Annotated in this window: 45 protein-coding genes (2 of these 45 only partly in view); 29 read left to right on the top strand and 16 right to left on the bottom strand. The window is 67.4% G+C overall.

What is annotated here, in order from left to right; all coding sequences use genetic code 11:
* Positions 1-684, top strand: partial view of a hypothetical protein gene (locus AC1RRV_RS12550; protein ID WP_492859970.1) — the 3' portion only. Its footprint begins 1344 nt before the window's first position; 684 of the gene's 2028 nt are visible here — the last part of the coding sequence; its start codon lies off the left edge, out of view; the stop codon is at positions 682-684.
* 197 nt (positions 685-881) lie between these two features.
* On the opposite strand, the gene AC1RRV_RS12555 is transcribed toward AC1RRV_RS12550, so the two are convergent.
* Entirely contained in the window at positions 882-2561 is a 1680-nt protein-coding gene (locus AC1RRV_RS12555; protein ID WP_492859971.1) for a carboxylesterase/lipase family protein, read from the bottom strand.
* Between the two features lie 67 nt (positions 2562-2628).
* Complete coding sequence (locus AC1RRV_RS12560; RefSeq protein ID WP_492859972.1) at positions 2629-5451, bottom strand: TonB-dependent receptor domain-containing protein; 2823 nt, start codon at positions 5449-5451, stop codon at positions 2629-2631.
* 453 nt (positions 5452-5904) lie between these two features.
* On the opposite strand from AC1RRV_RS12560, the gene AC1RRV_RS12565 reads away from it, so the two are divergent.
* The 4 genes from AC1RRV_RS12565 to AC1RRV_RS12580 all read left to right on the top strand — a co-directional run bounded on the left by AC1RRV_RS12565 (position 5905) and on the right by AC1RRV_RS12580 (position 11223).
* Positions 5905-7203 (top strand): MFS transporter, encoded by a 1299-nt coding sequence (locus AC1RRV_RS12565; protein WP_492859973.1) that lies wholly within the window; start codon positions 5905-5907, stop codon positions 7201-7203.
* A gap of 15 nt (positions 7204-7218) precedes the next feature.
* The gene (locus tag AC1RRV_RS12570) at positions 7219-7794 is read left to right on the top strand and encodes a cytochrome b (protein WP_492859975.1); all 576 of its coding nucleotides are present in this window, start codon (positions 7219-7221) and stop codon (positions 7792-7794) included.
* 382 nt (positions 7795-8176) lie between these two features.
* Positions 8177-9826: a carboxylesterase/lipase family protein gene (locus AC1RRV_RS12575; protein WP_492859976.1), complete on the top strand. Its 1650-nt coding sequence runs from the start codon at positions 8177-8179 to the stop codon at positions 9824-9826.
* 17 nt (positions 9827-9843) lie between these two features.
* Positions 9844-11223: an alpha/beta hydrolase gene (locus tag AC1RRV_RS12580; protein ID WP_492859977.1), complete on the top strand. Its 1380-nt coding sequence runs from the start codon at positions 9844-9846 to the stop codon at positions 11221-11223.
* A 51-nt stretch (positions 11224-11274) separates the two neighbouring features.
* On the opposite strand, the gene AC1RRV_RS12585 is transcribed toward AC1RRV_RS12580, so the two are convergent.
* On the bottom strand, positions 11275-12957 hold the full coding sequence (locus AC1RRV_RS12585; RefSeq protein ID WP_492859978.1) for a thiamine pyrophosphate-binding protein: 1683 nt from the start codon (positions 12955-12957) through the stop codon (positions 11275-11277).
* Positions 12958-13136: 179 nt separating this feature from the next.
* On the opposite strand from AC1RRV_RS12585, the gene AC1RRV_RS12590 reads away from it, so the two are divergent.
* The 3 genes from AC1RRV_RS12590 to AC1RRV_RS12600 all read left to right on the top strand — a co-directional run bounded on the left by AC1RRV_RS12590 (position 13137) and on the right by AC1RRV_RS12600 (position 18748).
* Positions 13137-14399, top strand: a complete 1263-nt coding sequence (locus tag AC1RRV_RS12590; RefSeq protein WP_492859979.1) for an MFS transporter — start codon at positions 13137-13139, stop codon at positions 14397-14399.
* A gap of 115 nt (positions 14400-14514) precedes the next feature.
* Positions 14515-16380 carry a hypothetical protein gene (locus AC1RRV_RS12595; protein WP_492859980.1) on the top strand — a complete coding sequence of 622 codons (1866 nt, stop codon included), beginning with the start codon at positions 14515-14517 and terminating at the stop codon, positions 16378-16380.
* 262 nt (positions 16381-16642) lie between these two features.
* On the top strand, positions 16643-18748 hold the full coding sequence (locus tag AC1RRV_RS12600; protein ID WP_492859981.1) for a TonB-dependent receptor: 2106 nt from the start codon (positions 16643-16645) through the stop codon (positions 18746-18748).
* A 102-nt stretch (positions 18749-18850) separates the two neighbouring features.
* On the opposite strand, the gene AC1RRV_RS12605 is transcribed toward AC1RRV_RS12600, so the two are convergent.
* The 3 genes from AC1RRV_RS12605 to AC1RRV_RS12615 all read right to left on the bottom strand — a co-directional run bounded on the left by AC1RRV_RS12605 (position 18851) and on the right by AC1RRV_RS12615 (position 22417).
* On the bottom strand, positions 18851-19861 hold the full coding sequence (locus AC1RRV_RS12605; protein WP_492859982.1) for an aldo/keto reductase: 1011 nt from the start codon (positions 19859-19861) through the stop codon (positions 18851-18853).
* Between the two features lie 12 nt (positions 19862-19873).
* Positions 19874-21031, bottom strand: coding sequence for a lactonase family protein (locus tag AC1RRV_RS12610; RefSeq protein ID WP_492859983.1), 1158 nt, complete (start codon positions 21029-21031; stop codon positions 19874-19876).
* Positions 21032-21178: 147 nt separating this feature from the next.
* Positions 21179-22417, bottom strand: a complete 1239-nt coding sequence (locus AC1RRV_RS12615) for a LysR family transcriptional regulator (protein WP_492859984.1) — start codon at positions 22415-22417, stop codon at positions 21179-21181.
* A 513-nt stretch (positions 22418-22930) separates the two neighbouring features.
* On the opposite strand from AC1RRV_RS12615, the gene AC1RRV_RS12620 reads away from it, so the two are divergent.
* From AC1RRV_RS12620 to AC1RRV_RS12665, 10 genes are all read left to right on the top strand, one after another.
* A complete protein-coding gene (locus AC1RRV_RS12620; protein ID WP_492859985.1) occupies positions 22931-23899 on the top strand; it encodes an ABC transporter substrate-binding protein in 969 nt (322 codons plus the stop codon).
* A gap of 17 nt (positions 23900-23916) precedes the next feature.
* On the top strand, positions 23917-24942 hold the full coding sequence (locus AC1RRV_RS12625; protein ID WP_492859986.1) for an amidohydrolase family protein: 1026 nt from the start codon (positions 23917-23919) through the stop codon (positions 24940-24942).
* 188 nt (positions 24943-25130) lie between these two features.
* Positions 25131-25982 (top strand): amidohydrolase family protein, encoded by an 852-nt coding sequence (locus tag AC1RRV_RS12630; RefSeq protein WP_492859987.1) that lies wholly within the window; start codon positions 25131-25133, stop codon positions 25980-25982.
* A 23-nt stretch (positions 25983-26005) separates the two neighbouring features.
* Positions 26006-27319, top strand: a complete 1314-nt coding sequence (locus AC1RRV_RS12635) for an MFS transporter (protein WP_492859988.1) — start codon at positions 26006-26008, stop codon at positions 27317-27319.
* A gap of 95 nt (positions 27320-27414) precedes the next feature.
* The gene (locus AC1RRV_RS12640; RefSeq protein WP_492859989.1) at positions 27415-28428 is read left to right on the top strand and encodes a DODA-type extradiol aromatic ring-opening family dioxygenase; all 1014 of its coding nucleotides are present in this window, start codon (positions 27415-27417) and stop codon (positions 28426-28428) included.
* A gap of 20 nt (positions 28429-28448) precedes the next feature.
* Positions 28449-29306: an HpcH/HpaI aldolase family protein gene (locus AC1RRV_RS12645; protein WP_492859990.1), complete on the top strand. Its 858-nt coding sequence runs from the start codon at positions 28449-28451 to the stop codon at positions 29304-29306.
* A gap of 139 nt (positions 29307-29445) precedes the next feature.
* Complete coding sequence (locus AC1RRV_RS12650) at positions 29446-30990, top strand: acetolactate synthase large subunit (protein ID WP_492859991.1); 1545 nt, start codon at positions 29446-29448, stop codon at positions 30988-30990.
* Between the two features lie 32 nt (positions 30991-31022).
* Entirely contained in the window at positions 31023-31919 is an 897-nt protein-coding gene (locus tag AC1RRV_RS12655) for a substrate-binding domain-containing protein (protein WP_492859992.1), read from the top strand.
* 183 nt (positions 31920-32102) lie between these two features.
* Positions 32103-34937, top strand: coding sequence for a TonB-dependent receptor domain-containing protein (locus AC1RRV_RS12660; RefSeq protein ID WP_492859993.1), 2835 nt, complete (start codon positions 32103-32105; stop codon positions 34935-34937).
* An 88-nt stretch (positions 34938-35025) separates the two neighbouring features.
* Complete coding sequence (locus tag AC1RRV_RS12665) at positions 35026-36057, top strand: YncE family protein (RefSeq protein WP_492859994.1); 1032 nt, start codon at positions 35026-35028, stop codon at positions 36055-36057.
* Positions 36058-36078: 21 nt separating this feature from the next.
* On the opposite strand, the gene AC1RRV_RS12670 is transcribed toward AC1RRV_RS12665, so the two are convergent.
* Entirely contained in the window at positions 36079-37311 is a 1233-nt protein-coding gene (locus AC1RRV_RS12670) for a LysR family transcriptional regulator (protein WP_492859995.1), read from the bottom strand.
* Between the two features lie 268 nt (positions 37312-37579).
* Between AC1RRV_RS12670 and AC1RRV_RS12675 the strand changes: the two genes are divergently transcribed.
* From AC1RRV_RS12675 to AC1RRV_RS12700, 6 genes are all read left to right on the top strand, one after another.
* The gene (locus AC1RRV_RS12675) at positions 37580-40435 is read left to right on the top strand and encodes a TonB-dependent receptor domain-containing protein (RefSeq protein WP_492859996.1); all 2856 of its coding nucleotides are present in this window, start codon (positions 37580-37582) and stop codon (positions 40433-40435) included.
* Positions 40436-40472: 37 nt separating this feature from the next.
* Complete coding sequence (locus tag AC1RRV_RS12680) at positions 40473-41855, top strand: hypothetical protein (protein WP_492859997.1); 1383 nt, start codon at positions 40473-40475, stop codon at positions 41853-41855.
* 44 nt (positions 41856-41899) lie between these two features.
* A complete protein-coding gene (locus AC1RRV_RS12685; RefSeq protein ID WP_492859999.1) occupies positions 41900-42166 on the top strand; it encodes a hypothetical protein in 267 nt (88 codons plus the stop codon).
* The gene (locus AC1RRV_RS12690; RefSeq protein WP_492860000.1) at positions 42166-43023 is read left to right on the top strand and encodes a class III extradiol dioxygenase family protein; all 858 of its coding nucleotides are present in this window, start codon (positions 42166-42168) and stop codon (positions 43021-43023) included. The genes AC1RRV_RS12685 and AC1RRV_RS12690 overlap by 1 nt, the downstream gene beginning before the upstream one ends.
* On the top strand, positions 43020-44303 hold the full coding sequence (locus AC1RRV_RS12695; protein WP_492860001.1) for an MFS transporter: 1284 nt from the start codon (positions 43020-43022) through the stop codon (positions 44301-44303). The genes AC1RRV_RS12690 and AC1RRV_RS12695 overlap by 4 nt, the downstream gene beginning before the upstream one ends.
* Positions 44304-44659: 356 nt before the next feature.
* Entirely contained in the window at positions 44660-44962 is a 303-nt protein-coding gene (locus tag AC1RRV_RS12700) for a hypothetical protein (RefSeq protein ID WP_492860002.1), read from the top strand.
* Positions 44963-45160: 198 nt separating this feature from the next.
* Here the strand turns inward: AC1RRV_RS12700 and chrR are convergent, their stop codons facing one another.
* The 5 genes from chrR to AC1RRV_RS12725 form a co-directional block, all read right to left on the bottom strand.
* Positions 45161-45805: a cadmium/peroxide/UV radiation responsive anti-sigma factor ChrR gene (chrR, locus tag AC1RRV_RS12705; RefSeq protein ID WP_492860003.1), complete on the bottom strand. Its 645-nt coding sequence runs from the start codon at positions 45803-45805 to the stop codon at positions 45161-45163.
* Positions 45802-46365, bottom strand: a complete 564-nt coding sequence (locus AC1RRV_RS12710) for a sigma-70 family RNA polymerase sigma factor (RefSeq protein WP_492860004.1) — start codon at positions 46363-46365, stop codon at positions 45802-45804. Before AC1RRV_RS12710 ends, chrR begins: the two co-directional genes overlap by 4 nt.
* 131 nt (positions 46366-46496) lie before the next feature.
* On the bottom strand, positions 46497-47027 hold the full coding sequence (locus AC1RRV_RS12715) for a lipocalin family protein (protein WP_492860005.1): 531 nt from the start codon (positions 47025-47027) through the stop codon (positions 46497-46499).
* Positions 47024-47803 carry a DUF1365 domain-containing protein gene (locus AC1RRV_RS12720; protein ID WP_492860006.1) on the bottom strand — a complete coding sequence of 260 codons (780 nt, stop codon included), beginning with the start codon at positions 47801-47803 and terminating at the stop codon, positions 47024-47026. Before AC1RRV_RS12720 ends, AC1RRV_RS12715 begins: the two co-directional genes overlap by 4 nt.
* Positions 47803-49149, bottom strand: coding sequence for an NAD(P)/FAD-dependent oxidoreductase (locus AC1RRV_RS12725; protein WP_492860007.1), 1347 nt, complete (start codon positions 49147-49149; stop codon positions 47803-47805). The genes AC1RRV_RS12720 and AC1RRV_RS12725 overlap by 1 nt, the downstream gene beginning before the upstream one ends.
* A 338-nt stretch (positions 49150-49487) precedes the next feature.
* Between AC1RRV_RS12725 and AC1RRV_RS12730 the strand changes: the two genes are divergently transcribed.
* The 5 genes from AC1RRV_RS12730 (at position 49488) to AC1RRV_RS12750 (ending at position 53833) form a co-directional block, all read left to right on the top strand.
* Complete coding sequence (locus tag AC1RRV_RS12730; RefSeq protein ID WP_492860008.1) at positions 49488-50513, top strand: SAM-dependent methyltransferase; 1026 nt, start codon at positions 49488-49490, stop codon at positions 50511-50513.
* Positions 50514-50524: 11 nt separating this feature from the next.
* On the top strand, positions 50525-50926 hold the full coding sequence (locus AC1RRV_RS12735) for a DUF2177 family protein (protein ID WP_492860009.1): 402 nt from the start codon (positions 50525-50527) through the stop codon (positions 50924-50926).
* 116 nt (positions 50927-51042) lie between these two features.
* Positions 51043-52269: a class I SAM-dependent methyltransferase gene (locus AC1RRV_RS12740; protein ID WP_492860010.1), complete on the top strand. Its 1227-nt coding sequence runs from the start codon at positions 51043-51045 to the stop codon at positions 52267-52269.
* Positions 52270-52363: 94 nt separating this feature from the next.
* Positions 52364-52981 (top strand): DUF938 domain-containing protein, encoded by a 618-nt coding sequence (locus tag AC1RRV_RS12745; RefSeq protein WP_492860011.1) that lies wholly within the window; start codon positions 52364-52366, stop codon positions 52979-52981.
* Between the two features lie 618 nt (positions 52982-53599).
* Positions 53600-53833: a hypothetical protein gene (locus AC1RRV_RS12750; protein WP_492860012.1), complete on the top strand. Its 234-nt coding sequence runs from the start codon at positions 53600-53602 to the stop codon at positions 53831-53833.
* Between the two features lie 116 nt (positions 53834-53949).
* Here the strand turns inward: AC1RRV_RS12750 and AC1RRV_RS12755 are convergent, their stop codons facing one another.
* The 4 genes in view from AC1RRV_RS12755 to AC1RRV_RS12770 are tightly spaced (at most 45 nt apart) and all read right to left on the bottom strand, a layout consistent with a single transcriptional unit that may run on beyond the window.
* Positions 53950-54465: a flavin reductase family protein gene (locus AC1RRV_RS12755; protein ID WP_492860013.1), complete on the bottom strand. Its 516-nt coding sequence runs from the start codon at positions 54463-54465 to the stop codon at positions 53950-53952.
* A 5-nt stretch (positions 54466-54470) separates the two neighbouring features.
* The gene (locus tag AC1RRV_RS12760) at positions 54471-55565 is read right to left on the bottom strand and encodes an LLM class flavin-dependent oxidoreductase (protein ID WP_492860014.1); all 1095 of its coding nucleotides are present in this window, start codon (positions 55563-55565) and stop codon (positions 54471-54473) included.
* A gap of 45 nt (positions 55566-55610) precedes the next feature.
* Positions 55611-57188 (bottom strand): rhodanese-like domain-containing protein, encoded by a 1578-nt coding sequence (locus tag AC1RRV_RS12765; protein WP_492860015.1) that lies wholly within the window; start codon positions 57186-57188, stop codon positions 55611-55613.
* Positions 57185-57671: the 3' portion of a cysteine dioxygenase family protein gene (locus AC1RRV_RS12770; RefSeq protein WP_492860016.1), read on the bottom strand. 125 nt of this gene lie beyond the right edge of the window; the window shows 487 of its 612 coding nt (coding positions 126-612); the start codon falls outside the window, past its right edge; the stop codon is at positions 57185-57187. Before AC1RRV_RS12770 ends, AC1RRV_RS12765 begins: the two co-directional genes overlap by 4 nt.

Raw genomic sequence — 57671 nt, forward strand, 5'->3', positions numbered from 1 at the left:
GGGATTGATGTCGCCATTCAGAACATCCTCAGGGCAGGGCTTTCGACCGCCGCCGGGGCGAGCCTGGCGACAAAGCTCTCGGCGCAACTGAGCGCCGGCACGCTCACTGCATCCGCGGCCATTTTCGAGGTCGTCAAGGTCGCGGACGCAACGACATCTGTCGCCACGATGAGCTATCAATTCTTCACCGGAAAAATCCCAGGCCTTGGAGGGATTGACTATCTCGTGTCGCCCACGGGCCCCAACGCGAACAATCTCAACTCCGCCTATTATCAATCCTTCAACATCGAAAATCGATATATAAACTTCGCTGTCAACCTTGGCCGAGATGGCGAGGGTAAGGCGAAATTCTTGGCCGATTATGGCGCGCTGTCCTTGGCCGAGGCGACGAAGAAAGCTTATGGCGTCATCTTCGGTGTGGCGCCGACCGACGCGAAGGTCGCGGCGCTCTTGAGCGGCGGGCGCGACCTCTACTTCGACAGTTACGGAAAGGACGGCCTCAACGGACAGGGAACCAAAGCCGCCATGGTCGGCTGGCTCCTCGCCGAAGCCGCGAAGGCCGATGTTGGCATGTACTCTAAGGCCAATGACGCTTTCCTAGTCGACCTTGCCGATGGGGCCAACTTCTCGGTCGATCTCATCGGGGTCTACGGCAAGCCCGAGTTCAATTACGGGGGCAGCTAGATCCGCCCGCTCGGGCAGCGCTGACCAAGAGCCGTGACTGACGGTCATTCGATCATAACGTGAGCATCGCCGTGGTGTTCACCTCGTCAAAGGTTGGGTGCCGCAATTCGATCGATCTAAAGGTCGGGAATCTGGAGCGATGACAACGTCCACCAATGGCGCACTGCTGCCAGGGAGACGACCGGCCCGTCCTGCCTTCACCACGGCTCGTTGGTCGCGAAGAACTTGGTCCAAAAGGCGTATTTGGCGCCGTCCGCTATGGGGATCGGGCCGAACTGGTCGCCCAAGACCATGACCCCGGGCTTGTCTGGATCGAAGCGCGGCCAGGTCGGCAGGCCGGCGCCGTTCGGGTTGCCTGTCTTGGCGTAGTTGGCCCAGTAGGACGACATCATGTCGGCGATGCGCCGGTCCTCGTCGGTCCAGGGCAGATCGACTTTGTCCAGGCTGTTGAAGACGTAGAAGATCTCCGAGCCGTGATAGGCGCCGCGCGTGTCGTGGTCGGGGCCGGGCGTGGCGTGCGCCCACCAGTAGGTGAAGACCGGCTTGCCGGTGTCTCGCGTCCACTGACGCGCCCACAGGTAGGTCGAGATCTGGCTATTGTCGTGGATCGCCTCGTTGTTCTGACGGGCGGCCTCGTCGTCGGTGGCGGCGGGGTAGAGCTTCAGGAATTCGTCCGCCATCGGGCCGAACTTCCTCCGGGCGGCCGCCTGGTAGTCGGCGAGGGTGGCGATCTGACGGGGTGAGCCGCGAGTGATCTCGGGCTTGGGCGCCCCCGGAGCGCGTAGCCTGGCCCAGACCCCTTCCGGCGCGACGCCGCCTTCGTCGCGGTTGTTGCCGGCGATGTAGACGACGGGGTGTTGGGCCTTCCGCGCGAAGGCTTGACTGAATGTATGCGGCAGGACGTAGCCGTCGATGACGGGCCGGAAGAACGGCGGCCGGCCGGTTCCGCCCGTATAGACCTCATCCTCGGTGCTGGGAGTCTCGCGGATAAGCGTTTGCCAGGGCAGGGCGCGAAGCTCGGCCAGGGACTTAGGTCCCCCTTGAGCGCCCAGCTTGGCCACAAAGGCGGCGCCGTCCTTCTCGGCCTTCGACTTCTCGCGCCAGGACGAGGACAGGTAGCGCAGCTCCAGGTCTCGGGGCCAGCGCACCTGGCTCTCGGCCAGGGCCTGGCTGTAGAGGCCTTTGGCCAGGGGCGAGATCGACAGGAAGTTGACCGTACCGCCGCCGGCCGAATGGCCAAACAGCGTGACCTTTTCGGGATCGCCGCCGAACGCGGCGATGTTGCGCTTGACCCATTGCAGCAGGGCGATGTCGTCCATCAGGCCGTAGTTGCCCGAAGCGCCGTGGCCGGACTCGCGGCTCAGGTCCGACGTCGCCAGGAAGCCGAGGGGGCCCAGGCGGTAGTTGAAGGTGACAAGGATGACGCCCTTCTTGGCCAGGGTCTCGCCGTCCAGCTTGGGCAGCGATCCGGCCTCCGCGCCGAAGCCGCCGCCGTGGACCCAGACCAGGACCGGCCGCCGTTCGGAGGCGCCGGTCGCGCCGGTCCAGATGTTGGCGACCAGGCAGTCTTCCGACATCGGCTCGGCGCCAGGACGGTTCTGTTGGGGGCAGACATCCCCGAACGTGTCGGCTTTGCGCACGCCGCTCCAGGCGACGGGCCGGGCCGGCGGCCGCCAGCGGAGATCGCCAACGGGCGCGGCGGCGTAGGGCACGCCCTTGAAGACCGTGATCGACGGATCGCTGGCCGCAACACCCTCGATCAGGCCCGTCTCGATCCGCACGGGACCTTTGATCTCCGCCCGCGCCGGCGAGGCGGTGAGCGTGAGGAAGGACGCCGCGGCCAGGCCGCTGGCGAGGAGGAGGCGGTGGATAGGCATGGAATGGACTCGTCTACGCGCGGCGCGAAAGGAAGTCGGGCCCGGGAAGGTCCCAGGCCCGCCATGATCACATCTTCATCCGGAAACCGAAGGTGAAGTAGCGACCGATGGGATCGTCGGTGATCACGAAGCCCGCGAACCCGCCCGGTGCGGTCGAACTGCCCGTGGCGTTGGCGGCGGGGGGCGTGGCGTCGAACAGGTTCTGGACGTTGAGGAAGAGCTCGCTCGAGCCCAACGTCGAACCCGGCAGCTTGTAGGAGATGTTCAGGGAGGTCTGGGCGTAGGAGTCGATGCTGTCGGCGCCATTGAGCCAGACCACGGTCGGGTCGCCCGAGAGCTTCAGGTCGTTGCGCCAGCGCTGCATCAGGTCGACCCGCAGGGCGTCGGTGACCGCGTAGCTGAGCATGCCGGTCAGGCGCCAGGACGGCGCGGCCGTGATGCCGGTCGAACCGAAGGCGACGCCGCCCTGGTCGATCGTCGGCACGGCCGGCTGCTGGTAGCGGATGTGCGGCTGGTAAGCCGCCAGGCCGCGCAGGGTCAGGCGACGACCGAACAGCGTGCCGCTGTAATTGGCCTCGACGTCCACGCCGTGTGAATCGACGACGGCGAGGTTGATCGGCTTGACCAGCCAATCGGTCACGGCGCCGGCCGCGTTGCGGACGATCAGGTCGCAATAGGTGGCGACGTTGGTCAGGTTGCAACCGTTCTGGATCGCCGGTTGGAAGCCCTGGACCGTGGTGATCGCGTTGGTGATCTCGATCTTGTAATAGTCAACCGCGAGGCTGAGGCCCGGCACGAAGCTTGGCTTGTAGACGAGGCCGACGGTCTTGGTCTTGCCGATCTCGGCGGTCAGGTCGGGATTGGCCAGGTTGACCGAGGGCAGGGGATTGGACGCCCCGGTCTTCAGGTCGGCGTTGGTGACGATGACGACCGAGGTCGGCGCGAACAGGTCGTTCAGGGTCGGTGCGCGGATATCGCGCGAGAGCGTACCGCGGATGCGCAACTGGTCGTTGACGTGCCAGTCCCCGCCCAGCTTCCAGGTCCAGTAGCTGCCGACCGTATTGTACTTGGTGTAGCGGGCGGCCGTATTGATCTCGAAGGCCTCGATGAGAGGCTTGTCGGCGATCAACGGCACATTGGCTTCCGCGGCGACTTCCCACACCGTCTGCTCGACGTGAGGGCTGGCCGGGAAGGTGTTGCGATAGAGGAAGGTCCGCGCGCCGGTGGCCACGCAGTTGTAGCGAAGGTTGGTGCAGTCGGCGAACTGGTCGGGGCGCGCGTCGCTGCTCGACTTGAAGGTCTGGCGGCGCCACTCGCCCGACAGGGCGACCTTGACGGGGCCGGCCCAGGTCGAGAACGGCGAACCCGAGATGTCGCCGGCCAGATCGTCCTGGGTGGTTCGGCCGACGTAGAGCGTGTCGTCGAGGATGTAGTCCATCGCCGCGGCGCTGGCGGAGGTCGGGCCGAACAGGTTCAGCGGCGCGCAGTTGGCGTAGGCCGTGGCCGTCGCCGCCTGCGTCGCGGCGTAGCAGACCGGTGAGCCGTTGGTCCCCGGGACGGCGTCCAGCGCCGCGGAGAGCTTCTGGTTGTTGACGTTGTTGAGCAGCGTCGTCGAGAGTTTGGCTTGGCCGCGCGTGTAGGACAGGTTCCAGTCGTAGGACCCCAGCTTGCCGTCCAGGCCGGTGTTGAAGATGAACTGGCGCGTCTCAGGAATGGCGCCGAACCGCTCGGGCTGGTTGAAGATCTTGCTGAGCGTGAAGGTCGCCGTCGGGATCTGCGCCTGATAGGCGGTCGACAGGAACGCGTTCGTCTTGCTCAGAGCGATGTTCGAGAGGTTGACGTCGTCGCCATAGAACTTGTTGCGCTTGGCCGTCATGCCGGCGCTGGCGAAGAAGTGGGTGTCGGCGGAGAGGTCGTAGTCGAACCGGCCATAGACCTGATGCATCCGCTGCGAGGCCTTCAGCGAATGGTCGAAATAGCCGCCCGCGCCGCCGCTCTGGGTGGTGGTCCCGGCATAGGTCGCGCCGTTGACGAACGGGCTCAGCACCCCGTCGGCCGCGAAGTACTGACCGTTGATCGCGCAGGCGCCGGTGCAGGTGATGCGGCCGCCGAACGGTTGCGCCGAGAGCGTCGCATTCTCGATCAGCTGATAGGGGATGGTCGTGCCGTTGCCGACGACCACCGGGCGCGAGAAGAAGTCGCGGTCCGAGCGGCGGGAAACGCCCTCGTCGTCGCGGAACTCGTAGCTGGCTTCGATGTGGCCGCGGTCGTTCAACAGGCTCTTGCCGAACGCGGCGCCCGCGGCCTTCTGCAGGCCGTCGTTGTATTTCGAGATGCCGACCTGGCCGTAGGCCTTCACGCCGTTGAACTTGGTGTCGGTGATGAAGTTGATCACGCCGGTGACGGCGTCCGAGCCATAGACCGCCGAGACGCCGCCGGTGACGACGTCCACGCGCTGGACCAGCAGCTGGGGAATGACATCGGCGTCGACGATGTTGCTGATCGAGGTCGGCGGCACGCGACGACCATCCATCAGCACCAGGTTGCGAGTGGCGCCGATGTTTCGGAGGTTCAGCTGCGCGGCGACACCGTTGCCGCCGCCGACGCCGCCGGTGGCCGAGGCGTTGCTGATCTGGCTCCGCGAGCCGGAGAACACCGGCATGACCTGCACGGACTCTGTAAGGCTGGTGGGACGCAGGGTGGTCAAGGTTTCGGTCGCCACGGCGGTGACGGGCGTGGGGCTGTTGTTGCCGTTGCTGACACGCGAACCCGTCACGACCACGGCGTCGACCACCTGGGAATCGGAAGGGGCCTGCGCGGTTTGCGCGAAGGCCGCGTGGCTCATCACCAGCAGGCTTGCGCCGCTGAGCAGGGCCGGAACAGAGTTCATGCGGATCATCGTTTTCCTCCCCGTTGCGGCCTCATCGTCGCGCGCTCGGCGCTGACCGCAGGATGACTGTGTGGCGCTTGGGCGCTCTGTTTTCCGCCGCGTTGTTGCGGCTGAGAAATTAAGGGGAAGCTAGGGGCGCCTAGGAGATGACCGCGCTATTCAATCCACGGAGCCGGAGATAGGTTTTGACGGCGTCGAAAGCTGAAAGGCGCTAGCTGGGCGGACTTTCTCCTGTCGGAGAAACGGTTAAAGCCGTGGCGAAACCGACAATTGGCCCGTTGTGGGGGCGCTATTGAATTTGCGCCGGCCGTGCGCGGTTTCATCGGTCGGCGCATTGACCGATTGGCCATCGCATCACCTCCATCCAGGCAACGACCGCCAGACTCGGGCTGAACGCTCGCGCTGGCCAATATCCTTCGCCGACCCCGGCGAGGGCGAACAGGGGGAAGCATCATGGCGTCGATCCAAGCGCCGGTCACGACCGAGCCGCCGAAGGAGACCTCTTCGACGTTTACTCGCTGGTTCGTGCTGACCCTGCTGGCGCTCGGCGTCCTGATCGCCTTCGTGGACCGGACGAGCATCTCGTCGGCCATGGCCGAGAAGACCTTCGTCAAGCACTTCGACCTGTCCCACGTCGATCGCGGCGGGGTCAATTCGGCCTTCTTCTGGTCCTACGGTCTGATGCAGATGGCCATGGGCTGGGTGGTCGATCGCTATGGGGTCAAGACGCCCTACACCATCTGCTTCGTGCTCTGGTGCCTGGCGACGGCCCTGACGGGTTTCACGAGCACGCTGATGGCGTTGGTGATGATGCGTGTCATCGTCGGGGCGGCCGAGGCCGTGGTGATGCCGGCCAGCTATCGCTGGATCCGCAACAACTTCAAGGAAGGCCAGAACGGCACCGCGGTCGGTTTCTTCGCCATGGGCAACAAGTTCGGACCGGCGGTCGGCGCGCCGCTCGCGGCCTGGCTGATCGTCAATTACGACTGGCGGATGATGTTCATCGTCACCGGCATGGCGGGTCTGGTCTGGCTCGTGCCTTGGGTCCTGCTGGTCAAGAACGACCGTCTCCGGGGCGAGGCGGCCGTGGCGCAGAAGGCTCAGGCCTCGTCCGTTTCGCTGGCCAGTATCCTCTCCAGCCCCCTGGTCTGGGGCGCGATGATCGTCAACTTCTGCTACGGCTATTTCACGTTCTACTGCATGACCTGGATGCCGGCCTATCTGGTCGAGGAGCGCGGCCTGTCGCTGAAGAGCTCGGGGCTCTACACCTTCTTCAGCTTCGCCGGGATCGCCATTGTCGCCCTGATCGCGGGGTGGGCCGCAGACAGGATCATCGCCAGGGGCGGCAACGCCGTCTTCGTCCGCAAGGCCTTCGTGATCGCCGGCTTCATCGGCGCCTGCACCGTCCTGCTCGGCGCGCGGGCCCCGTCGCTGGAGATGGCGCTGTTCTGGAACGTGTTCTCGCTGTCGTTCCTGGGCCTGGCCACGGCCAACAACCTCGCCCTCTCGCGCCTGACCTTGATCCCCGCGCCCGCCGTGGGCCTGGTGACCGGCGTCCAGCAAGTGGCCACCAGCCTGGCCGGCGGCGTCGCGGCCAGCCTCTCGGGCTGGCTGCTTCAGGTGAGCGGCAGCTACGATCTGCCCATGTTCGTGATCTTCGTCTTCCTGATCATCGGCGCCCTGGCGACCTGGATCCTGCTGCAGCCCAAGTGGGCGCCGAAGGTCGCCGAAGCCGCGCCGGCGACGATCTAGTCCAGGAGAGCCCTTATGACCCAACCCGTCACGCTCGAGCGCTACACCCGAACCGCGGTGGTCCTGCACTGGCTCATCGCGATCCTGATCCTGGGCAATCTCGTCCTGGCGCTTGTCTCGGCCAATTCCGAGGGGCCGCTGCACAGGACGGTGCTCAACCTCCACAAGTCGGTCGGGTTCAGCGTCCTGCTGCTGAGTCTGGTTCGACTGGCCTGGCGGCTCTATCGCCCGCCGCCCCCGCTGGGCGAGGGCAGGGCCTGGGAGCGAGCGGTGGCCGAGATCGTCCACGTGGCCTTCTACTTCCTGATGGTGCTGATCCCGTTGCTGGGATGGGTGGTCAGCTCGGGCGCCAAGACCCGTCACGCCATCAACCTGCTGGGCTGGCATGCGCCGTTCCTGCCGATCATGTCGGGCAAGCAGTTCACTGGACCTTTCATGGACGCGCACAGGCTGCTGGGCTTCACCATGGCGGCCTTGCTGGTCCTGCATATCGGCGCGGCCCTGAAGCACCGGCTTGTCGACAAGGACGGCGTTCTGGGACGGATGTCGCTTTGGTCGCGTAGATCGACCGGCGGGCAGGACGGGGTCTAGGGACAGGCAATCAAGGTGCGCCGTTTGAACGACCCGAATGTGGCCGGCCTAGCCATGCTGCGAGGGTGATGCGGCCGGCCTTGACCGCCTTTTGGGAGGCGCCATTCCTGGCCAGTTCGACGCGTTCGCGATCTGGGACGATCCGATCATGAGTGACCACGATCGGCGCGCGACTGAGGTTCTGATCCTCCCCTCGGGAAGCCTCATCTCCCGAGGATCCTCCGCCGAGGCGACGGGCAATGGCGCGCTCCCTGCATCGTCGTCTCGGTCTTTTCTCGGCGGCGACATGACGTCGAAAGAGATCGTTTTTCCGCCGACGTCGCGCGAGCGATCGTACGGCCCAGTCGGGACAGCACCGATGCTTAGACTTCCTACAGGCGCAGTGATCGCCACCCTTCTGGCCCTGTGCTCCACGAACGCATCGGCGCAATCGGCGCAATCGGTTGGACGCGCGCCGGTTCGGATCGACACCGGCCTTCTCACTGGCGTCGCCGGCCGCGACCCCTCGATCACGATCTACAAGGGCGTGCCCTATGCGGCCGCGCCGGTCGGCGCCTTGCGCTTCCGCCCGCCCGCCGCGCCCGCCACTTGGAAGGGCGTGCGCGCCGCCGACCGCTTCGGCGCCCTGTGCCCACAGCCCCAAGGCGGGGGACCGCCGCAGACGGGGTTGATGGACGAGGACTGTTTGACGCTGAACGTCTGGACCGGCGCGGCTTCGGCCAAGGACAAGCGCCCCGTCCTGGTCTGGATCTACGGCGGCGGCTTCCTGAACGGGACGGGCGCCAATCCCGAATTCGACGGCGAGGGCCTGGCCCGCAAGGGCATCGTCGTCGTGACCTTCAACTACCGCCTCGGCGCGCTAGGCTTCCTGGCCACGCCGGGTCTCAGCAAGGAGGCCAAGAGCGGCGTCTCCGGCAACTATGGCCTGCTCGACGACATCGCCGTGCTGAAGTGGGTCCAGCGCAATATCGCCGCGTTCGGCGGCGATCCGTCACGCGTCACGATCGCGGGACAGTCGGCCGGCGCGGGCTCGGTGGGCTTCCTGGCCATGTCGCCGCTAGCCAAGGGCCTGTTCAACCGCACCATCGCCCAGAGCCATTCCCGCTATCCTCGCGATCCTGATCTGCGGTTCCTGTCGGTGTCCTACCGGACCCGCGCGGCCGCCGAGAGTGCGGGCGCCGCCTATGCCGGCGCGAGGGGCGCACGCACGCCGGAAGAGCTGAGGACACTGCCGTGGCAGAAGCTGATCGAGGGCAGCGACGCCGTCGACGCCTTGGTTGAAACCGGCACGCCGGCTAAGCCGCCGCTGTTCCGGCCGGTGCTGGATGGTTGGGTGATCCCCTCCACCTATGACGTAGCCTTGGCCAAGGGCGCGTTCAACGACGTGGTCGTGGTGACCGGCAACAATCGCGACGAGACGGGCGCCGTCCCGGCGACCGCCTTCGGAACCCTCCGCGCCCGCACGGGCCCACCACGCGCTGGCGCGCCCCAGGTCAGCGTCACCCTGGCCGACTATGTCCGCGCGGCGAAGACCAAGTACGGGGCGCTGGCCGACGAGTTCCTAAAGCTGTACCCGGCCACGAACGACGACGAGGCGGCCCTGGCCAGCAACGCGGCGGCCTACGACAACAATCGCACTTCGACCTATCTGTGGGCCGTCGAGCGCGCCAAGACGACGGCCCGACCGATCTTCACCTACTGGTGGACCCACGCGCCGCCTGGACCGGGCCACGACCTGCGCGGCGCCTATCACGGTTCGGAGATCAACTACGCCTTCGGGAATCTCTACGCCACCGACCGGCCATGGACGGACGAGGACCGGGCCATCGCCGACCGGATGTCGTCCTATTGGGCCAACATCATCAAGACCGGTAACCCGAATGGCGAGGGGCTGCCGACCTGGACACCGTTCGATCCGGCCGCGCCCAAGGTGATGGTGCTGGGCGACCAGTGGGGCCCGACTTCCGTCGCCGGGAGCCCCGAGAAGCTCGATTTCTGGCGCCGGTTCTACGCCACCCAGGCGGCCTGGTGAGCGGGAGGGAGAGGACCATGAACTCGCAATCCGAACGCCCTTCGCCGAAGGTCCTGGCGGCGGCCGCGCTCGCCCTGGCCCTGGGCGCTTGGGCCTTGCCGGCCCAGGCCAAACAGGCCCCGGTGTCGCCGCGTGTCCAACTGGGACCGGTGCAGGGGGAGGGATACCGGACGCAGTATCTGCGCCTGGCGCCGCAGGAGACCGAAGGCCTGCTCTACGAGCCGACGCGGCCGGGGGCGAATACTCGGATCGCCCTGGTCTACGCCCATCCCAACGCCAACACCTTCAACGAGCCCATCGGGCGGGAGATGGCCGCGCGCGGGTATCGCGTCGTGATGGTCAACCACCGGGGCGACACCGCGCCGGAGGCCTATCTGCCGTCGATCTCGCGCGGCCTGGCCTTCGCGCGGTCGCTGCCGGGCGTGACCCGCGTGATCCTGGTCGGCCACAGCGGCGGCGGCCACATGGTCACGCTCTACCAGAACGTCGCCGAGCATGGCCCGGCCGCCTGTAGCGGGCCCGAGAAGATCTATCCCTGCAAGGTCGAGGGGCTTTCGGACCTGACCAAGCCCGATGGCCTGATCCTGCTGGATCCCACCCTCGGGGCCTTCCACCAGATGAGCGCGGTCGATCCGGCGGTCGGCGACGGCCAGCGCATTGGCGAATTGGACATGTTCGCGCCGGCCAATGGCTACGACCCGGCCGGCAGGCGCGCGACCTATGGCGCCGCGTTTGCCCAGCGGTTCCATCGCGGCCAGGCCGATCGCAACGCCCGGATCGTCGGCGAGGCCCAGGCGCGCCTGCGGTTGATCTCGAACGGCGAGGGGCGTTTCACCGATGACGAACCGCTGGTGATCTCCGGCCTTGGCCAGCAGGCCGCCGGCGCCAGGCTCTATCAGCCCGACGTCGCCTTCGCGGCCCATACCAAGGCGGCTCACGCCCTGCTGCGCGCCGATGGGACGATCGAAGAGCAGGTCATCCGCTCAGTGCGTCCGCCCAGCGGCCAGCAGACACCGGCGGCACTGGGTTCGTTGAGCCTGATGAGCCAAAACACCACGGTCCGGCGCTTCCTCGCCGCCTCGGCCATCCGCACCAACGCCGACTACGCGATCACCGCCGACGACATCGTGGGGGTCGACTGGCGCTCGGCCATGACCTCGACCCCCGGCAACGCCGAGGGCGTCAGCGTGCCGACCCTGGTCCTGACCATGAGCTGTCATTACCTGGTCGTGCCGGACGAGATCATCTTCGACCATCTGGGCTCGAAGGATAAGACCTTCGCGGCCGTCGAGGGCGCGACCCACCTCTTCAACGCCTGCCGCCCCGAGTACGGCGACACGGTCACGCGCACCTTCGACTTCGTCGCTGGCTGGCTGAAAGGGCCAGGGCGCTTCTGATCGCGCGGCCGTGGCCGACAGCGCGCCGACGGGCCTCAAGGTGACGAACCCTCAGCCCATCCAGCGGCTGACCGGGACGGCCGACTCCTCGAGCGGTTGGGAGATCACGTCGATCAGGGTCGGGCCGTCATGGGCCACGGCGGCGCGGACGGCCGCGTCCAGGTCGTTGGGATCGGCGACAGTCCAGGCCTTGAGCCCGAACGCCTCGGCGATGCGGGCGTGGTCGGAGCGATTGAAGTCGACCGAGAAATAGCGCTCGTCATAGCCGCTCTTCTGGCTGGCCTTGATCCAGCCGTAGGACGCGTTCGAGAACACGATCAGGGTGATCGGCAGCTGTTTGCGGACGATGGTCTCCAGCTCGCCGACCGCGAAGCCGAAGCTGCCGTCGCCCATCACCGCCACCACCTTGGCGTTCGGCGCGCCATAGCTGGCGCCGATCGAGGCGGGCAGCGAGAAGCCCAGGGCTCCGTGCGCGCGGTTGGTGATGAACCGGCGGCCGGCCGTGTTGAAGTCGTAGAAGCCGGAGAAGTAGGGGCAGGGCGTGCCGGGATCGGCGACGATCACCGCGTCGCGGGGCAGGGCGGCCTGCAGGGCGGCCAGCACGCGCTCGGGCCGGATCGGGCGGTCGGTCGAACCGGCGAGCCGTTCGAAGCTCGCGCGCTTGGCCCGGCGCACGGCGGCCAGGCGTTCGGCCGCACCGGTCGAGCGCGGCATGTTCTCCAGGCGACGGGCGATCTCGGCGAGCAGGGCCGACAGGCAGAGCTTGGCGTCGCCGACCAGCCCGGCCTCGACCCTGTAGTTCGCGCCGACCACCATCGGGTCGACGTCGATGTGGACGATCGGCACGTCGCGGCCCGGAACCTCGCCGTGCTCGGTCGTGGTCGAGCCCGCCCGGCAACCGACGAAGATCACGGTGTCGGCCGAGGCCACGACCTCGCGGGTCTGGTCGACGCCGCCATTGGCCCCGACCACGCCGACGGCCAGCGGATGGTTGTCCGGGATCACGCCGTGGCCGCTGACCGTCGAGGCCACCGGAGCGTCCAGCAGTTGCGCCAGGGCGGCGAGTTCAGCGGTCGCGCCCGAGATGATCGCGCCGCCGCCGCAGACGAAGACCGGTCGCCTGGCCGCCAGGATCACCTCGGCGGCGGCCGCCACGAGGTCGGCCGAGGGACCGGTTCGAAAGGCGGGGAACTGTCCGTGCTCGGCCTGGGCCCAGAGGTCGGCGTCGAAGGTCTGCTTCTGAACGTCGTAGGGCAGGCCGATGTGGGTCGCGCCGGGGCGGCCGGTGGTCGCGGCGCGGAAGGCGGTGCGGAAGACGTGCGGGATCTGGCCGACGTGGTCGACGACCGTGTTCCACTTGGTCAGTGGCCGGAACAGGGCCTTCTGGTCCAGCTCGGTCAGCGGATAGCGGCCCCGCGCGGTCACCGGCACGTCGGAGGTGATCGCGACCATGGCGATCGAGGACTCGTTGGCTTCGATGACGCCCGGCAGGATGTAGGTCGCGCCGCCGCCGCTGGGGCCTTCGCAGACGCCGACCCGGCCAGAGAGGCGGGCATAGGCGTCGGCCATGTAGGCGGCGCTGCGCTCGTCGCGGGTCAGGATGTGGTCGATGCCGTGATCGAGGCGCGCCAGGGCGTCGTAGAAGGGCAGGCTGGTGTCGCCGCACAGGCCAAAGACGTGCTTGACGCCGTGAAGTTGCAGCATCCGCACAGCGGCTTCGGCGCCGGTCGTCATGATCCGAGATCCTCCCTCGGACCTTGGTATCGAGGCCGTCCTCGACGGGGCTATTCAAGACGGTAGGCGAGCTATCGGAACTGCGACCGATGTTGCGGGACCGATATCATTGGAGGCCTTCGCGACGGTAGAACCGGCGTCGACTCCGGCGGCGATACGCGGCTGGGCGAGGAGAAGACATGGCCGATCCGAGGCATCCGTTCGCGTTCCGGGATTTCCGCTTTTTCTGGACCGCGCGGCTGTGCTCGACACTGGCCCAGAACACCCTGGTGATCGTCGTCGGCTGGCAGGTCTACGACCTGGCGCGCGCGACGATGGACACCAAGGACGCGGCGATGCAGCTGGGCCTGGTGGGCCTGGCCCAGTTCGCGCCGCTGTTCGTCCTGACCCTGGTGACGGGGTGGGCCGCCGACCGGTTCGACCGTCGCCTGATCATCTGTCTCACGACGACGCTGCAACTGGCCTGCGCCGCCGCCCTGGGTCTCATGACCTGGACCGGCGCGATGTCGCTGCCGGCCTTGATGAGCGTGGCGGTGTTCCTGGGGGTGGCGCGGGCCTTCTCGATGCCGGCCTTGAACGCCCTGGGCCCCAACATCGTCCCGCCCGAGGTGCTGCCCCACGCCATCGCCACCAACGCCATCGCCGGCCGGGTCGGCTCGATCCTGGGGCCGGCCATGGGCGGCTATCTGTACGCCTGGAGCCCGCCGCTGCCCTATGCGGCGAGCGTCGGGCTCTTCCTGCTGTCGCTGACCTGCATGCTGCTGGTCCGGCCGATCGCCCGGATCATCGGTGAGCCGCGCAAGCCCTGGGTGCTGATGCTCGAAGGGCTGGTCTATGTGCGCGGCAACACGCTGGTCATGGGCGCGATCTCGCTCGATCTCTTCGCCGTGCTGCTGGGCGGCGCGACGGCCATGTTGCCGATCTTCGCGCGGGACATCCTGCATGTGGGACCGGCGGGGCTGGGGCACCTGCGCGCGGCCCCGGCCGTGGGGGCGATGGCCACGGCGCTGCTGTTCGCCTGGCGACCGCTCAAGCACAATGTCGGGGTGAAGATGCTGCTCTCGGTCGCGGTGTTCGGCCTGGCCACGGTGATCTTCGGCGTGTCCCGCTGGATGCCCCTGTCCCTTGTCTGCCTGACCGTTCTGGGGGGCGCGGACATGCTGTCGGTCTATGTCCGCCAATCCCTGATCCAATTGTCGACCCCCGACGCCATGCGCGGACGGGTCGGCGCAGTCTCGACACTGTTCATCTCGGCCTCCAACGAACTGGGCGAGGCGGAGTCTGGCTTCCTGGCCGCCCTCGTCGGACCGGTGGCGGCCGTGGTCGCCGGAGGCGTCGGCGCGATCCTGGTGACGGGCCTCTGGGCGTGGAAGTTTCCGGCCCTGCGCAGGGCGCGGACGTTCGAGAGCACGGCGAATGGATCGGGCGGCGCGCAAATCTGATCGACACGGTCGGGCCGTTCTCGGCTTAGCCTGGGGCAGAGAAGGCCGCGCGCGGACGTGGCGCTGTAAACATGAAGTCCGCCCGGCAAGAGGCGGCGCGTACCTGGAGGACCCCATGGATCGCCGACATTTCCTCGCCGCCCTGCCGGCCGCATTCCTGGCCGGCGAGGCCTTGGCCGCCGCGCCCAGGAAAGCCCCGCCGACGGCCAAGGGCGTGATGCTGATGAACCGCATCGGTCCGTCGTCGTCCGAGCTCTACATCGCCAACGCCGACGGTTCGAACGAGCGCAAGCTGCTCTCCAGCTCGGTGTTCGACTACCACGCCAGCTTCAGCGCCGACGGCAAGTCGGTGGTCTTCACCTCCGAGCGCAACGGCGACGGCCAGTCGGACCTGTTCCGCTGCAATCTCGATGGGACCGGCATCCAGCCGCTGGTTGTCGGCGCGGCCGTCGACGACGCCGGCGAGCTTTCGCCGGACGGAACCCGCCTGGCCTTCGTCTCGACCCGGGACGGCTATCGCACCAACATCTGGATCAAGGACCTCAAGACCGGTCGGCTGACCAACCTGACCGGCGTGCCGGACGTCCAGGGCGATCCGTCCCTGCCCGACGGCTTCTTCCGCCCGGCCTGGTCGCCGGATGGCAGGCAGCTGGCCTTCTCGTCGGACCGCAACACCGACTGGCGCGGGCACCATGACGGCAAGGGTTGGGAGCACACCCAGGAGCTTTCGATCTACGTGATCGGCGCCGACGGCAAGGGCTTCCGCCGCATCGCGTCCAAGCCGGGCTTCTGCCTGGGCTCGCCCAAGTGGTCGCCGGACGGCAAGCGCGTGGCCTTCTACGAACTGGCCACCGAAGACACCTGGGGCGCGCGCCGTCCCGAACTGCTGGCCAAGATCGCCTCGCAGATCGTCTCGGTCGACGTCACGACCGGCGATCGGGTCGAGCATACGTCAGGCCCGGGCCTGAAGATCTTCCCGCAGTTCCTGAGCAACGGGGTCATCGCCTATCACCGCAAGGGCGGGGCGGACGAAGGGCTCTACTACACCGCGGGCTCGGCCCCCGTGCAGCGCATGCTGCGCTCGCCGGTCTGGTCGCCGGACGGCAAGACGGTGATCTACGAGAAGGTCGGCTTCAAGGCGCGGGGGCAGCTGAAGCCGCTCTACAGCTGGGATCCGAAGTTCAACTACAGGCACACCGACGTTTTCCCGGTGCTGGCCGGCGACGGCACGGTGGCGATCACCGAAAAGCAGCAGGGCAATTCCTCGCTGGTGACGATGAACCCGGACGGTTCGAACCGCCGGACGATCTTCGACGTCAACGGCAAGGGCCTGGATCCGGAGATGGTCAAGAAGGGCGTGGCCGGCGCCTTCCAGCCGACCTGGTCGCCCGACAGCCAGTGGCTGGCCTTCGGCATGGGCGTCTGGTTCCAGGAGCGGGCGCACGGCAAGGCGACTCTGATGCGCGTGCGCCGCGACGGGACCGACTACGAGGCCCTGACCGACGGCTCGATCCATTCGGGCTTCCCCAGCTATTCGGCCGACGGCAAGGAGATCGTCTTCCGGGTCTGGGGCGAAGCCGAAAAGGGCCTGCGGATCATCAATCTCGACACCCGTCAGATCCGGGTGCTGACCACCGGCTACGACAACCTGCCGTTCTGGTCGCCGGACGGAAAGCGCATCGTCTTCACCCGCAAGGTCGACGCGGTGAACTTCGACGTCTTCACGATCCGGCCGGATGGCTCGGACCTGCGGCGCCTGACCACCAACCGCGGCAATGACGGCCACGCGGTGTGGAGCGCCGATGGGCGGATCCTGTTCAGCACCGGCATGTACGGCTTCCGCGAGGAGGCGGCGCTCTACGACAACACCTTCCAGCCCTACGGCCAGATCATGGTCATGAACGCCGACGGCACGGGCAAGCGCCTGCTGACCGACAGCCTGTGGGAAGATTCCATGCCGCTGTATCTGCCCGTGAAATAGGCCGGCGGCCGTCGCCAAAGCTATCGGCCGCTACGGGTTTTCGATCCCTCTCCCTCCGCCATCGCCTGTTCTAATTCAGTCTGGGCGCGCGGTGCGGGAGAAGTCGCCAACGAAACTTTCAAGCGCGCGATCGGGTCACGGACCTGACCGCGTCTCGCGTCGGCGGGCGATGTCGCGCGTCGACGGCCATCCAGATCAACGAACCCTGTCCAAAGAGGCGGGGGCGAAAGACAAGAGGGAGGAAAGAATGAGGGGTTCATCCATGCCGCTCCGGACCGCGCTGCTGGCCAGCGCCTGTGTCCTGGGTTTCGCGGCCGGCGCTCAGGCGCAGACCGCGCCGGCTCAAAGCAACGAGCCCGCCGCGCTGGAAGAGGTGGTCGTCACCGCCCAGAAGCGCAGCGAAAACGTCCAGAACATTCCCGTCGCCGTGACCGCCGTCAGCGCCGAGAGCCTGCAAAGGCAGGGCTCGCCCAACCTGCAGGCGCTGCAGGGCTCGGCCCCCAATGTCGAGATCAATTCCAGCAACGCGGCCACCGGCGTAGCCATCCGCGGCATCTTCTCGACCAATGACGGCCCGCAGGGCGACCCGGCCGTCGCCTATCACATCGACGGCGTCTATCTGGGCCGTCCGCAGTCCACCGGCGGCCTGATCTACGACATCCAACAGGTCGAGGTGCTGCGCGGCCCGCAGGGCACGCTGTACGGCCGCAACGCCACGGCCGGCGCGATCAACGTGATCTCGGCCCGCCCGATCTTCGACTATGCCGGCGCGGTCGGCGCCGAGTACGGCTCGTACAACCAGTACGGCGTCAACGGGATGGTCAATGTCCCGCTGGGCGAGAAGGCCGCCGCGCGCCTCGCCATGCGCACGCTGAAGCGCGATGGCTTCGCCGCCGACGACAAGAGCGAAGACCAGAATTCGGTGGCCTATCGCGGCCAGCTGCTGATCAAGCCGACCGACGACCTGTCGATCCTGCTGGCGGCCGACTACGACCTGCGTAAGGGCGTGGGGCCGGCCGCCTACAAGCTGAACGTGGCGGGCGTCGATCCGCGCTCGACCAACACCGTCAATCCCGGCGCCCACATCCGCAACAAGAACGCGGGCTATCACGCCGAGATCAACTGGGACCTGGGCCCGGCGACCCTGACGGTGCTGCCGGCCTATCACAAGCTGGTCCTGGACAACCTCTATGCCAGCGACCGCCGCATCCAGCTGAACCAGGAAGCCAAGCAGCACTCGCTGGAAGTCCGTCTGGCCTCCAAGGCCGACCAGACCGTGACCTGGATCCTCGGCGCCTACTACTGGGATGAGCTGCAGAGCTCGTTCCAGACCCTGCTGGCCCCGCCGACCTCGGTGCAGTTCGGCTATCCGATGATCGACGCCTACTCGCGCGCCCTGTTCGGTCAGGCGACCTGGCATGTCACCGACAAGCTGCGCCTGACGGGTGGCCTGCGCCACACCGCCGACCAGAAGAAGCAGAACGGCACGACCGAGGTCCGCAACCCGGCGGGTGTCCTGCTGTCGCGCATCACCAACGCCGCCAACAGCGAGTGGAAGGCGACCAACTGGAAGGCCTCGGCTGAGTACCAGGTGGCCGAGCGGTCGCTGATCTATGCGACGGCCGCGACCGGCTACAAGGGCGGCGGCAACTATGACGGCCTGGCCCCGAACTCGTACCAGCCGGAACACGTGACCTCGTTCGAGGCCGGCTCGAAGAACCGCCTGTTCGACAACGCCCTGCAGCTGAACGTCACGGCCTTCCACTACAAGTACAAGGACTACCAGGCCAGCCAGCTGGGCTGCCTGAACCTGCCGGCGGGCCTGCCGACCTGCACAGCCTCGGGGCGCCTGACCTACAACGCCGACAAGGCCACGGTGTACGGCCTGGAGCTGGAATCGCAGTGGGCGATCACCTCTCAGGATCGCCTGGGCGTCGTCGGCGCCCTGACCCACTCGGAGTTCAACACGTTCGTGCTGCCGGTGACCCCGTTCTCGTCCGGCGGCAACTTCTCGGGCAACCCGCTGCCCAAGTCTCCGAAGTCGACGTTGACGGTGGACTATTCGCACCGCTTCGACCTCGCCAACGGCGCCACGCTCACGGCCGCGGCCCGCGCGCGCTTCGTCGCCAAGCAGTATCTGCTGTTCGACATCCGCAGCCCGATCATCAGGCAGGACGCCTACAGCACCGGCGACCTGAACCTGACCTACGAGTCGCCGGGCGGCGGGATCACGGTGACCGGCTACGCCAACAACATCACCGACGAGCTGGTGAAGTCCTACGCCTTCGCGACCTCCACCGCGGGCGTCTTCTACGGCACTTACCTGCCGCCGCGCACCTACGGCCTGCGGGTCGGCGCACGGTTCTAGCGTACCTGACCGGAGGCGGTCCCCACCGCCTCCGGTCGCCTCTTCCCCGTAAACCTCGACTATGGGCGGAGCTTCGGCTTCGCCCATCTTTTTTTGGGGGTCCTAGGCCAGGACCTCGCCGGGCAGGAGTTCGGTATCGACCTGCGTCTGGGCTTCGGCCGGATAGCGCGGGCCGTGGATCGCGTCGCCGTCGAACAGGGCGTCGACCTGAGCGACGACCTCGGGCGCGAGGGAGATGACGGCCGCGCCGATGTTCTCCTCAAGGTGCGCGAGGCTGGTAGTGCCGGGGATCGGCACGACGTGCTCGCCGCGCGCCAGGGTCCAGGCCAGCGACAGCTGCGCGGGCGTCAGGCCGTGCTCGGCCGCCAGGGCGTCGAACCGTCGGACGGCCCGCAGGTTATGCGACAGGTTCGGCTCGACGAAGCGCGGCATCCAGGCGCGGATGTCGCCCCGGGCGTAGTTCGCGTCGGCGACCGCGCCGGCCAGCAGGCCGCGCGCGACGGGCGAGAAGGCGACGAAGCCGACCCCCAGGCGCTTGCACGCCTCGAGCACGGCGACCTCGGGGTTGCGGACCATCGGCGAATATTCGGTCTGCATGGCCGCGATCGGGTGAACGGCGTGGGCGCGCTCCAGCGTGGCGGCCGACATTTCCGAGAGCCCGATCGCGCCGATCTTGCCGGCCTCGACCGCGCGGGCCAGGGCGTCGACCGAGTCCTCGATGGGCACGCGCTTGTCGAGGCGGTGCAGGTAGAAGAGGTCGATGTGCTCGACGCCCAGCCGCTGCAGCGAGCGGTCCAGGCTGGCGGTGATCGCCTCGGGCGAGCCGTCCAGCACCCGCTGGGCGCCGGCCATGTCCAGCACGCACTTGCTGGCCAGGACGTACGCGCTCCGGCGATGACCGACCGCGCGGCCGACCAGGCGCTCGTTGTTTCCGCCCCCGTAGAGGGCGGCGGTGTCGAGGAGGGTGACGCCGAGATCCAGCGCGCGGTTCAGCAGGCGCTCGCCGTCCTCGGCCGGTGGCGGCGGGCCATAGGCGTGGTTGAGGTTCATGCAGCCCAGACCGATCGACGAAACCTGGAAGGGGCCGATCTGGCGCTGCGGCAGGAGGGTCACGACGGCGTCTCTCTACGGGTTGCTCAGGAAGGCGAGGCTGGTCGGCTTGGTGACCGCGATCGACTGGTCCGTGGCGGTCAGCTTGCCGGTGGCCGGGTCGCGCGCCAAGACGGTGACCGCGCCCGAACCCTGGTTGGCCGCCAGCAGCCAGCGGCCGGTCGGGTCGAGGCCGAAGCTCCAGGGCGTCTGGCCGCCCGAGGGAACGCGCTGGATCTCGGTCAGGGCGCCGCTCTTCTGGTCGACGGCATAGACCACGATCACGTGCTCGACCCGGATCGAGGCATAGACGAAACGGCCATCGCGGCTCACCGCGATCTCGGCCCCATTGATCGGTGGGTCGCCACCGGCGCGCACGGCGCTGAGTTCCTTGAGCGCGCCCCCGCGCGTGCCCCAGCCGAAGGTCCGGATCGCCGGGACCAGTTCGCTGATCAGGAAGACGAAGCGGCCATTGGGATGGAAGGCCAGGTGGCGCGGGCCGGTCCCGGGCGGGACGCTCACGGAGGTTGCCGCGGCTGGTCCCAGCTGACGTGTACGGCGATCGTAGGGATGGACGAACACCCTGTCCGCGCCGAGGTCGGCGACCAGGGCGAACTTGCCCGTCGGACCCAGCGTCACGCCGTGGGCATGCGAGCTCTTCTGGCGGGGAGAAGGACCTGAACCCTGTTCCTGTCGCACCGAGGCTGGCGGCTCGACACCGCCGTCGGCGCGCAGGGGCAGGGCGGCCACGTGACCCGACCCGTAGTGGGCGACCAGCAGGCCGTTCCCCCGCGCATCCAGCGCCAGATGCGTCGGCCCGCCCCCGCCGGAATCGACGGTCGAGACCAGGGTGAGGGCCCCCGTCTTCGGATCGGCCTTCAGGGCGTGAACCTTGCCCTGGGTCTTGCCGTCATTGCCGGTCTCGCTGACGGCGTAGAGCAGGGGGCGGTTGGGATGGGCGACGACCCAGGTGGGGCGGGCCAGTTCGGCGACCACCCCGATGGGCGTGAGCTTGCCGGTGTGCGTGTCGAGCCGGGCGGCCAATACGCCCTGGCCAGCCTCGTTGCCCTGGGTCCCGACATAGACCAGTTGCGCGCCCTTCGACGCGGCCTGGACGGCGGGCGCGGCCAGAAGGCTCAGCGCGCCGGCGGCGACCGCGCGGCGCGTCGGCGAATGGGGCGTGGAATCGGTCATCGGCGTCTCCTGTCGCGCGGGCTTCCCAGGTCTTCAGCACGCTGTCGAGCCAGGGAACGAGGGTGTTTCGAACGCCCGGTCAGAAGATCGTAGCCGTCGGCTCTCGCGCCGCCGCCAAGTTCGGCGGGGGGAGCGATCGAAACCGCGTCAGCCGGCCTTGCGCAGCATGGTCGGGGTGGTGGCGTCGGCCGTGTGGCGGCGCAGCAGGTCGATGAACCCCTGGTGCAGCTTGGTCGGCAGCCAGCCCGACCGCATGGTCACGCCGATGGCCGGCGCGGGCTCGATCGGACCGAACGGCAGGGACACCAGCTCGCCCTCGTGCATCAGCTCGTACGAGGTCATCAGGGCCAGCCGGTCGCTGCGGGAAAGCAGGTGGCGGACGATGGGCAGGGCGCTGGTGGCGATCGAGGTCTGCGGCGCGACCTTGCCCTCGAACAGGCGCTCGAAACAGGCGCGGCGACTGGCGCCGGGCGTGCCGACGACCCAGTCGTAGCGCAGCAGGTCCTCGACGCCGACGCTGCCCTTGCGGGCCAGCGGGTGGCCGCGCCGGGCCACGACGGTATAGGGCGTGCGGGCTAGGGCTTCGTTGGTCAGGTCCTCGCCCTTGGTTTCCTGGACAAGACCGATCACGAAATCGACCTCGCCGTCGCGCAGGCGTTTGAGCATCTCCGAGGCGCTCTCGTTGACGATCTTGACGTCGACCTTGGGATTGGCGCGGACGAACTCGTCCAGCACCGAGGCCAGCAGCACGCTGCCGCCGAACGGCATGGCGCCGATGGCGATCTGGCTGGCGGCGCTGCCCTGGGCGGCCTCGATCTCCTGGATGCCCCACTCGATCTCCTGGGTCGCCAGCTTGATGCGGCGGCCGAACTCGACGCCGGCCGGGGTGACCATCACGCCGGCGGCGGTGCGGTAGTAGATCGACTTCTTAAGGTTGCCTTCCAGATCGCGGGCCGCCCGCTGCAGCGAGGCCTGCGAGAGGTCCAGGGCCAAGGCGGCTTCGGCGAAGGAGCCGCTCTCGACGATGGCGATCAGGCTGCGGGCCTGGGAGCGCGAGATACGCTTGGCGATCACCGGCGCGGCCTCGGGTCCGCCCGGCACGCCCAGGGTGATCAGGGCCTGCTCGAACTGTTCGAAGAGACGGGTGGTGCGGCGGTGAAAGATCTCGCCCAGCTCGTTGAGATAGCTGCCGCTGGCGCGGCGCTCGAGCAGGATGGCGCCGATCTGCAGCTCCAGCTTGGCCAACGCCTGGGTCACCGCCGGCTGGGAGAGATTGCACTCCTCCGACGCCCTGCGGACACTGTTCAATCGGCCCACGCTTTCGAACAGCTTCAGCTGCCGAAAGCTGAGCGACGCGGCCCTGGCTTCAGGATCCATGTCGATCATTTTTATTCCTCCCGATCACCAAGCGCTAACAGGAATCAATCGGGGAGGGAACGGGCCGGACCGAGGCGGAAATCGACGAAATCGGGGCGAAGACCCCGCCGGACCGCCCTCTACGAGATGTGTCGACGCAAGCGCGGCCTTGGCGGAAGTTCTCGGAAAATATCCAGAATTTCCCAGATATTCTCAGGCTTTGCGTTGTGGGCCCGTGTCGGATTTCGTTGCGCGTGAAACGCGTGCGGCCGCGCGCAAGGGCGCCTTGCGGGCCATAAGAAACGCGTCCCGGGGCGGCTGATCTATTACGCGATGCGACGCAAAACTTATCACCTGTCACGGCGAACCTATCGCCGGGGCCGCGCTCCGCCGATAGGAAATGGCGCGCGCCCTCAAGGTTTCGCGGCGGGCCAGTTGCGGTCGGGCGAGGTCGAACGCCTTTGTCAGGACGAACGGGGGCGCCCGCTGGTCCGATGACCACGGCCAGTTCCCCGGATACTGATGAGTCCTGAGGAGAGGAAATTGGCCGGGAAGGTACATCTTAAGATCGCCGTGGCGGAGCATCCGCACACGTCGGCCATCCGCGACGGCTCGATCCCCATCGAGGGCGTCGAGGCGGAGATCATCACCGTCAAGCCGCAGATCGGCGCGTTCCGCCGGATGGTGCGCGACGTCGAGTTCGACGTCTGCGAGATCGCGCCCACGACCTACATCATCGCCCGGGCCTATGGCGCGCCGTTCGTGGCGCTGCCGATCTTCGTGGTCCGACGCTTCCACCACTCGGGCATGCTGGTCCGTCCGGACGCCGGGATCGCCACGCCCAAGGATCTGGAAGGCAAGAAGGTCGGGGTCCGCGCCTATTCGGTGACCACCGGCGTCTGGCTGCGCCAGGCGCTGATGGACGACTGCGGCCTGGACCCTTCGAAGGTGACCTGGGTCGTCGACGACGAGGAGCACGTCAGGGAGCTGAAGCTGCCCGGCAACGTGATCCACGCCACCCGTCCCCTGGCCGACATGATGGCCGATGGCGAGTTGTCGGCGGGCGTCGAGGGGGCGGCCGGCATCGGTCGCACCGGCGCGCCGACCGGCGGCTGGCAGGAGGTCGAGGCCAACTATCCCGACCTACTGCCCAACGCCGCCGAGCTGGAGGCCGACTACTTCCGCCGCACCGGCGTCTATCCGATGCACGGCACCATCGTGGTCAAGGACTCGGTGCTGGCCGAGCATCCCTGGGTCGCCAAGTCGCTCTACAACGCCTTCAAGCAGGCCAAGGACGAGTGGCTGGAGCGGGTGAAGGCCAACGGCCCGCGGGACGCCACCGAGAAGAAGTACGTCAAGCTGATGGACGTCGTCGGTCCCGACCCGCTGCCCTACGGCATCGAGGCCAACCGCCCCACCATCGAGGCGCTCGAACAGACCGCCTTCGCCCAGGGCCTGACGCCCAGGCGGATGAGCATGGACGAGCTGTTCGTCGATCCGGACAAGCTGTGAGCCGAGGAACCAAGACCATGATCATCGATTGCCACGGCCACTTCACCACCGTCCCCAAGTCGTTCCGCGACTGGCGTCAGGCCCAGGTCGACGCCACCAACGATCCGGTCAACGCGCCGCCGGTCTCGGGCGCTCACGTCACGGACGACGAGATCCGCGAGGGCGTCGGCAACGGCCAGCTGAAACTGCAGCAGGAGCGGGGCAGCGATCTCACCCTGTTCTCGCCGATCGCCGGCCTGATGAGTCACCACCTGGGCAATGAGCGCACCAGCCTGCAGTGGGCCGAGGTGTCCAACAACCTCGTGAAGCGGGTGACGGAGCTCTATCCGGACAACTTCGCGCCGGTCTGCCAGCTGCCGCAATCGCCCGGCGCGCCGCCGGCCAACTCAATCCCCGAGCTGCGCCGCTGTGTCGAGGAGCTGGGCTTCGTCGGGGCCAATGTGAACCCGGACCCGACCGGGGGCTACTGGACCGGCAAGCCGATGACCGACCGCGAGTGGTACCCGCTGTACGAGGCGCTTTGTGATCTCGACGTGCCTGCGATGGTCCACGTGGCGGCGTCGTGCAATCCGAACTTCCATGGCACCGGCGCGCACTATCTGAACGCCGACACTTCGGTGTTCATGCAGATCCTGCAGAGCGACCTGTTCAAGGACTTCCCGACCCTGCGCCTGGTCATTCCGCACGGCGGCGGGGCGGTGCCCTATCACTGGGGTCGCTATCGCGGCATGTCGCTGGAGATGGCCAACCGGCCGCTGGAGGGCCTGCTGGACAACATCTTCTTCGACAGCTGCGTCTATCACCACCCCGGCGTCGACCTGCTGACCAAGGTCATCCCGTCAAAGAACGTGCTATTCGGCTCGGAGATGATCGGCGCGGTGCGCGGCAAGGATCCGAACACCGGCCACTACTTCGACGACACCAAGCGCTATGTCGACGCGTGTGTCAGCCTGACCGACGAAGACCGCTACAACATCTTCGAAGGCAACGCCCGCCGGGTCTATCCGCGTCTCGACGCGCAACTGAAGGCGCGCGGAAAATAGTCTAACGGTTTCAAATCTCTACGAAGGCGCGACGCGGCATCCCCGTGTCGCGCCTTTCGCGTTTTTGGCGGCCCTAAACTTATAGCTCGCCGCATAGCTTCGACTGCTCCGGGGCGACGATCTCGCGGACGATGGCCTCGAACAAACGGCGGCGACCAGCCCGCCGGAGGCCAGTCTAGGGAGCGCTTATGTCCTCGGTCATCGACATCCATCCGCACGTGATCTCGGATGACGAGGCCCGCTATCCGCCGGCGCCGTTGTTCGGCAAGCGCTCGGACTGGTCGCAGGAGCGGCCCTGCGTGGTCGAGACCCTGATCGCGGCCATGGACGCGGCGGGCGTGGCCAAGGCGGCCGTGGTCCATTCCTCGACCACCTACGGCTTCGACAACAGCTATGTGGTCGACGCCTGCAACCGCTACAGCGACCGCCTGATCGCCGTCGGCTCGGTCGACGTGGGGGCCCCGGACGCGGTCGAGACGATCAAGGCCTGGACGGACAAGGGCCTCGCGGGCCTGCGGATCTTCACGGGCGGCAGCACCAAGGACTTCGACCCCAGCGAGCTGGAAGACGAGAGCGCCTATCCCGCCTGGGAGTTGCTGGGCGAACTGGGCCTGACCATGTGCATCCAGACCGGCCCGGTCGGCCTGCCGCAGGTCACGACCCTGGCCAAGCGCTTCCCGAACGTGCCGATCATCCTCGATCACCTGGCCCGGCCGGAGGTCGCCGACGGCCCGCCCTACGAGGCCGCCCAAAGCCTGTTCGCGCTGGCCGAAATCCCCTCGATCTATCTGAAACTGACGCCCCGGATCATGGGCGACAGCGTCAAGGGCGCCGCCACGGCCGAGACCTTCTTCCCGAAGGTTGTCGAGGCGTTCGGCGCCAGCCGCCTGGCCTGGGGCTCGAACTTCCCGACCTCGCCGGGGACGCTCGCGGAAATCCTGGCGACCGCCAAGCAACGCCTGGTCTCGCTTTCGGCCGAAGACCAGGACTGGATCTTCGGCAAGACCGCCCTGTCGCTCTATCCCAAGCTCGGCGCATAATGAGAAAGTCAGGGGAGTAACGCATGGCCAGCACCAGTGAGGCCGCCGCCATCAACGCCAACGAGGGTGTGACGATCGCCACCGTCACCGTTCCGCCCGTCTGGAAGCGATGGTCGATCCTGGCGCTTCTGGCCCTCGGCGCCCTGATCGCGTTCGTGGATCGCACCAGCATTTCGTCGGCCCTGGCGACGCCGTCGTTCAAGGAGCATTTCCACCTGTCCAACCTCGATCGGGGTTGGATCAACTCGGCGTTCTTCTGGTCCTACGCGGCCCTGCAGATCCCGATGGGCTGGGTCGTCGACCGTTATGGCGTGAAGCGGGCCTATACGATCTGCTTCGTCGTGTGGTGCGCGGCGTCGGCCTTGACGGGTCTGGCCACGACCCTGGCGGCGCTCATCGTCATGCGCCTGATCGTCGGCGCGGCCGAGGCGGTGGTGGTGCCGGCCAGCTATCGCTGGATCCGCAACAACTTCCACGAGGGCGAAAGCGGCACGGCCGTCGGCCTCTACATGCTGGGCAACAAGTTCGGTCCGGCCATTGGCGCGCCCGTCGCGGCCTGGCTGATCGTCGCCTACGACTGGCGGGCGATGTTCGTGATCACTGGCGCCGTGGGCCTCGTCTGGGTGCTGCCCTGGCTGTTCATGGTCAAGAACGACCTGCCCCGGAAGAGCGAGATGGTCGCCGTGCGCGCCAAGGCCTCGGCGGTGCCGCTCAAGAACATCCTGGCCAGCCCCCTGGTCTGGGGCACGCTGGTGGTCAACTTCTGCTACAACTACTTCACCTTCTACTGCATGACCTGGATGCCGGCCTATCTGGTCGAGCACCGGGGACTGACCTTGGCGAAGATGGGGCTGTATTCCTTCTTCAGCTTCGCCGGCATCGCCATCGTGGCGCTGGTCGCCGGCTGGACGGCGGACAGGCTGATCGCCCGAGGCGGCGACGCGGTCGTCGTGCGCAAGAGCTTCGTGGTCGCCGGTTTCCTCGTCGCCTCGACGGTCATTCTGGGCGCCAAGACCGAGAACACGGCGGTCGCGCTGTTCTGGAACGTGTTCTCGCTGTCGGGGCTTGGCTTGGCCACCGCCAACAACCTGGCCCTCTGCCGCCTGACCCTGATCCCCAAGCCCGCTGTCGGCGTGGTCACGGGCATCCAGCAGGTCGCCGTCAGCCTGGCCGGCATGGTCGCGCCGATCCTGTCGGGTTGGCTGCTGGACGTCAGCGGCGGCTACACCGTGCCGATGTACGTGATCTTCGCCTTCCTGCTGCTGGGCGCGCTCACGACCCTGTTCGTCCTGCGCCGCGACTGGGCCCCGAAGGTGCCCGAAGGCGTCGAGATCTGACCCCAGGCCGGCGTGAAGCGATCACGTCGAGCCCGAAACGAATTGGCGAGCCTGGGGCCGGGCCCCTAGGTCTGGCTGATCAAGGAGACGCGTAAATGGCCAAGATCGTGTTTGGCATGGCCGTGCCGCACAGCGGCATGCTGGGGCAGGCGCCCGAGGACTGGCTGACCAACGGCGAACGGGACCGCAAGAACCCCGAGCTGTGGTTCCGCAACCGCACCTGGACCTATCCGGAGCTGGAGGCCCATCGCGGGGCCGCCTTCGAACCCTTCCTGACCCTCGAAGAGCGCACCGAGCGCGCCGGCCGTTGCCGCGCCGCGCTGGACAAGATGGCCGAGGCCTATGCCCGCGCCAAGGTCGACGTCGCCATCGTCCTGGGCAAGGACCAGAAGGAGATCTGGCCCGACCAGTCGCCCTCGATCACCATCTACACCGGCGAGGACGTCCACAACGGCCCGCCGCAGCGCAGCGTCTACGCGCCCGACCACCACGTGGTGCACAAGGCCTATCCGGACCTGGCGACCTATCTGATCAAGGCCTTCCAGAAGGAGGGCTTCGATCTCAACGACCTGCAGGCCTGGCCCGAGAATGTCTGGATGGCCCAGCGCCAGGGCATGAAGCCGGACTATCCGGTCGTGCCGCACGCCTACAGCTTCGTCTATCACCAGATCATGGGCGACCAGCCGCCGCCGCACGTGCCGGTGCTGTTCAACCTGTTCTATCCGCCGACCCAGCCGTCGATGAGCCGCTGCATCGCATTCGGCCGCGTGCTGCGCGAGGCGATCGAGGCCTGGCCCGACGACGTCCGCGTGGCGATCATCGCCTCGGGTGGCCTGTCGCACTTCGTCAATGACGAAGAGTTCGACCGCGACGTGATGGAGAAGCTGGCGGCCTATGACTACGACGGCCTCGCCGCGATCCCCGACGGCTACTACCAGTCGGGCACCTCCGAGGTGAAGATCTACAGCATCGTCATGATGGCCCTGCAGCACACGGGGGCCCAGATGACGCTGGTCGACTACGTGCCGTGCTGGCGCACCGCCGCCGGCACCGGCGAGGGCATGGGCTTCATGTACTGGAACCCTGAAGAGACCCCGGAAGCGGTCTGACTGGAAAGAACGATATCCGCATGAGCGACACCCGCCTGAACGGCATCATCCGCGCCTGGGAAGCCGGCAAGCCCGCCTTCACTTGCTTCGCCAAGGCCGACAAGCAGTCGGCCATCGACCTCTCGGACTCGCCCTACGACGGCCTGGTGTTCGAGATGGAGCACAATCCCTGGGACATGGCCGCCCTGGGCGACGCGCTGCAGTACCTCCTGAACCGCAAGCAGATCCATTCGGCCGCGAGCCTGGCGCCGCAGGTCACGCCGATCGTCCGCATCCCGGCCAATGGCGTGGAGATGAACCAGGCCTACGCCAAGCAGGCGCTGGACCGGGGCGTCTATGGCGTGATCTGGCCGCACATCAACGACGTGGCCCAGGCCTACAACGCCGTCGCCTCGTGCCGCTATGGTCGGCCGAAGAACGCGCCGCTGTACGAACCGCGCGGCGTGCGCGGCGATGGTCCCGCCACGGCCTCCCGCTACTGGGGCCTGTCCATGGCCGAGTACTACGCCAAGGCCGACGTCTGGCCGCTGGCCCCGCAGGGCGAGCTGCTGGTCGGCCTGATGATCGAGAGCGTCAAGGGCGTCGAGAACCTCGACGAGATCCTCAAGGAAGTGCCGGGCGTCGGCTTCGTGCTGATCGGCGAGGGGGACCTCTCCCAGGAGATGGGCTTCCCGCGCCAGTACGATCATCCCGACGTCCGCGACGCGATGAAGAAGGTCGCCGAGACCTGCGTGCGCCATGGCGTGCCGGTCGGCAATCCGCACACCAACGCCGGCAATATCGATCGCCTGCTGGCCGAGGGCTATCGCTGGCTGATGGCCGCCCCGCAGCGCTCCTATGGCGTGGTCGGCAAGGGCAAGGAGCTGGCGGGTTACTGATCTCCCCAGTTCCAGGGAAGGGCCGGAAATCTATCGCTTTCCGGCCCGTTTGGATTGGGCCGCCGCCCCCTGGAAATGATCTCTCTTCCTCTCGAGCGACACGCGTCACAGCACGCGATCGCCGAGTGGAGGAGTTGAGATGAACGGCGCCGAAAGCCTTGTGAACACGCTGGCCGACCAGGGCGTCGAGGTCTGCTTCGCCAATCCCGGCACGTCGGAAATGCATTTCCTGGCGGCGCTGGAAAACCCTCGGATGAAGAGCGTGCTGTGCCTGTTCGAGGGCGTGGCGACCGGGGCGGCCGACGGCTGGTATCGCATGCGCGACAAGCCGGCCTCGACCCTGCTCCACCTCGGCCCCGGGCTGGCCAACGGCCTGGCCAACATCCACAACGCCAAGCGCGCCGGCTCCGGGATGGTCAACATCATCGGCGAGCACGCCACCGCCCACCTGAAATACGACGCGCCGCTGACCTCGGATATCGAGGGCCTGGCCCGGCCGCTGAGCCACTGGGTGCGCCGCGCCGACAGCTCGGCTTCGATCGCGCTCGACACCGCCTCGGCGGTCGCCAAGGCCAGCGAGCATCCGGGCCAGATCGCCACCCTGATCCTGCCGGGCGACACCTCGTGGGGCGACGCCGGCGAGCCGCCGAAGACCGTCCGCGCCTCGGTGACGCCCAAGGCGCCCGACCAGGCTCGTGTCGACCACGTGGCCAAGGTGCTGCGCGCCGACGAGCCGACCCTGATCATCTTCGGCGGCAAGTCGATGCGCGGGAAGGCGCTTGAGTTGGCCGGCCAGGTCGCCGCCAAGACGGGCGCGCGCCTGGCCACCCAGTTCTTCAGCTGCCGGATCGAGCGCGGCGCCGGGCGCACGCCGCTGGAGCGCATCCCCTACGCCGTGCCGCAAGCCGTGGCCTTCCTGAAGGGCTTCAAGAACATCATTACCGTGGAGACCGGCGAGCCGATCGCCTTCTTCAGCTACCCGGACAAGCCCAGCCTGCTGAAGTCGCCCGAGAGCACCGTGCACAGCCTGGTGACCACCGGCGAGGACAGCGTCCTGGGCCTGGAGATGCTGCTGGACGCCCTGGGCGGTCCGAAGGCCGAGGCTCGCCTGCAGGAACGTGTCGACAACGGCGTCCCGACCGGCAAGCTGGAGCCGATCAGTATCGCCCACGCCCTGGCCAGCGCGATGCCGGAGCACTGCATCCTGGTCGATGAGTCCCTGACCACCGGCCGGGAGTCGATGGGCCTGACCGCCGGCGCCCTGCCGCACGACACCATCCAGAACATGGGCGGCTCGATCGGCTACGGCACGCCCGTGGCCACCGGCGCGGCCCTGGCCTGCCCGGACCGCCGGGTCTTCTGCATGGTGGGCGATGGCAGCGCCATGTACACGATCCAGTCGCTGTGGACCCAGGCGCGCGAAGGCCTGAACGTCACGACGATCATCTTCGCCAACCACAGCTACCAGATCCTCAAAACCGAATTCGCCAATATGGGCTTCGGCGCGCCGGGCCCGCAGGCCCTGGCGATGATCGACATCGACAAGCCGCGCATCGACTGGGTGGCGATGGGGACCAGCATGGGCGTCCCCTCGCGGCGCGTCACCACGGCCGAAGACTTCCACAAGAGCATGGTCAACTCGGTCCGCGAGGCGGGGCCGGTGCTGATCGAGGTCGCGCTCTAGCGCGCCAGGAACCCAAAAAAGGGGCAGGAACAATGACCGACACCACGACCGACGTCCTGACGCTGAAGACCAACCTGGCCGACTATCCCGTGACCAAGGCCATGAAGGACGGCCGGGTGACCTCGGACATCGTCAAGCTGGACTATTGCGGCCCCGAGCAGGCCCACAACGGCTTCAAGGACATGGTTCGCCGCGACCAGTACGACGCCGGCGAGCTGGCGATCGTCACCTACCTGCAGGCCAAGTGCTACGGGAAGCCGTACGTCATGCTGCCGGCCCCGATCTCCGGCCGCTTCCAGCACCATTGCGCCGGCTTCAACAAGGAACTGGGCCACCTCGACCCCCAGGACATCGAGGGCAGGCAGGTCGGCGTTCGCACCTATGCCCAGACGACGGGCCTGTGGATCCGCGGCGTGCTGCAGCACGAGTACGGCGTCGACCTGGACAAGGTCACCTGGATGACCACGGGCGACGGCCACCTGGAGGAATACAGCGATCCGCCGAACTGTCTCCGACTGCCCAAGGGCTCGGACATCGGCCAGATGATGCTGGACGGCGAGCTGGCCGCGACCCTGCAGGGCGTCGACCTGCCCAAGGATCCGCGCGTCCAGTACCTGGTCCCGGACCCGTTCAACGCCGCCAAGGCCTGGTTCGCGCGCGAACAGGTCGTGCCGATCAACCACGTCTTCGTGGTCCACGAGGACATCGCCAAGACGCGGCCCGACGTGGTGCGCGAGATCTATCGCATGATCGTCGAGAGCCGCGACCTCACCGAAGGCGGCGCGCCGGCGATCTATCCGCCGTTCGGCCTGGAGGCCAATCGCAAGGGCCTGCAGCTGGCGATCGACTGGTCGTTCGAGCAGAAGATCATCCCGCGCAAGCTGTCGGTCGACGAGCTGTTCGACGAAACCACGGCGGCGCTGGGCTGACATCGATCCGCGAGGACGCGGTGTTCCGGAAAATGAATGGATGCGCGCCCGAAACCAATAAGTCGAATGTCGAGCGAGCGGCGCATCCTTAAATCGCGGCCTTGAATGCGCCGCGACAAAAATAAAAACGGTCGAGGTCGGGCGCGAACGACTGCGTCATCTCTCGGCATAAGGGAGGGATAGATGAGGAAGCTCACCATAGGCGTCGCTTTGCTTGCCGGAGCGAGCGTTGCCGCGCTCGCCACGGGCGCTTTTGCTCAAATCGCGCCGCAAAAAGAGACCGACACCGCGACGGTCGACGAAATTCTGGTCACCGGTTCGCGCGTCATCAAGAACGGCGACGCCAGCCCATCGCCGGTCACGGTCATGCCGACCGAGGACCTGACCAAGGCCAATCCCGGCTCGACGCTCGCCGACGCCCTCAACACCCTTCCGACGTTCGCGGGCTCGCGCGGCGCGACCAGCAACCCGACCACGACCGGCACCGCCGCGGGCGGCAACGGCGCGGCCAACCAGCTGAACCTGCGCAATCTCGACGCGGTCCGCACCCTGATCCTGATGGACGGCAAGCGCGTCCCGCCGACCCTGTTCAACGGCGTCGTCGACGTCGACATCATCCCGCAGATGCTGGTCGAGCGCGTCGACGTGGTGACGGGCGGCGTCTCGGCGGTCTACGGCTCCGACGCCGTCGCCGGCGTCGTCAACTACGTCATCAACAAGAAGTTCAACGGCGTCCGCGCCGAGACCAGCTACGGCGTGTCCGAGCAGGGCGACGGCGCCAAGTTCGACGCGGCCTTCGCGGCGGGCGCGGCGCTGAGCGATCGCCTCCACATCGAGGGCAGCTACGAGTTCCGCAAGGAAGAGGGCATCGATCGCCGCTCGGATCGCGACTGGCTCAACCAGTGGGGCGTCACCGGGGGCGGCACCGCGGCCAACCCCTATGTCCTGCAAGGCAATCTGCGCCAGAGCGCCTTCCCGTTCGGCGGCCTGATCACGACGGGCGCCCTGGCCAACCAGGTGTTCAAGGCGGACGGGGTGCTCAGCACCTTCCAGAACGGCGCGGCGACCGGCACGGCCGGCGTCCAGGTCGGCGGCGACGGCGGCTACTGGGACTCGGGCCTGGTCGCGCGCCTCAAGGGCCACCAGGTCTTCGGCCGGATGGACTATGACCTCGCGGACGACGTCCAGTTCTATGCCCAGGTCTCGGGCAATCTGAAGCAGAACACCAACTTCGCCGAGACCAACCAGCTCAACGCCATCACCCTGAGCCGGGCCAACGCCTTCCTGCCGGCCCAGTATCGCGCCCTCATCCCGACCACTGAAACCACCTTCCGGTTCAGCAAGCTGATGGGCGAGGCGCCGCGCGTCTCGGCCGACGCCGACAGCAAGCAGTGGGTCTTCAACACCGGCGTCTCGGGCGAGACGAACGGCTTTTCCTGGGGCGTCGACTATGTCCACGGCAGCGCCAAGCTGACCACGGCGCTGAAGAACACCATCAATCGCCAGAAGCTGGGCGCGGCGCTCGACGCCGTCACCGACGCATCGGGCAAGGTGGTCTGCAACATCACCCTGACCAATCCGGGCCTGGCCGACGGCTGCGTGCCGATCAACGTCTTCGGCCCGACGGCCTCGTCCGCGGCGGCGCTGGCCTATGTCACCGAGACGATCCACTACAACTCGCTGACCAAGATGGATGACATCTCCGGTCAGCTGTCGCACAGCCTGTTCGATCTCGGCGCCGGCCCTGTGAACGCGGCGATCTCGGCCGAGTGGCGCAAGGTCTCGTTCAAGTCGACCAGCGACTCGACGCCGGCCGACCTGGTCAACTGCACGGGGGTTCGCTTCAACTGCACGGCCGGTACGACGCGCAACGAGTTCGTATTCGGCCAGACCCCGAACGGCGTCAGCCAGACGGTCTGGGAAGTCGCCAGCGAGTTCGACGCGCCGCTGCTGCGCGACAAGGCCTTCGCCCAGAGCCTGAACGTCAACGGCGCGGCCCGATACACCAAGTACAACACCAGCGGTCAGTACTGGACCTGGAAGGTCGGCGCGTCCTGGGAGATCGCCGATCCCCTGCGCGTGCGCCTGACCCGTTCGCGCGACATCCGCGCGCCCACCCTGTTCGACCTGTTCTCGCCGATCACCTCGGTCACGGTCCGTCCGACCGATTTCCTGACCGGCCTGGCCCCCACGGTCGCGTCGATCGACCAGGGCAATTCGAGCCTGAAGGCCGAGATCGCCGACACCCTGACCGGCGGTCTGGTGTGGAAGGTGACCTCGAACCTCAGCTTCACGCTCGACGCCTACAAGATCACCATCAAGGACGCGATCACCCAGATCCAGGGCCAGACCCAGGCGATCCAGCAGGCCTGCTATGACAGCGGCGGCTCTTCGCCGTACTGCCAGCTGCAGGTGCGCCCGCTGAACTATACCGACAAGTCGGCCGCCAACGCGGTGACGGCCTGGCTGACCCAGCGCATCAACCTCTCGCAGATCAAGACCAAGGGCCTCGACTTCGAGGCCAACTATTCGGGCTCGTTGCTCGGCCGGCCGATGACGGCCCGCCTGCTGACGGCCTATCAGCCCGAGCTGCTCTACATCCAGCCGAACGTGCCGGACCTGGATCAGGGCGGGGTCGGTTTTGGTCCGGGCGGCCTGGGCGCCACGCCGTCGGTGCGCGTCACCGCCTTCCTGCGCTTCAAGCCGACCGACCGCGTGGCGGTGGACATCACCCAGCGCTGGCGCAACGCCATGAAGCTGGGCGGCGATGCCTCGCAGGTCTGGGTCAAGAACCGCGTCGACGCCTTCGCCACCACCGGCCTCAACGTGTCGTGGGAGCCCGAGGTCGAGTTCGCCAACCTACAGGTCTATGCGAACGTCCAGAACCTGTTCGACGCCAGCCCGCCTCCGGGCGCCTATTCGGGCAACGGCACGCGCAGCGGCCTGCGGGACGGCTTCGCCATCGGCGATGATCCGCGCGGACGCTTCTACACCGCCGGCCTGCGCATGAAGTTCTGATGCGGGCTTAGCGAGATCGAGCGGGCGGCTTCGGGAAGAACCCTGGGGCCGCCCGCTTTGTTTCCGGCCTCCGATGGCGAGGATTTCGATGACGGCTTCACCCTGTCGAACCGCCCGCAAGGCGGCGCTGGCCCTGACCGTCGGCCTGGCGCTGGCGGGCGCGGCCCGGGCCGAAACGGCCGCCGCGTGCCGCACGCTGCTGGTGGTCGAGAAGGGCGACGGGGACGTCGCCGCGATCGACATCGCCAGCGGGGCCATGCTGTGGCGCGCGCCGGCCGGGGTCGATCCGCACGAGATTGTCGTCGCGGCCGACGGATCGCGGGCCTTCGTCAGCAACTACGGCGGACCGGGCGGCGCTCTGCACGGCCTCTCGGTGTTCAGCCTGCCAGAGGGCGCGCCGCTGCCGCCGGTCGACCTCTGGCCGATGCGCAGCCCGCATGGCCTGGCCGCCCGCGGCGGGTCCGTCTGGTTCACCGCCGAGTCGAGCAAGGCTATCGGCCGCTACGACCTCGCCTCCGGTCGCGTCGCGTGGACCCTGGGCCTGGGCCAGGACCGCACGCACATGATCGCGCTGGGCCAGGCCGGGACGATCGTCACGGCCAACGCCAATTCGGGCTCGGTCAGCATCGTCCAGCCCGCCGAGGTGGCGTTCGGCGCCGGCCTGCCGCGCGCGGACTGGAAGGTCACCCAGGTTCCGGTCGGGGAGGGCGCGCAGGGGATCGACATCTCGCCCGACGGCAAGACGGCCTGGGTCATGGCCGCCAGGCGGGGCGTGGTCTCGGTGATCGACGTGGCGACCAAGGCGGTCGTCGGCGAGGTCCAGCTGCCCTGGAAGTCCGGCAACCGCCTGAAGCTGACCCCCGACGGAAGCCTGGTCCTGGTCGCCAGCGAGCAACTGGTGGCGATCGACGTCCAAACCCGTACGTTTCGCACGTTGGCGCTGGGCAAGTCGCGGGCCGAGGGGATTTTGATCGCCCCGGACGGCCATCGCGCCTTCGTCGCCTTGCCGGCCGAGAATCGGGTGGCGGTCGTCGCCTTGCCGGCCCTGAGGGTCGAAACCTACATCGCCACCGGCAAGACACCCGACGGCCTGGCCTGCGCGCCTGTTTCGGGAGGCTGAAGTCTTCCTGGGGCGAGCGCGCTATGCGACGCGCCTCGGCGCACCCCCGACGGCCTCTGGCGCCGAAACCATCAAATGGGCCCGGAGCAGTTCGATCAGTTCCACATGGAGCGGCGAGGGCAGGCGATCGGCGCGACGGACGACATCAATGCCCAGTCCCGCTTCGATCGGCGCGAACGGCATCTTCGCGAGCGCCAGACCGCCGCAGCGACTTTCATGCTCGGTCATGAGCGCCAGCCGGTCGCTGCCCGCGACAAAGTGGCCGACGATAGCCCCCTCGGACGCCGCGAAGGCGACTTGAGGAGGACTCATGCCGGCGAAGAGCGCCTCGCGCGCCGTCTCACGCGCCGAGCCCGGGGTTCCGCCAACCCAGTCATAGGTGATCAGCTGATCGAGCGTGGCGGCGTCTGGGCCGCTCAGGGGATGTCCGGGCCGTCCGAAGATGAAATAGGGGGTCCTGACCAGTCGCTCCTTGACGAGGTCGTGGCCGGTCTCCTCGACGTCGCCGACCACCAGGTCGACTTCGCCGGCGCGCAGTCTGTCCACCAATTCAACGGGGCCTTCGCGCAGCACGGTGATGCGCGCGCCCGGGTGCCGCATGGCGAGGTCGGCGAGCACCCGCGCCAGGAAGCGATTGCCGAACGCCTGAGCCGCTCCGACGACGATGGACGTCTCGGCGTTCGCCTGCTGCGCGTGTATTTCGCGGACGCCCAGCGCCACCTCATCCCGCAGGGCGCGGATGCGTTGTGCGAATTGCCGCGCCTCCACGGTCAAACGGGTCCCGTCGGGCGTGCGTTCGAAGAGCGGCCCCGTCAGTTTCTCCAGCACGCCGGCCGAACGCCGAAGCCCTTCCCGCGTCACCGCGCTCGCGCGCGCCGCCAGCTCGAGTGATCCTGTTTCGAGTACGCTCGACAGAGTTCTCACTTGAGCGGGGGTCAGGCAGTGGGTGACCGCTTCACGGTCGACTGGGCCCAGGTCCGAGATCGTCTCGTCGAGTTGATCGCAGATACGTTCGACGCGAGCGTGGAACAGTTTGCCGAGCGGCGTCAGTGTCATGCCGCCCGGGCCGCGCTCCAGCAATGCGACCGCGACCTTGTTCTGAAGCGTCGAAAGGGCTTGGGTGGCGGCAGGTTGAGACATGCCGCACACGCGCGCGGCGCGCTGAATGCCGCCGTAGCGCCCGACGGTCCTAAACAGCTTCAGCTGCTTGAAGCTGATCGAGGCGCAGCGGTCGTGAACGTCCCTCGTGTTCATCGCCTGTCATCGATCCAACGGCCACCCGTGTATCGGGCCGGGATTACCGTCCTGAATATCATCGCCGGGCAGTCTCCAACAAGGCGGTCTCACTAGACAAGATCGGCTGCTCGCCCAGCGCGATCGCTTTCACGCCGCCTCGGGTGAGCCCGGTCAGCGCCACGCAGGTCGGCGTGAAAGTTATAGATCATCGACAAAAACAAATATGCATCCGCTTCGGCGGTTGCGGGAGGGTACGCGCAAAGAAAACAAATCAAGGGGAGTAAACGTGCGTATCAGCCATCCGCTTTCGAAGGCCCTTCTGTTGAGCTCCAGCGCGTTCGCACTGGCGACGCCCGCGCACGCTCAGGAAGCGGCGAACACCAGCGCCACCGTGGCCGAGGTGATCGTCACCGGTTCGCGCATCCCCTCCAACGGCAACAACAGTCCAACGCCGCTGACGGTTGTCAGTACGCAGCAGTTGCTGGCCTCGACGCCGACCTCGGTCGCCGCCGCCCTGCAGCAACTCCCGGTGTTCCAGAACTCGATGGGGCAGAACAGCGGCACCGGCGGCGGCAACGGCGGGCCTAATGGCGCGGCCAATGCGCCGAATATCCGTAGCCTCGGTCTCTATCGCACGCTCACCCTGTTCGACGGCAAGCGGCTCCAGCCGAGCACCGACACCGGTCTGGTGACGATCGACATGTTCCCGCAGATGCTGTTGCAGCGGGTCGATGTGGTCACGGGCGGCGTGTCGGCCGTCTATGGCTCCGACGCCATCTCGGGCGTCGTCAACTTCGTCACCGATTCCAAGTTCAACGGCCTGTCGATGAAGGCCCAGCGCGGCGTTTCGGATCGCGGCGACGATCGGACCACCGACCTGGGCGTCGCCGTCGGGACGGACCTGTTCGGGGGGCGCGGCCATATCGAGGCGAGCCTCGAATACAACAACGATCCCGGTATTCTGGACATGTTCAGCCGCGATCTCGGCCAGCTCTGGCAGATCGAGGGCAGCGTCGCCGGTTCGACCTCGGCGCCGGGCTCCGCGGCCAACCCGTTCAAGCTCTATTCCAACGTCCACAACGCCTCGCTGACCAAGGGAGGCCTTATCCGATCGGGAACTCTGGCGGGGCAGAACTTCACGGCCAATGGCGTTCTGTCCGCCTTCCAGAGCGGGACCGCGACCGGCACGTCAGGGTTCCAGGTCGGCGGCGACGGCGCCTACAACAACGACAGTTCGCTGAAAGGCGCCTTGCGCGCCAAGCGCGCTTTCGCCCGCTTCGACTACGATCTGACCGACCAGCTTCATTTCTATGTCGAAGGGTTCGGCGCGAAAAACCGCAACCAGTACAACGACACCACTCTCAGCATGAACAATGTCGTGGTGCGGACGCAGAACCCGTTCCTTCCGGCCGCCTATCAGACGGGGACGGCGACGACGACCTTCACCCTGAGCAAGCAGCTTGGCCCGCAGCTTGGCCCGCACACCAAGATCTTCAACCTCGACAGCTACTACCTGAATGGCGGCCTCGAAGGCGACGCCGGCGACGTCCACTGGGAACTTGGCGCGGCGCACGGGGTGTCGACCCAGAAGTGGACCACGGCGCGCAACATCAACCTGCAGCACCTGGCCGCCGCGCTCGACGCGGTTTCGGTCGGCGCGAACATCGTGTGCCGCATCAATGCCGACACGATCACCACCAATGACGACGCCGCCTGCGCGCCATTCAACCCCTTCGGCCCAACCGCCGCGTCGGCGCAGTCGATCGCCTATCTGACCGACCGGTCTGTCGGCGAGGCAAAGGGCAGGATCCTCGACCTCACCGGTTCGATCACCGGCTCGCCGTTCGACACCTGGGCGGGGCCGATCACCGTCGCGCTGTCAGGCGAATGGCGCCGCGTCGGGCTGTCGGCGACCAGCGAGATTCCGCCGGAGGACAAGGCCAACTGTTCCGGCATCCTCTATAACTGCACCCAAGGGACGACCAATCTTCACCAGGTCACTTTCGGCATCACGCCGCTCGTGCATCAGACGGTCAAGGAAGCGGCGCTCGAGGTCGAGGTCCCGCTGCTCAAGGACGCGGCGTTGGCGCGGGATCTGAGCGTCAATCTCGCTGGCCGCTACGCCGACTACGACACCTTCGGCGGCGCTTGGACCTGGAAGGTCGGCGGGACCTGGCGCGTCAACGACGAACTGACCGTCCGTGCGACCCGCTCGCGCGACTTCCGGGCGCCCAACCTCAACAATCTCTATGGCCCGGGCACCGTCAGCCGCAGCACGGTGATCGATCAGTTGACGGGCGCGACGCTGGTCAATGCGCCGAACCAGGGTGGCGGCAACCCCGACCTGAAACCCGAGATCGGCAATACGATCACCGCGGGCATCGTCTATCGGCCGCAATGGCTGTCGGGCGCCAGCCTGGCCATCGACCTCTACGCCATCAAGATCAAGGACGCGATCACCGCTCTCAACGGCGCCAATGTCACGGTGCAGAAGCTGTGCATCGCGAGCGCCGGCGCGTCTTCGCTTTGCGACCTGATCGTTCGCCCGAACGGCTATGGCGACACCAGCACGGCGAACAACGCGACCTATTTCTACACCCGCTCGGTCAACGCCGCAGAGATCTACACCAAGGGCGTGGATATCGAGTCGAGCTACGGGACCCGACTGTTCGGCCGCCCACTTTCGCTCCGTGTACTGACGACCTACCAGCCCGTCCTGCGCCAAGACACCCCGAGCATCGGCGTTGTCGATATGGCCGGCTATGCCTACGCACCCGCCGGCGGCCTGGGCGCGACCCCGAAATGGCGTGTGACCAGCTTCGCCAGCTACGAGGTGAGCGACCAGTTCAGGGTCATGGCCTCGACCCGCTGGCGCAGCGCGCTCGATTGGAACACCGACACCACGCTCGTCTACGCCGAGCCGAAGATTGCGTCCTTCTGGACGGCCAACCTGAACTTCAGCTTCTCGCCCCAGACGGAGACCCTGCGCCCTGAGCTCTTCGTCAACATCCAGAATGTCTTCGATAAGAAGCCGCCGATCGCGATCAACTCCTCCGCCGATGCGGGACGGTTTGGCGCCTATCTCCCGTCTGACGATCTGGTCGGCCGTTACTACACGGCCGGCGTTCGCCTGAAATTCTGATCATTGCGACAGTTACGAAATCTCGGAGCGCGGGACTATGAAGCGTAAAATCCTACGGTTGGCATTGTTGTCGACCACCCTGATCGCGCCGTTGGCCGTCGCGGCCGCCGTCATGGTTCCGGCCATGGCGCCGGCGCAGTCGGCGTCGGCTCCAATAGCGGACGGCGCCCTCATGGCCGGCGCGGCGCGGGTCGACATCACCCCCGCCGTCGAAGACCTGCCCAAGCCGTTCGAATCCATCGAGAGCCGGCTCTACGCCCGCACGGTGGTGCTAGATTCGGGGGGGAAGCGCGCGATCCTGGTCGTCGGCGACCTGCCGATGTTCGCGCCTGACATCTTCGACGACGTGATGGCGCGGATCTCCAAGGAGGCCGGCACGCCGCCGGAGAACATCATGCTCGCCGTGACCCATACGCACGACACGGTGCGGATGGACAACAAGGCTGTCGGCATCATCCTTCCGGGATCGGAGAAGATCACCCGCATCACCACCGCCGCCATCCTTGCGTCGGTGAGGCAGGCGATCGCCAACCGCGAACCCGCCAAGGCAGGCTACGCCAACGGCGTCTTCCGGCTGGCCGGTCGCAGCGACGAGGGCGCCGGCGCCGAAGGCGCGGCGGTGAGCGGCCGGACCCAGAGCGCGGACGCCTCGATCGGCGTGTTCAAGGTCGAGACCCTGCAGGGCGAACCCATAGCCATGCTGATCAGCAACGGTCCGGGACCCGGCGTGCCGGGACTGGGCGGCGGCGGAAAACGCTCGAAGGTCAGCGCCGACATGGTCGGCATGGTCGAGCGCTACGTCGAGCAACGCTACGGCGACAAGGTGGTGGCTATGTACACGGTCGGCGCGCCGATGGGGATCGCGATGAACCCCGGGCGCAAGGGACCAGGTATCGTCCCGCCCGAGCCGAACACGGTGAAGGGCGCGGTGGCCACCGTCCTGGGCGAGGAGGTCATCGCGACCGCGCTCAGGATCAAGACCTCGGACCGGTTGTCGATATCCGGTTCGCTGGAAGTCCTGAACTGTCCGGGCAAGTCCACATTCCCGCTCAACAATCCCGGGGCGTGCTCGGACGCGCCGGACTCGAAGTTGCCGAGGTGCGTCTTCACCGACACCGACATCGCCCCGGTCCCGTTGCGGTTCGGGACGATCCAGCTCAGCGACTTCACGATCGTCCATAGCGACGCGAACGTCATGCCGTCGCTCTGGACGAAGGTGAAGCAGGGCGCGCCCAAGCCGGCGAACACGATGCTGGTGTCGCTGGGATACGGGCCTGTCCACTACGTCGTTCCGGACGAGGACTATCCCTCCAACAGCTATCCCGTGACCGCCAGCATGGTGAAGCGCGGCTGCGCGGCGACCGGCTTCGTCAACGGCGCGCTCAAGATGGTCAACGCGTCCAAGGCGAGCGGCGGGTAACCGCCCGCGACGGGCGCTTCAATCAGACAGGATCGAGATCGACCATGGCAGATGTCCAACCGGGCAAGTTCCACCCACAGGCGGCGTTGAAGGGTTACGCGCTCAACCGCATGTGTTTCACGCTCAACGCAGCGGAAAACCGCGCCGCCTTCATCGCCGATCCGGACGGCTATTGCGCGCGGTTCGGCCTGAACGAAGAGGAGCTCGCGGCGGTGCGGTCGCGGGACAAGACGCTGTTGTTCGCGGCCGGGGGAAACATGTACTTCCTGGCCAAGCTGGACCGGGTTCCCAAGCCCGCGGGGGTGCAGTGATGGCCGCCGTCATAGGGGGGCTGGGCACCAGCCACGTGCCGATGATCGGTCGGGCGATCGCGGCCAACAAGCAGGCCGAAGTGCCGTTCGCGCCGTTCTTCGCCAGCTTCGGCAAGGTCCACGAATGGCTGGGCGAGGCGAAGCCCGACGTCGTGATCGTCTTCTACAACGATCATGGCCTCAACTTCTTCCTCGACAACATGCCGACCTTCGCGATCGGGGTGGCGCACGACTATCGCAACGCGGACGAGGGCTGGGGGCCTCCCGAGCCGAGGACGTTCCGGGGAGACGCCGAGCTGGCCTGGCACATTGTCGGGTCGCTGGTCGCCGACGAGTTCGATGTTTCGACGTGCCAGGAAATGATCTTCGATCACGCCGGGATCACCGCGCTGGATCTGCTGTTTCCGACCGATGGAGCGGGGCATGGCGACATCCCGGTGGCCACGATTCCGATCATGATCAACGGCGTCCTGCCGCCGCTGCCGACGCCCGCGCGCTGCTACAAGCTGGGCCAAGCCATCGGCCGCGCCATCCGGTCCTTCCCGGGTGACCGCAGGGTCCTGTTGGTCGGCAGCGGCGGGCTGAGCCACGAGCTCGGCATCAGCGGCAAGATCAATCAGGATTTCGACCGGCTGACCCTTGAGAAGATCGAGCGCGATCCCGAGGCGATGACGCGCTTCACCAATGACGAGATCGTCGACCTCGCCGGCGCCCAGGGCCTCGAGCTTATGACCTGGCTGGCCATGCGCGGCGCGGCCTCGGGAGGCGACGTCGTGACCAGCATCTACCACGCGCCGATCTCGCACACCGGCGGGGCGATGATGCTGATCGACACACGCGGAGGCGAACAGTCATGACCGATGCCGTTGCGTTGAAGACGACAACCGACAAATCGCCGTCCGATTCCAAGCATTGGGGCATCATGCTGCTCCTCTCCGTCGGCGTGCTCATCGCCTACGCTGATCGGTCGAGCATCGCCGCGGCCTTGGCGAACAAGGACTTTGTCCACCATTTCGGGATGAATTCTGTCGGTCGGGGCCAGGTCGGGGCGGCGTTCTTCTGGTCCTATGCGGCCGCCCTGATGCCCCTGGGCTGGGTGGTCGATCGCTATGGCGCAAAGATCCCCTATGCCATCTGTTTCGCGCTGTGGTGCCTCGCTACCGCGGCGACTGGCGCGATGCCGGCCTTGGCGGGCATAGTGATCATGCGCTCCCTCGTGGGCGCGGCCGAGGGGATCGTGATGCCGGCGAGCTATCGCTGGATCCGCCACAATGTTCCTGAGCGCCATACCGGCGCCGCGCTGGGAATATTCTCCTTCGGAAACAAGGTCGGCACGGCGATCGGCGCGCCGCTGGGCGCGTGGCTGATCACCGCATACGACTGGCGCCTGATGTTCGTCATCACGGGGGTCTGCGGCCTGCTGTGGCTGGTCCCCTGGATGGCGCGCGTCCAGAACGATTTTCCGCGCAAGGACCAACGGGCGGACGCTCGGCGACGGGCCCAGTCCGTACCCTTTCGAAGCATCATCACCTCGCCGGTGGTCTGGGGCGGGATCATCGTCAATTTCTGCTACAGCTATTTCGTCTTCTTCTGCATGACCTGGATGCCGTCGTATCTGGTCGAGCAGCGCGGACTTTCGCTCACTAATTCGGGCCTCTACACCTTCTTCAGCTTCGCGGGCATCGCGATTGTCGCCGTCGCGGCGGGCTGGGCGGCGGACCGCATTATCGAGAAGGGCGGAGACCCGGTGGTGACGCGCAAGGCGTTCATCGTCGCGGGCTTCATCGGCGCGACCTCGGTGCTCTTCGGCGCCTATGCGCACAGCCTGGGCGCGGCGTTGTTCTGGAACATCTTCTCGCTGTCCTGCCTGGGCCTGGCCAGCGCCAACAACCTGGCGCTCACCAAGGTCACACTGATCCCAAGGCCGGCCATCGGGATGATCGTGGGCGTTCAGCACGTCGCGGCTGGACTCTCTGGCGGAGCGGCCGCCAGCATCTCCGGCTGGCTGCTCCATGTCAGCGGCGGCTATCAGCTGCCGATGTCGGTGATCGTGGTGTTTCTGGTGATCGGCGCGGCGTCGTCCGTCGTCCTGCTGCGCCCGAAATGGTCGCCCAAGGTCTCTGGCGGCGAGGACTGAACAGCGTCACCGGGGCTGTAGCCAGAACGTTTCGGCCGAAGGTCCGCTTCATGGCTGGAAGCCAACGTCCGGTCATGGCGCTTTCACACTTTTCCAAGCGGCTGTGCATCTTCTCATTGTCGGCTTTCGAGCGCCGCATTGGCGTTGTCCGGCATCGCGACTGCGGGCGGCGCGCCGCAATTCATAGCGACACTCCAAGCCCCTGTCGGCCGGCCATAGCGTGGCTCCAAGGCGTCGAATGCAGAACGGAGCCTTACAACGGCCCGGACGTTCGCAAGGAAGGCCTTTTCGGTCTGCGGTCAGCGAGACGCCAAGGCGTCCTACTGATTGAACAATGTCTGTTTTCGGAGAAACCCATGCGCACCGCGCTTCTCATTTCGGCCGCGATCACGAGCCTGTCGCTGATGGCCTGCTCTCAACGAACCGAGGAACATGCAGGCGCGGCCGCCGACCAAGCTGGCGCAGCCACGGCGTCGGCGGCGCAGGATGCCGCCGCCAACGCCAATACTGCGGCGGCAAACACGGCAGCGGCCACGGACAAGGCCGCCGACAAGACCGCTGCGGCCGCGGACCGCGCAGCCGACAACACAGCTAACGCTGCTGGCGTCGCCCAACGCAAAGCCGACGCGGCGGCCGATGCAGCGGCCAGGACCCACTGATCGCAGAACCGCGAGCAGACGAGCCGTGATCAGGGCTCGTCTGCGCCAAAGGCGACGAGCGCCTCGATTTCCTAGGCGCTCGGTCGTTGGCCTAGCCTGCTTCCTCCATGTCGGTTCGCATCCCCGAAAGGGGACAGCCACCGCACCGACGCCAAGCTCGGCGCCCTGAGCAGGCCGCAGGCCGGGGCGCAAGACCAGCTAGAGACGCACGAAGGGGGCCAGGAGCTTGCCCAGCCGTCCTGGCAAGACGATCTGGCCGTCCAAGGCGGCGACGCACAGGCAGGGCGTGTCGGAGACCACGCGGGGCTGGTGAAGCACGCTAGGGTCGGCCTCCTCGAAGTCGCCCGGCTCGAACACGCCGTCCTCGGTCTCATAGGCGCCGTCGATCACGCAGGTCAGCTCCACCCCCGTATGGGTGTGGCGCGGCGCCGACTGGCCCGGTGCGATGCGCAGCAGAATGACCCGGCAATCGCGGTCGCGTGGGCCCAGGACATCGCGGACATGCACACCCGGTCCGGCCCAGCGCCAGGGACCCAGTTCAAAGCCTCGCAGCGGCGCGGGCAGGCTATGGTTCGCGCCGCCGATCAACGCCGCTGCGACGCCAGCCTCCGGCTCGGGGTTGTCTAGGCGCGCCAGGACCGCGTCCAGGGTGCCGTCCTCCAAGGCGCTCGGCGCCAGGTCATCGAGGACCGCGCCGCCCACGGCCTGGGCCAGATGCGTCCAGGCTCGGGTCTGGGGTCGCATCGCCAGATGCGTGGCGACGACGACCGCCTCCGGCGCGCTCAGCGTTCCGGCCTCGAAGGCCAGCAAGCGCTCTTCGCTGGGATGACGGCGCGCGCTCATGCCTGGCCTCGCGTTTCGCGCTCGATGAACGCTCGCAGCTTCATCATGCCAAATCGGATCCGCGCCTTGACGGTGCCCAGCGGCACGCCGAGGGCCTGGGAAATCTGACTGTGGGTCTGTTCCTGGTAGAAAGCCATTTCAATCGCTTGGGCTTGGTCGGGATTGAGGCTGCGCATGGCGGCCCGGACGCGGGCGCCGTCCTGCGCACCGCTCAAGATCGCGTCGGGCTGGGCCGGCGCGTCGGCCCCGAAGGTGGCGTCGAAGGCATGAAGCGCCGAGGATCCCCGGCGCAGGGCGTCGCTCCGCAGGTTGCGCGCGATCGTGAAGATCCAAGCCGCCACCGACGCGCGCGCCGGATCATAGGAAGCCGCCTTGCGCCAGACCGCCAGCATGGCTTCCTGCGCCAGCTCCTCGGCCGCGGCGGGCGGGCTTCCACTCTTGACCAGCAGGGCTTTGACGCGTGGTCCATAGTGGTTGAAGACCTCGACGAACGCAGTGCGGTCCCGGTCTTGGGCGATGCGGGCGATCAGCACGCCAAAGTCGCGCGGCGGCGGGCTCACCAAGGCGGTGGCCTCTCGTCGGACTGGAGCGGGTCGAGTCGCATGCATGATCCTTATACGGCGCGAGCGCCCCAGCGGATGGATCGGCGTTGGGGTTTGGGTCAAATTTCGCTGAACCCGTCCTGGCGGCCTCATGGCGGGGGCGCGCCCACGTCCTCGAGCGCGTTGTCAAAGCCGAGCGCGCGCATGCGGGCCTTCAGCGCCGCCTGCCGGGCCGTCGGCAGTCCCGGCGTGCGCGCCAGCAGCGCCACGAACTTGCCGTCGGCGGTGCTGGCGATCATCCAGCCGTAGTCGTCGGCTCGGTCGATGACCCAATACTGCCGCCGGATCAGCCCGGCGAAGAAGCTGGCCTCGAACTTGGCGTTGGTGGCCGGGTCCACGATCCGAGCGGCGGTATCGACGTGACGGGCGGATCCGTTGCGGTCTCCGACATGGCAGACCTGATCGATGTCAAACGTTCCGTCGGGCTTCTTACGCCAGACCTGGTAGGCGCCGTGACAGTTGCGCTGGCGGGCGTTGGGCGTGCGGACGATCTCGTACCAGCGTCCCATGAAGCGTTCGATCTCGATCACGCGCCGGGGCTCGGGCGCGGTTTCCGCCAGCGCCGGGGGCGCGGCCAGGACGGCGGCGAGAAGGAGGGGCAGGAGGGCGCGCAAGTTCATTGGCCCGGCTCCAATGCAGCGCCATGAGTGATCGGACGAGCCGGCGCCGGCGGACGCGGACGCAGGCCCACCCCTGTGGCGAAGATCTTCAGCGCCTCCCAATGGATCGCCGCCATGACCCCGAAACTGAGCAGCGGATGGCGGATCAGAGCCGACAGCAGGCCAGCGTCGGTGAGCGGTGAGCGCTCGCCGGCGAACCCCGCGGTGAGCATCACGCCGTCGGCGTCCAAGACCTCAATCCGCACCGCGATCCCCTCGGCCGGCGGCGAGACGGTGAAACGGTAGGTCAGGTCCATGTCCATGAAGGGCGAGACGAAGAAGCGCTTGGGCGCGGTCTGACGCACCGCGCCTTCGTCCTCGGGGACGGCGATCAGATAGCCGTGGTCCTGGCCGAAGGTGTTGCGCACCTCGTAGAGGATCGCGTTCAGGGCGCCGTCACGGCCATGGCAGAAGTAGAGGCTGAGGGGATTGAACCCGTAGCCGAAGATTCTTGGCATGCAGAGCAGGCGCACAGGCCCGCCCGCCTCAAGTCCCGCCTCGACGAGGCGTTCGGCGACATAGGCCCGAAGGTCTCCGCCGCGATGATCGCCGTGGTCGCGAGCGTCGAACGACGCCCAGCCCAGGCGGCCACGGCGCAGCCAGCGAAGGTGGGTGAAGAGATCGTCCAGCTCGTCCAGGTCAAGCAGGAGCATGAAGATCCGATAGCGCAGGTGATGGACGCGGGGCCGCGCGCGCTTGTGGAACACGGGACCGCTGTAGATCGCCGAGACGCTCATCAGGCGGCCTGGGCGACAGAACTCGGGGCCAGCACGATCCGGCTGCTTTCGCCGGCCACGCGCCAGGGGCGGCGAACGCCACCGAGTTGCTCGGCGACGGCCAGGCCCGCCTGCAGCCCGTCCTCATGGAAGCCCGCGCCAAAATAGGCGCCGCAGAACCAGGTGCGTTGCGCGCCCTGAAGGGACCAGAGCGACTTCTGGGCTGTCAGGGCGGCGGCGTCGAAGTGGGGATGCTCGTAGGCCTGAGTGCTGTAGGTGAGGGCGGGATCGGGCGCGATATGGGGATTGAGCGTCACGAAGAGGGGCGGGCGCCGCTGCAGGCCCTGCAGGTGGTTCATCCAGTAGGTGACGCAGCCGGCCGCTGGATCATCGCGCCGGCCAAGATGGTTCCAGCTCGCCCAGGCCCGTCGGCGGCGCGGCATCAGCCGAACGTCGCCATGCAGGACCGCGGTGTTGGGCGTGTATCGGAAGGCGCCGAGCAGCGCGCGTTCCTGGGGGCTAGGGTCGTCCAGCAGGCCTAGGGCGCACGGCGCGTGGGCGGCGATCACCACGTGATCGAAGGCTTGCCGGCCGCCCGCAGCGTCCTCGACGATGGCCTCCGTGGGCGTGCGTCGCACGCGGGTGACGGGCGCGTTTCGGCGGACGTCCCCGGAGAAGGCCTTGGCCAGGGCCTCGACATAGACCCGGCTGCCGCCGTGCACGGTCCGCCAGCTGCGTCGTCCGATGAAGCGCATGAGATCGTGGTTTTCAAAAAAGCGGATGAAGGCCGCGGCCGGATGATCGCCGGCGCCCTCGATGCTGGCCGACCAGATGGCCGCCGCCATCGGCAGCAGATGATCCTGCCGCAAGGCCGCGCCATAGCCCTGGTCCCTCAGGTACTGGCTGAGCGAAATGACCGGATCGAGCGTCGCCAGATGGCCCGGCGCGGTCCGATAGAAGCGGTTGAGGTCGCGCAACATCGACCAGAAGCGCGGGCGCAACAGGATGCTCGGCTGGGCGAAGAGCGAGGCTAGGCTCTTGCTGCCATACTCCAGCTCGCCCTCGTCCAGCGACACCGCCAGCGACATGTCAGCCGGCTTGGTCGGCACGGCCAAGTGCTCGAAGAGAGCCGTCAGGTTGGGATAGTTGACCTCGTTGTAGACGATGAAGCCGGTGTCCACCGCCACGCCGTCCGCCTCGACCGTATTGGCGTGTCCGCCCAGGCGGCCATCGGCCTCATAGAGCGTCACGTCGTGCTCGCCGCTCAGCAGCCACGCGCACGAGAGCCCTGAAATCCCGGCTCCGACGACAGCGATCCGCAACCGGCGGGCGTGGGGCGGGCGAACGGGAAACTGGCCGTGCGGCATGGACGACTCCAGAGCTGGGGCGCGCCGTTGAAAGCGCTTCGAACCCTGGTACGGGCGAGGCGTTTTTTTGGACGCACCATGCGTCCAGCCCCTTGGCCGCCCCGTATCGAGGCCATGATCCCGACCACACCCTTGCGATGGACGCCCCTCCTGGACAGCTCACCGCCAGGGCCGCGCGGTCATGGATCGGTGACGCTGGACATGGGCCTTGTGCTCAAGCGCCTGACCGGTGGCTCGCCGCTGGAGCAGGCAATGCTCGCCGTCAAGGGCGAGGCCTGCGCCCAGGCCCAAGCGCGCTGCGCCCTTTCTCCCGTTCACCCCGCAAAAGGAGCTCCCCGATGAGCGTGTTGGCCGCCTCCATCAACCAGCTGCAAGACGCCCCGTGCCCGGACTTTATCGTGCGGCCCGCCATCGGTGCGCTGGTGGCCAACGCCCGCCGCCAACTCGCCCGGGGCCCAGACGGGTCCGAGGCCGATTTCGCCGCCGTAATGGCGCACCGTCCGATCGCCGAGCACACCCAGGCGGCTAACGCTCAGCACTACGAATTGCCGGCGCGGTTCTTCGAATGCGTCCTGGGGCCGCGGCTGAAATACTCCAGCGCCTATTACGAGACGCCGGCCACGACCCTGGCGCAGGCCGAGCAGGCCGCGCTGGCGCGCACCTGCCAGAACGCCGGGCTTGCCGACGGCCAGGCGGTGCTGGAACTAGGTTGCGGCTGGGGCTCGCTGTCCTTGTGGATGGCGGCGTCCTACCCCGGCGCCTCGATCACCGCGGTGTCCAATTCTTGTGGCCAGAAGGCCTTCATCGACCAGAGGGCGCGCGAGCGGGGCCTGACCAACCTGACCGTTGTCACCGCCGACATGAACGATTTCGCGACCTCGTCGCGCTTCGACCGCATCGTCTCGGTCGAGATGTTCGAGCACATGGCCAATTGGCGCGCGCTCCTTGCCCGCATGCGCGGCTGGCTCAAGCCGGATGGCCGAGCCTTCGTCCACGTCTTCGCCCATCGGAGCGCACCGTACCGGTTCGAGGTCGAGGATCGCTCGGACTTCATCGCCCAGCACTTCTTCACCGGCGGCCTGATGCCCAGCCATGGCCTGATGCGTCAGTATCCCGATCTCTTCGCGGTCGAGGCTGACTGGCGCTGGAGCGGGGCCCACTATGCGCGCACGGCCAACGACTGGCTGGCCAATTTCGACCAGCACGCGCCCGAGATCATGGACTTGATGCGTTCGGTCTACGGCCGGGACGCCGTCCTCTGGGCGCGCCGCTGGCGCCGGTTCTTCATGGCGACGGCCGGCCTGTTCGGCGATCGCGGCGGCGCCGAGTGGGGCGTTAGCCATTACCGTCTCGCGCCGGTTTGAGGAGAACCGCCATGCCCTATCTCGCCGCCTATGTCGGATCGATGATCGTCTTCCTCGGGCTCGACGCTGTCTGGCTGTCGGTCATGGGGGCGCGTCTCTACCGGCCGGTGCTGGGCGACTTGCTGGCCCCAAAGCCCAACCTGCCGGCCGCTATCGCTTTCTACCTAGTCTACGGCCTGGGCGTCCTGGTCCTGGCCGTGGCGCCGGCCCTGCGCGAGGGCGCGGCCGGAAGGGCCGCCCTGAACGGCGCTGTGCTGGGCTTTGTGGCCTACGCCACCTACGACCTGACCAACCAAGCCACCTTGCGCGTCTGGTCCACCCGTTTGACCCTGGCGGACATGGCCTGGGGCGCGGCGCTCACGGCCCTGTCCGCCTATGCCGGCTTCCAAGCGGCGCGCGTCGTGGTCCGTTAGGGGCCTCGCCCCTTGGCGAGAACGGGATCGATTGGGTCCCGGAGCACGATTTGGTTTCAAGAGGCGCCGGGGCGCAACAACCGCCTTGGCGCCGCATTGCTGGCAAGACCCCCACGATGAACGACATGTCCCAGGCCGTCTTCGCCGCCGCGCCGCGCCGCCAGCCGCTCTTCCACCCCTTCCTGGACCTGCTGTCCGCTAACTGGACCTGGGGAGAGCTGACCATTGTCGAACGCGGCGGTGCGCGTCACCATTTGGTGGGTAAGCTCGCGGGGGCCTCGGCGGTGCTGCAGGTCCTGGACCTGCGGTTCGCCGCCCGCGTGCTGGCCAGCGGCGATATCGGTTTCGCCGAAGGCTATATCGCCGGCGAATGGACGAGCCCGGATCTGGCGACGCTGCTCGAAGTCTTGGCGAACAACTACGATCACATCCGCCGCCTTTTCGACGGCGGCTGGTGGATGAGGACGGTCAACTGGGCGTTCCACCACCTGCGGCCCAACAGCAAGTCCGGCGCGCGGCGCAACATTTATGCCCACTATGATCTGGGCAACGATTTCTACGCCGCCTGGCTCGACCCGACCTTGACCTACTCGGCGGCGCGGTTCACCGCGCCGGATCAATCCCTGGAGGTCGCGCAGCACGCCAAGTACGGTCAGCTGGCGCGCATGATCGACCTGCAAGCTGGCCACAGTCTCGTCGAGATCGGCTGCGGCTGGGGGGGCTTTGGCCTATTCGCGGCCGGCGAGATCGGGGCGCGCGTGACGGGGGTGACGATCTCGCGCGCGCAGTATGACCTGGCGCGCCGGCGCGTCTTTGAGGCGGGCCTGTCCGAGCGGGTCGACATCCGCCTGCTGGACTATCGCGAGCTGGAGGGCCAGTTCGATCGCCTGGCGTCGATCGAGATGTTCGAGGCGGTCGGCAAGGCCTATTGGAGCGTATATTTCCAAAAGGTCCGAGACCTGCTCAAGCCCGGAGGACGCGCCGGCCTGCAGATCATCACCATCGCCGACGCGCTTTTCGACGCGTACGATGCGCGCACTGACTTCATCCAGCGTTACGTCTTTCCGGGCGGCGCCCTGGCGTCCGAGGCGCATCTGGCCGAGCTGACGACACGGCACGGCCTGACGCATCATCAGACTGTGCGGTTTGGCTTGGACTATGCCGAGACCCTGCGCCGCTGGTCCGAGCGCTTCGAGGACGCCGCCGCCGAGGGCGCCTTGGATGGGATGGGCCTCGACGAACGGTTTCGACGGTTGTGGCGATTTTACCTTGCCTACTGCGAGGCGGGCTTTCGAACGGGACGCACGAACGTCGTCCAACTGGCGCTGGATCGACATGCCTGAAGTTGGCTGCGAACCATCATTGAACGTCTCGGCCTTGGAGAGGCGTCAACGTCAGGAACTGGCGCCAGGCCGCTGAAGCCTTCAGATTGTCGGCATGTCCGATCCGCTGTCTCCCGCCGCGCGTGCCTCCCCCTCCACGGCTCGAAACCGCGATCCCATTCTGGAGGTCCTGCGGACGCGCCTGCCGGCGACCGGTCTGGTGCTGGAAGTTGCGGCGGGCGCTGGCGAGCACGCGGTTCACTTCGCTGCAGCGCTGCCCACGCTTCAATACCAGCCGACCGATGCTGATCCCGGCGCTCTGGCTAGCATAGCCGCCTGGCGCGAACATGCCGGCCTGGGCAATCTCCTGTGTCCGCTGGTGCTGGATGCGTCGCAACCGGACGCCTGGCCCGTCGAACGAGCCGACGCTGTCCTGGCCATCAACATGATCCATATCTCGCCGTGGACGGCCACGGCCGGCCTGATGGCGGGCGCCGCGCGTGTGCTGCCTGCGGGCGGCGGCCTGTTCCTGTACGGCCCCTTCATCGAGGGCGACACGCCGACAGCGCCCAGCAACCTCGAGTTCGATCAGAGCCTGAGACGACGCAATCTCGAGTGGGGAGTTCGCCATCTGGACCATCTGGTCGCCTTAGCGGCTACCCATGGCCTTGGCCTTTCCGAACGTCTCACCATGCCCGCGAACAACCTGGTGCTCGTTTTCCGAAAGACGTAGCCGCAGGCCCGCTCGGCCAAGGACCATTTCTCGTAGGCGAGCGACGGTCCGCACCTGGCGCCGAACCGATGCCCGCAATGCTCATAGATCTGGTGTCGCCGCTGACCTCGATTAGAGGTCAAGTCGTCGTCCTCTTAAGGGCTTGATCGCGTCGCCAGGCGTTCGGCGGCATGCCGTACCATCGCAAGAAGGCGTGATTGAATGAGCTTTGCTCGGCATAGCCTAGAAGTCCAGGCGCGTGCGAACCCGATCACCCAGGGGACCGGAAATCGACCCGCTCAGGCGGCGCGACCAATACCTTCCGCCAGTTGCAGGCTTCGCTCGGCCCGGTCTTCGGTCTCTCGTCGTGCCCCGACAACGACCCAAGCAAACGTCGCATCTGCACCACGTCCCCAGCGCGCAACAGCGGCCACACAGACATCCTCTCGGCAACTTTGGAGATGCCGGTCGGCGAAAACACCCTGACCTCGATCACGGCGGGGACCGCCTACAAGTCGACGTTCAGAAACGACGACGTCACCCAAACCCTTCTGCCCCTCGTCAGCTACATCGACACCCAGGAAGGTCAGAGCTTCAGCCGTCTACGGGCGAGGGGATTGGGCCTGGTCGTCGAAATACATGACCAACACCAACCTCGACCCGCGCAACGTTCAAGAGGCCTACTCGCTGGTGAACCTGCGCGTGGGCGTCGAGGCCCGAGGCTTCGACGTGGCGATCTTCTCGAACAAGCTGTTCAACGAGACCGTCATCGCCCAAGACGGGGTGACCAATCTGTTCGGGACCGACCGGGCCTTCCAGCGCTTCCTGGCCGCGCCGCGCGAGATCGGGCTCAGCCTGCGCAAGACGTTCTAACGAGCCAGGCGGCGGCGTCTCCAGCGAGGCGCCGCCGCCGACTTTGAGCGTTGCGCCGTTTCGAACGTGTAGACCTGCGCTAACATCCGCTTCTGGCGCTTGGCCGTAGATGCGGATCAATCCGATTTCGCGATAAAGCCTCTGTTCCAGGCCACCAGCGGTGGGCCGGGCTTGAGGGTGTAGTCATCGGCGCTGATGATGAAGATGGAATGGCTCTCGGCGTCGGTGACACTCTCAACGCGGCATCGCGCCGTGGCCAGGCCGCCGCGATAGGCGGGGGGCGCATGCGGAGAAAGGCGCCAGCGCTCGGTCGCGAAGCGTTCTGCCGAGCGCGCGGAACTGGCGAAGAGAAGGGCTTCTTCCTCATCGGCGGCGCCAAGCAGGGCCACGCCGCAGGTCGCCGACGCCACCAGGACGTCATGGCAGCCGGCTTCCTTCCGCACGCAGAACAGGAACCTGGGCGGCTCAACCGACAGGCCGGTGATCGAGCTGACCAACAAGCCGCGCGGCGTGTCGCCATCCCAGCAGGAAATGATGGCGACGCCGCTCGCCAGGTGGGCCAGGACTTCCTTGAAATCGACGACAGGCGTCGAGCTCGACGGCCAAGTCGGAGCGGCGTCGTAGGGCGCCATGGGCGTCAACTCGCCGCCTTGGCGAGGCGGAGATCGCGTTCGGCGACCAAGTGGCGGACCAGCGGGATCAGGTCACGGCCGTAGGCGATCGCATCCTCCACGGGGTCAAAACCCCGGATCAGGAAGGTTGAGACACCCAGGTCGTAGTAGTCGAGCAGGCTTTCGGCGACCTGCTGGGGCGTGCCCACCAGCCCCGTCGAGTTGCCTTGGGCGCCGGTGACGCCGGCGACGCCGGTCCAGAGACGCTTGTCGAGGCGCGAGCCCTGGGCGGCGGCGTCCAGCAGGCGCTGCGAGCCGGCGTTGGGCGGACGGTGACCGGTGGTCGGCAGGCCAGCGGCTTCGCGAAGAGCCTTGGCGCGGGCGACGATGTCGTCGGCGCGGGCCCAGGCGGCCTCCTCGGTGTCGGCGATCACCGGGCGCAGCGACAGCGAGAATTTGACCTGTCGGCCGTGCCTTGCGGCGGCGGCGCGGACACGGGCGATGGTCTCACGCACCTGGGCCTGGGTCTCGCCCCAGAGTGCGTAGATGTCGGCGTGCTTGCCGGCTACCGGGATGGCCGCGTCGGACGAGCCGCCGAAATAGATCGGGATGTGCGGCGCCTGCAGCGGCTTCACCGCGCCGAAGCCCTGGTCGACCTTGTAGTACTTGCCCGCGTAGTCGAACGGCTTGTCGCCGGTCCACTCGGCGCGGACGATGTCCAGATACTCGCTGGTGCGGGCGTAGCGCTCGTCCTTGGTCAGGTGATCGCCATCCTTGGCCAGTTCCTCGTCCGAGCCGCCGGTGATGATGTGCACCGCCACGCGGCCGCCAGTGAAGTGGTCCAGCGTCGCCAACTGGCGCGCGGCCAGGGTCGGCTGGGTGAAGCCCGGGCGATGGGCGATCATGAAGTTGAGTTTCTGGGTCACCGACGCGGCGTGGGCCACGACCAGCTGGCTTTCCGGTGATGTGGAGCTGAACGCGACCAGGGCGCGGTCGAAGCCGCCTTCCTCGTGCACGCGGGCGGTCTTTTCGACATAGGCCACATCGATGACCGGGCCGGACGGCGGATGGATTTCGGACGCGTGCTGCGTGCCGATGAAACCGATGAATTCGACGCTCATGGCGGGCTCCAGTCTTGTCGGGATGTGGGGGAGGGGCTGTCGGCTTCAGATCACGTAGAAGCCGTGCGTGCCGTCGCGGGCCAGCTGGTCGACCAGGCCGAACTCCCAGTCGAGATAGGCCTGCATGGCCTCGGTGGCGTTGTCGGTGCCCTCGTAGGGGCGCTTGTAGACGTCGGTCGGGGCGTTGGCGGCGCGGGTCAGCCCGGCTTCGACGGCGCGACCGGCGGCGATCCAGCCTTCCGTCCCGCCGGCCAGGACGCGGGCCGGGCGGTCTGTCAGATCCTCGATCTCCGGCGCGGCTAGGGCGGCCAGGGCGCCATCGGGCGAAGTCAGGACGATCGCCTTGTCCTTGGGAAGATTGGCCAGGGCTTCGGCCAGCTGAGCGCGGATGGCGAACCAAGCGCCGGGCACGTGCGCCTTGCGGTGACGCGGGCTGGGTGCGAGGTCGACAACGACAACAGCTTCGTCGGCGATCGCCTCAGCCAGGTCGCGCGGCGACAGGGTGGCGACGGTCGGCAGCGGCGGCAGGCGCGACACCCAGGCGCCGGTCCCCAGCTCCCCCTCGAAGCCGCCTTCCAAGACGAAGACCTCCCAGCCCAGCTGCGCCAGCCACGAGGCGGTCATGTCAGCGCGTGGCCCCAGGTCGTCGGCCAGCACGATGCGCCCGCCGCGCACGGGCGCGAAGACGTCGGTCTCTTGCACCAGCTGGCCGCCGGGCGCGGAGCGGAAACCCGGCAGGTGGCCGGCCGCGTATTCCTCGGGCGTGCGGACGTCGAAGCGGTAGAGGGTGCGGTGAGTGTCCTTGGCCAGATCGGCCAGGCCCTCGGCGTTGATCCGGCGGACACCGGCGCGGTAGGCGACGTCGCGGGCGCGGGACCGGGCATCTTCCAGCGTCTGCTCGCGCACCTCGGGGAACTTGCGGCTCTGGCCGTGTTCCAGCGTCTGCTGGGCCAGGGTCCAGCCGATGGTGCCGTTACGCAGGGCGAAGACCGGGTTGGGCAGGCCGGCGTTGACCAGCGACTGGGCCCCGATCAGGCTTCGGGTGCGGCCGGCGCAGTTGACGATGATGGTGGTGGAGGGATCGGGCGCCAGTTCACGCGCCCGCAGCACCAGTTCGGCGCCAGGCGTGCTGACGCCGCCGGGGATGCTCATCACGGCGTATTCCTCGAACCGGCGAGCGTCGAGGATCACCTGGTCGGCCTGGGCGTCGATGCGGGCCTGGACTTCCTGGGCGGGCAGGGATGGCGTGTGACGCCGCGCTTCGACCAGCTCGCCGAACGCCTTGCTGTAGGAATTGACGTCCTGGAACAGCTCGTAGCCGGCGGCGCGCCAGCCAGCGAGGCCTCCCTCCAAGGCGTGGACGTTCGTGTAGCCCAGCGCCGCCAACCGTATGGCCGCCGGCCCGACCAGGCCTTCGCCGTCGTCATAGAGGACGATCTTGGCGCCCAGGCGCGGCACGCGATCGAGGATCTCCACCTCCAGCCGGCTCAACGGCAGCTGCGAGGCGAACAGCGGATGGGCCCTGGCGAACGGGTCTTCCTCGCGTAGATCCAGCAGCGCGATCTCACGCCGGGCGATCAGGTCGGCCCGCACCTGTCGAGGCGTTGCGACGGGCAAGGTCATTCGGCGGCTCCGTAGGCCAGGGCGCTCTTGCGGTCGAAGAGGAGTGGCGGGGCGACGTCGGCGTAGCCGGACACGAAGGTCTTCGGGTGGCCTTCGGCGTCATAGGTCGAACGCCGCACGGTCCCGATGTCGGCGCCGTAGACGTGGATGCTAATCGAGGTCCGATCATCGAAGGCGTTGGCTACGCGGTGGATGTCACCGACGGTCGGCGAGACGGCTTCGACCTGGCCGGGCTCCAGGCGATGGACCTCGCCGACGGGGACGAGCGAGCAGTCGCGCCGTGCGTAGCCTTGTGAGAGCTCAGCGCCCCGCAGAACCCCGACCAGGCCCCAGACCGTGTGGTCGTGGATCGGCGTCGCCTGGCCCGGCCCCCAGACGAAACTGACCACCGAGAACCGGCCAGCCGGGTCGCGATGCAGCAGATACTGCTGATAGCGGGCCGGATCGGGGCGGCTCTGGGCCCGCGGCAGCCAGTCGTCGGTC

This window comes from Caulobacter sp. GW821-FHT11E10 (assembly GCF_058808375.1).

Bases quoted from the DNA above. Each gene is read 5' to 3' on its own strand.
- AC1RRV_RS12555 (WP_492859971.1), bottom strand. From the start codon at position 2,561: ATGCCTATCCACCGCCTCCTCCTCGCCAGCGGCCTGGCCGCGGCGTCC.
- AC1RRV_RS12560 (WP_492859972.1), bottom strand. From the start codon at position 5,451: ATGAACTCTGTTCCGGCCCTGCTCAGCGGCGCAAGCCTGCTGGTGATG.
- AC1RRV_RS12565 (WP_492859973.1), top strand. From the start codon at position 5,905: ATGGCGTCGATCCAAGCGCCGGTCACGACCGAGCCGCCGAAGGAGACC.
- AC1RRV_RS12570 (WP_492859975.1), top strand. From the start codon at position 7,219: ATGACCCAACCCGTCACGCTCGAGCGCTACACCCGAACCGCGGTGGTC.
- AC1RRV_RS12580 (WP_492859977.1), top strand. From the start codon at position 9,844: ATGAACTCGCAATCCGAACGCCCTTCGCCGAAGGTCCTGGCGGCGGCC.
- AC1RRV_RS12585 (WP_492859978.1), bottom strand. From the start codon at position 12,957: ATGACGACCGGCGCCGAAGCCGCTGTGCGGATGCTGCAACTTCACGGC.
- AC1RRV_RS12590 (WP_492859979.1), top strand. From the start codon at position 13,137: ATGGCCGATCCGAGGCATCCGTTCGCGTTCCGGGATTTCCGCTTTTTC.
- AC1RRV_RS12595 (WP_492859980.1), top strand. From the start codon at position 14,515: ATGGATCGCCGACATTTCCTCGCCGCCCTGCCGGCCGCATTCCTGGCC.
- AC1RRV_RS12600 (WP_492859981.1), top strand. From the start codon at position 16,643: ATGCCGCTCCGGACCGCGCTGCTGGCCAGCGCCTGTGTCCTGGGTTTC.
- AC1RRV_RS12610 (WP_492859983.1), bottom strand. From the start codon at position 21,031: ATGACCGATTCCACGCCCCATTCGCCGACGCGCCGCGCGGTCGCCGCC.
- AC1RRV_RS12615 (WP_492859984.1), bottom strand. From the start codon at position 22,417: ATGATCGACATGGATCCTGAAGCCAGGGCCGCGTCGCTCAGCTTTCGG.
- AC1RRV_RS12625 (WP_492859986.1), top strand. From the start codon at position 23,917: ATGATCATCGATTGCCACGGCCACTTCACCACCGTCCCCAAGTCGTTC.
- AC1RRV_RS12630 (WP_492859987.1), top strand. From the start codon at position 25,131: ATGTCCTCGGTCATCGACATCCATCCGCACGTGATCTCGGATGACGAG.
- AC1RRV_RS12635 (WP_492859988.1), top strand. From the start codon at position 26,006: ATGGCCAGCACCAGTGAGGCCGCCGCCATCAACGCCAACGAGGGTGTG.
- AC1RRV_RS12640 (WP_492859989.1), top strand. From the start codon at position 27,415: ATGGCCAAGATCGTGTTTGGCATGGCCGTGCCGCACAGCGGCATGCTG.
- AC1RRV_RS12645 (WP_492859990.1), top strand. From the start codon at position 28,449: ATGAGCGACACCCGCCTGAACGGCATCATCCGCGCCTGGGAAGCCGGC.
- AC1RRV_RS12650 (WP_492859991.1), top strand. From the start codon at position 29,446: ATGAACGGCGCCGAAAGCCTTGTGAACACGCTGGCCGACCAGGGCGTC.
- AC1RRV_RS12655 (WP_492859992.1), top strand. From the start codon at position 31,023: ATGACCGACACCACGACCGACGTCCTGACGCTGAAGACCAACCTGGCC.
- AC1RRV_RS12660 (WP_492859993.1), top strand. From the start codon at position 32,103: ATGAGGAAGCTCACCATAGGCGTCGCTTTGCTTGCCGGAGCGAGCGTT.
- AC1RRV_RS12665 (WP_492859994.1), top strand. From the start codon at position 35,026: ATGACGGCTTCACCCTGTCGAACCGCCCGCAAGGCGGCGCTGGCCCTG.
- AC1RRV_RS12670 (WP_492859995.1), bottom strand. From the start codon at position 37,311: ATGAACACGAGGGACGTTCACGACCGCTGCGCCTCGATCAGCTTCAAG.
- AC1RRV_RS12680 (WP_492859997.1), top strand. From the start codon at position 40,473: ATGAAGCGTAAAATCCTACGGTTGGCATTGTTGTCGACCACCCTGATC.
- AC1RRV_RS12685 (WP_492859999.1), top strand. From the start codon at position 41,900: ATGGCAGATGTCCAACCGGGCAAGTTCCACCCACAGGCGGCGTTGAAG.
- AC1RRV_RS12690 (WP_492860000.1), top strand. From the start codon at position 42,166: ATGGCCGCCGTCATAGGGGGGCTGGGCACCAGCCACGTGCCGATGATC.
- AC1RRV_RS12695 (WP_492860001.1), top strand. From the start codon at position 43,020: ATGACCGATGCCGTTGCGTTGAAGACGACAACCGACAAATCGCCGTCC.
- AC1RRV_RS12700 (WP_492860002.1), top strand. From the start codon at position 44,660: ATGCGCACCGCGCTTCTCATTTCGGCCGCGATCACGAGCCTGTCGCTG.
- chrR (WP_492860003.1), bottom strand. From the start codon at position 45,805: ATGAGCGCGCGCCGTCATCCCAGCGAAGAGCGCTTGCTGGCCTTCGAG.
- AC1RRV_RS12715 (WP_492860005.1), bottom strand. From the start codon at position 47,027: ATGAACTTGCGCGCCCTCCTGCCCCTCCTTCTCGCCGCCGTCCTGGCC.
- AC1RRV_RS12720 (WP_492860006.1), bottom strand. From the start codon at position 47,803: ATGAGCGTCTCGGCGATCTACAGCGGTCCCGTGTTCCACAAGCGCGCG.
- AC1RRV_RS12725 (WP_492860007.1), bottom strand. From the start codon at position 49,149: ATGCCGCACGGCCAGTTTCCCGTTCGCCCGCCCCACGCCCGCCGGTTG.
- AC1RRV_RS12730 (WP_492860008.1), top strand. From the start codon at position 49,488: ATGAGCGTGTTGGCCGCCTCCATCAACCAGCTGCAAGACGCCCCGTGC.
- AC1RRV_RS12735 (WP_492860009.1), top strand. From the start codon at position 50,525: ATGCCCTATCTCGCCGCCTATGTCGGATCGATGATCGTCTTCCTCGGG.
- AC1RRV_RS12740 (WP_492860010.1), top strand. From the start codon at position 51,043: ATGAACGACATGTCCCAGGCCGTCTTCGCCGCCGCGCCGCGCCGCCAG.
- AC1RRV_RS12745 (WP_492860011.1), top strand. From the start codon at position 52,364: ATGTCCGATCCGCTGTCTCCCGCCGCGCGTGCCTCCCCCTCCACGGCT.
- AC1RRV_RS12750 (WP_492860012.1), top strand. From the start codon at position 53,600: ATGACCAACACCAACCTCGACCCGCGCAACGTTCAAGAGGCCTACTCG.
- AC1RRV_RS12755 (WP_492860013.1), bottom strand. From the start codon at position 54,465: ATGGCGCCCTACGACGCCGCTCCGACTTGGCCGTCGAGCTCGACGCCT.
- AC1RRV_RS12760 (WP_492860014.1), bottom strand. From the start codon at position 55,565: ATGAGCGTCGAATTCATCGGTTTCATCGGCACGCAGCACGCGTCCGAA.
- AC1RRV_RS12765 (WP_492860015.1), bottom strand. From the start codon at position 57,188: ATGACCTTGCCCGTCGCAACGCCTCGACAGGTGCGGGCCGACCTGATC.